Raw genomic sequence first — 57,106 nt, forward strand, 5'->3', positions numbered from 1 at the left:
CACCCACTCCGAGGTCAAGTTCGACAGTAAAATGATGTACGTCGATGCCTATGTTAATAAGGCCGACGGCACGCTGATTGGCCCATATGGTAACTATGGTCCAGGATATGACTACGTCGGAGGAACCGGCTGGAACAGCGGCAAACGTAAAGTGGATGCTGTCGATCTATTTGCCGACGGCGGTTACGATCTGTTTGGTCGTCAGCATAATCTGATGCTGGGCGGCAGCTACAGTAAACAGAATAACCGTTATGAAAGCTCGTGGGCGAACGTTTTCCCCAACGAAATCGGCAGCTTCTATACCTATGATGGTAACTTCCCTGAAACCAACTGGAACCCGCAGTCATTGGCTCAGGACGATACCACGCACATGAAATCGCTGTACGCCGCAACGCGTATTTCGCTGGCCGACCCACTGCATTTGATTGTTGGCGCACGTTACACCAACTGGCGTATCGACACCCTGACCTACAGCATGGAGCAAAACCACACCACGCCGTATGCGGGTCTGGTCTATGACATTGACGATAACTGGTCTACCTACGCCAGCTATACCTCAATCTTCCAGCCGCAGAACAAGCGCGACAGTTCCGGTAAATATCTCTCTCCGATCACCGGCAACAACTATGAGCTTGGCCTGAAGTCCGACTGGATGAACAGCCGTTTAACCACCACGCTCGCGGTGTTCCGCATTGAACAGGATAACGTAGCGCAATCAACCGGCGTGCCAATCGCCGGTAGCAATGGCGACACAGCCTTTAAAGCGATGGATGGTACGGTCAGCAAAGGGGTCGAATTCGAGATTAACGGTGCGATCACTGATAACTGGCAGATGACGTTTGGTGCGACACGCTATGTTGCTGAAGACAACGAAGGCAATGCAGTAAACCCGAATCTGCCGCGGACCACGGTCAAACTGTTTACCCGTTATCGCCTGCCAGCCATGCCGGAACTGACCGTCGGCGGTGGAGTTAACTGGCAGAATCGTGTTTACAGCGATACGGTCACGCCTTATGGCACATTCCGCGCGGAACAGGGAAGCTACGCCCTGGTAGATTTGTTCACCCGCTACCAGGTAACAAAAAACTTCTCAGTGCAGGGTAACCTTAATAACCTGTTCGATAAAACCTACGACACGAATATCGACGGTTCTATCGTTTATGGTGAGCCGCGTAACGTCAGCGTTACCGCCAGCTATCAGTTCTGACACCGGGTATTGCGTAGAATCGCTAACTCGCTGACTTAGGTTGCAAATTCTCATCAAACTCCAGCCGCTTTCTGTCGGGTTCTACCGCAGTCAGCGGCTCCACTTCTGCAAGCGTCTGCTGACAGCGCCCCACCAGCACCTGATACTCGCGAGTGCCCTGTTTTTTCCACACCAGTTCCTGCTCAGTTAACATGCGAATCGCTTTCGCCGGGCTGCCGACAATCAGATGGTTGGCGGGCATCTCAGCGCGCGCTTTCACAAACGCCGAAGCGCCAACGATACTGTTTTCACCGATGATCGCGCCATCGATAATCACCGCGCTCATGCCGATCAGCGCGTTACGCCCAATCACACAGCCGTGCAGAATCGCGCCGTGGCCGATATGTCCGTCCTCTTCCACCACCGTATCCTGGCCGGGAAATCCGTGCATCACGCAGTTATCCTGGATATTCGCCCCATCTTTAACCACGAGACGCCCAAAATCTCCGCGCAGGCTGGCGTTGGGACCAACATAAACACCTTTGCCGAGAATGACATCGCCAATCAGCACTGCGGTTGGGTGAACATAGCTTTCTGCAGGAACTACCGGGATCATCCCGTCAATCTGGTAAATCGGCATGGCTTCTCCTGTTACACCTCGGCTAATCCGCCGAAGCGTTGATAATAGAGCGGACCCGGCGCGGGCAGTTCCCCCACCGAGCTCTCGCCTTTTTCGCTGACGAAAACCTGGGCGCCGGGCGCAACACGTTGATAAATATTAATGCACAGCTGACGCGCCGTCTGACCCAGCCAGTGAGCAGGCAACAATTCTTCCGGCAGCAGCGGATCTTTGAGCACAACCCGACGATAGAAGTGAATGAGCAACAGGCGGATCTGGAAGCAGCGCTCTGGCGTAAGTTCGTCCGGCCCGGCGTCACGCAGTAGCGGTAACAACGGACGGAACAGCGTGATAAACGCCTCGTACATGGCATTTTGTTCGGTTAAGTGCCAGCACCCTTCTACCCGCTCACGCAGCGCAGCGCGGGAGAGTGCCAACGGCGAATGCGCCTCAAAAACGATGACGTTTTCCGCTACCCCAGCTTCATGAAGCAGCGACTGTACGTCCGCCAGCTTTTGCGATGGCGACGCCAGCAGACTCGGCGCCAGTATGCCAAAACCTTGCCATAACAGCTGCTTTTTAACTTCGGCCAGGGTATTTTTCTCCAGCCCCTCCGACAGCAGCAGCAGCCAGGTACCGTCCCACTCAGGGGCGCTGGCACGGTAGATTTTGCTCTCGGCGCGGCGCGTCAAGCGTAGCCCTTTATCACTCAGGCGGTAGAAACTGCGGCGGCCGATACGTACTACGTCCAGCCATTCTTCTTTATTAAGGCGAAACAGCGCAGTACGTACAAAACGCTCACCGAAGCCAAGCCCTTCCAGCAGCGCGGCAACGCTACCGAGCCAGACTTCTCCACCGCGTTGCGATAAACAGTCCCCGTAAAGCGAGGCGATAAGAGAGGTGCCGCTGACCGGCATTGCGGTTACCGCCTGCTGAATAAAACTATCGAGTTTTTCCATATGATTCATACTGTTGTCTTTTTTGTCCTTTTTGAATCATAGCACAGGATAATTTCCGCGATATGGCAGGAATTTGTAGGCCGGATAAGGCAACGCTGCCATCCGGCAACTTGTGCGCTCTCGCCTGATGGCGCTGCGCTTATCAGGCCTACGAGGCTTAGCCGTTGGCGGCAACTTTGCGCAGGTCGAACACCCGACACGCCTTTCCTTCTGAGCGCGGGATGCTGCCGCAGTTAACAATGCTTACGTCCGTTGAAATACCGACCATCGACTTAATACGATGACGTAAATGATGGCAAATCTGGCAGCGCTGCTCATGGCTTAGCACCAGGCTACTCTCTTTAAGCTCCACGCGTACCGAAAGCGAATCAAGATGTCCTCGGCGATCCACTTCCAACTGGTAATGCGGAGCCAGATGTTCAATCTTGAGGATCTCTTCTTCCACCTGCGATGGGAAGACGTTGACGCCGCGAATAATCAGCATATCGTCGCTGCGCCCGCTAATGCGATCCATACGACGCATCGTGCGTGCGGTACCCGGCAGCAGGCGCGTCAGGTCGCGGGTACGATAACGAATGACCGGTAGCGCTTCTTTCGTCAGCGTGGTGAACAGCAGTTCGCCGTGCTCGCCGTCGGCCAGTGGCGTACCGTCATCCGGATTGACCACTTCCGGGAAGAAATGATCCTCCCATATTGTCGGACCATCACCCGTTTCGATGCACTCCATCGCCACGCCCGGCCCCATCACTTCCGAGAGGCCATAAATATCCAGCGCCGTAATACCCAGGCGACGTTCGATCTCCGCGCGCATCCCCGTTGTCCACGGCTCTGCGCCAAAGACACCGGTACGCAGCGAACAACCCCGCGCGTCACCGCCCATCTGGCGCTCCAGCTCTTCAATCAGGTTCAGACAGTAGGATGGCGTGACCATAATCATGTCAGGTTTGAAATCGCGAATCAGCTGCGCCTGTTTCTCGGTTTGACCGCCGGACATCGGGATAACCGTTGCCCCCAGGCGTTCCGCGCCGTAGTGCGCACCCAGTCCGCCGGTGAAAAGGCCATAGCCATAAGCGACGTGGATTTTATCTTTCGCGGTACCGCCTGCGGCACGCAGCGAGCGGGCGACGATGTTAGCCCAGGTATCGATATCATTTTGCGTATAGCCCACCACCGTCGGTTTACCCGTGGTGCCGGATGATGCATGGATACGCACCACCTGCTCCATCGGTACCGCGAAGGTGTCGAAGGGATAGTTGTCACGCAGGTCCTGCTTGGTGGTGCAGGGAAACTTGCTCAGATCGCTCAGCTCACGGAAATCATCCGGGTGAACCCCCGCCGCGTCGAACTTACGGCGGTACATCGGGACATTTTCATAGGCGTGTTTTAACGTCCATTTCAGGCGCTCGGTTTGCAAAGCCTGTAATTCGTCACGCGATGCGGTTTCAATCGGATCTAATTTTGTTGTTGTCGTTGTCATTTTGTAGGGCACTCGCAGGTCAATTAGCTCACACTCGCTCAAGGATCATGGCAATGCCCTGACCCACGCCAATACACATCGTACACAGCGCATAACGTCCATTGCGTCGTTCCAGCTCCAGCGTTGCGGCCAGCGCTAGCCGCACACCGCTCATCCCCAGCGGGTGACCTAAAGCGATAGCCCCCCCATTGGGATTCACGTGTTCTGCGTCATCTGCCAGTCCAAGCTGTCTCATCACACCCAACGCCTGGGCGGCAAAGGCTTCATTCAGCTCAATCACATCCATATCGTTGATATTCAGCCCGGCGCGCTCCAGCACTTTTCGTACCGCAGGAACTGGCCCAAGCCCCATAAACTTCGGCTCCACGCCCGCCGTCGCCATCGCGACAATGCGTGCACGCGGCGTTAGTCCCTGGGCCTTTATGTGTTGCTCGCTGGCTACGATCATTGCTGCCGCGCCGTCGTTGACCCCAGATGCATTGCCTGCGGTAACCACGCCGTTCTTACGAAACGGTGTTTTCAGTTGTGCGAGTTGCTCCAGCGTGGTTTCTGCACGCGGATGTTCATCTTCACGTACTGCGCTAACTGCCCCTTTCTTGCCAATGATTTGTACCGGCACAATTTCCTGCGCCAGAATGCCGTCACGCAGGGCTTTCGCCGTGCGCTGCTGGCTGCGATACGCAAAGGCGTCCTGGTCCTCTCGGCTTATATTTAACAATTCAGCTACATTCTCCGCCGTTTCCGGCATGCTGTCAGTTCCGAATTGTTGCTGCATGAGCGGGTTCACAAAACGCCAGCCAATGGTGGTATCAAACATCTCGGCCTGACGCTGAAACGGCGCGGTGGCTTTGCCCATTACAAACGGCGCGCGTGACATTGACTCAACACCACCAGCGATCAGCAGGTCGGCATCACCGGCTTTGATCGTGCGAGCAGCGAAGCCGATTGCATCAAGCCCTGAGCCGCACAGACGGTTGATGGTCGTGCCGGCAATGCTGTGCGGATAACCCGCCAGCAGGGTCGCCATATGCGCCACGTTGCGGTTATCCTCGCCCGCCTGGTTGGCGCAACCGAAGATCACATCGTCAATAGCGCTGGGATCCAGGCGTGGGTTGCGGTTGAGTAATTCACGCAACGGGATGGCCGCCAGATCGTCGGCACGCACGCCTGCCAGCGCCCCGCCGTAGCGACCAATCGGGGTACGAATACCGTCACAAATAAATGCGTCACGCATTAGACTTCTCCTGTAATCGTGCCACCGATGCGGTGGGATTTGCCGCGAAACAGAGCCACGGTTTTGTGTTGCTGATTGACAATTTCAATGTCGTAAACGCCAGTGAGTTTGCCTTGCTGCTTGACCCGCGCGGTGGCGGTCAGTTTGTCACCTGCAAAGGCCGGACGCAGAAAGTCGATACTGGCCGCTGAGGCTACTGCTGCCAGTCCCTGACTGTTGCAGGCGTAAGCAAAGGCAGTATCCGCCAATGAAAACAGTTGCCCGCCGTGACAGGTCTGATGTCCATTCAGCTGCGACGGCGACACGGTCATGATCATCTGCGCATAACCGTCGTCCATCTCAATAATTTCAATCCCCAGCGCCTGCGCGCAGGTGTCTTTCACATACATGGCGCGGGCGTTGCGCCAGGCTTCGTTACTCATGACGCATCTCCATCAGCGCTTTCTGGCGCAGCAGCGCACTCGGGCGATAGCGTTCTTCGCCGTAGTGCTGTTGTAGATTTTCCAGCAGACGCAGCACACGTCCCCAGCCGAGCGATTCGCCCCAGGCCAGCGGCCCGTGCGGGTAGTTGACCCCCAAGCGCATGGCGGTATCGATATCCTCGGCGCTGGCGACTCCTTTTTGCAGCGCATCCAGCGCTTCGTTCGCCAGCATCGCTACCGTGCGCCATACCAGCAGCCCTGGGTAGTCGGCAATACGCAGCACTTTTTTGCCCTGCTGCTGGAAGTAGTACACCGCTTTGTCGGTGGCTGAAGCCGGGTTGGTTGGTGCGCTTGCCAGAACGACGGTGTCGCCCGCAGCATGGTCATACACCACCACCGGGCGCTGGTGCTGCACGCTTAAGGCCAGCGCGGTTTCACCGGTAGTTTCAAGGAGCAGCACATCATCCAGTTCAGTGACAACGTCACGCTTGATATTTTTTGCTGCATTTTCAGGCGCTACCGCTGCAACAGCCAGTTCATGCGATACTTCAGCAGGCCAGCGATAGACGCCGTAACCGCTCTTCTTTCCCAGACGCCCCGCCAGAGCGAGCTCCTGTTGCAGCAAAGACGGCAGAAAACGGCGGTCCTGCCAGAAGGCGTTAAACACCGAACAGGTCACGGCAAAGTTGACGTCCTGGCCAATCAAGTCGGTCAGCGCCAGCGGTCCCATCGGGAACCCGCCGCCGTCGCGCAGTGCGGCATCAATCACTTCCGCTGACGCAACCTGTTCTTCCAGTGCACGCCAGGCTTCGGCGTAGTACGGACGGGCCACGCGGTTAACGATAAAGCCTGGCGTAGAGCGGCAGCGCACCGGCTGTTTGCCCCAGGCAGTCACGCACTGGCAAAGCTGCTCGACCACTTTCGTTGAGGTGGCAAGGCCGCTCACCACTTCCACCAGTTTCATCACCGGTGCCGGGTTAAAGAAGTGCAGCCCCGCCACACGTTCCGGATGCTTCACTCCCGCCGCAATCGCGGTAATTGAGATCGACGAGGTATTACTGGTTAGCAGCGTTGACGGCAAACAGATCTCCGCCAACTGACTAAACAGCGCTTTTTTAATTTCCAGCTGCTCGGAAGCGGCTTCAATCACCAGTTGTGCATCGGCAAGCTGATTCAGTTCAGTCGCGGGGGCGATCCGTGCCAGCAGCTCACTGGCCTGTTCCGCACTGATTTTTCCACGACCAACACGAACGTCGAGTCGCTGGCGAATACCCTCAATGGCGCGAGTAATCGCCTCAGCGGAAATGTCATACAGCAGGACCGAATGTCCGGCGCTGGCAGCCACCTCGGCAATACCTGCACCCATTGTTCCGCCGCCGATCACGGCAACGCGATGAAGAGTTTGCGTCATGGCTTATTTCCCGCTGAACTGTGGTGGACGTTTGGCGAGGAAGGCGCTGACCCCTTCGCGGTAGTCGTCGCTGCGACCGGCCATGCGCTGGTAGTCGCGTTCAAGCTCAAGCTGCTGATCCAGCGTGTTGGTTTCGGAAAGCTGCAAGGCTTTCTTAATCAGCCCCAGGCCATAGGTCGGCTGCGTCGCGAAATGGCGCGCCATGGTCAACGCGGCATCTTTCAACTCGGCATCGTCGACCACTTGCCAGATCATGCCCCACTGCGCGGCCTGTTCGGCGCTGAGGTTATCGCCAAGCATCAGCAAACCCACGGCGCGAGCGCGACCGACTACGCGCGGCAGCACCCAGCTTCCGCCGCAGTCCGGCACCAGGCCGAGTTTGCTGAAGGCCATAACAAACTTCGCCGAGCGCGCGGCGAGGACGATGTCGCAGCCCAAGGCCAGTGTGGCACCGGCACCAGCGGCAACGCCGTTGACGGCACAGATAACCGGCTTCGGCAGCGCGGCTAAGCGGCGCACCAGCGGGTTGTAGAAGCGTTCCACCGACATGCCCAGATCCGGCGCGGGGCCGCTCGGGTCAACGTTACGGTCGTTCAAATCCTGTCCGGCGCAAAATCCGCGTCCGGCACCGGTGATCAGCAGGCAACGAATGGTGTCGTCTCGCTCGGCCTGTTTCAGGCAATCGGCAAGCTGCTGGTGCATCACGTCGTTAAAGCTGTTGAGTCGGTCCGGGCGGTTCAGGGTGATAGTCATCACGCCCTGCTCCACTTCGCTGAGAATAAATGCGTCCACGATTAGCGTCCTTTAAATTCCGGTGTGCGTTTTTCTAAAAAGGCGCTGACGCCTTCACGACGATCTTCGGTGCCGCTCAGCAGCGTAAACAGCTGACGTTCCTGCACCAGACCGGCCTGGAGACCCACTTCTTGCGAAGCGCGTAGAGACTGTTTTGCCGCCCGCAGCGCCAGCGGTGAGTGACGGGCGATGGTCGCCGCCAGCTTGAGCGCGTATTCATCGGAGAGGTTCGCCGGGTGAATGTCACTCACCAGCCCGGCCTGTTGCGCTCGTTCGGCATCAATGCTTTCACCGCTCAGCACCATTCGGCTGGCCAGCGCTTTGCCAACACAACGGATAAGCCGCTGCGTACCGCCCGCCCCTGGCATGGTGCCGAGAGTAATCTCCGGCAGACCAAAGCGGGCGTTATCCCCGGCAATCACCAGGTCGCACAGCAGCGCCAGCTCGCACCCGGCTCCCAGCGCGTAACCGTTAACCACCGCGATCAACGGCTTGTTGAAGGCATCAATACGTGCCCACAGGCGAGGACGAATATCGTCGAAAGTGGCGGGCAGATCTTTTTCCGCCATTTCATTAAGATCGGCCCCGGCGGCGAAATAGCGCGAGTTGCCGCCAATCACGCAAACGCTGATGCTGGCGTCCGCCGCCGCGCTTTCCAGCGCATCAGCAATCTGCGTTAGCAGCGCATTGTTCAGGGCGTTACGCGCCTGCGGACGGTTCAGGGTCAGTTGCAGTACACGGTCGTGACGGGAAATCAGCAGTTCGCTCATGCCATCCCCCGCGCATCGAAGTCGACCACTACGTCACCGCTGGTTGGCAGCGCCTGGCAGCTCAGCACATAGCCCGCCGCCAGTTCATCGGCTTCAAGGCTGTAGTTGGCGGCCATCGCCACCTCGCCGCTGACCACCTTGCATTTGCAGGTGGCGCACACGCCGCCTTTACAGGCGAACGGCAGGTCAGCGCCCTGGCGCAACGCGGCGTCGAGAATGCTGTCATCTTCCGCACTCAGTGAAATCAGGCGATCGCGCCCATCCTGACGAAGGGTGACCGTGCGGCCTTCCGCCTGCACGCCGGTGGCGCGTTTCACGCTGGTCCCCGGCGTATTGAAACGCTCAAGGTGAATGGATTTTTCCGCTATGCCCAGTTCGCGCAGTGCCACTTCGGCTTCATCCATCATTGCCGATGGGCCACAGATAAAGGTGTCGTCAAAGCGGCTGAAATCGAGCAGGTTTTTGCCCAGCGCACGCAGTTTGTCGCCGTCGATACGACCCTGTAGCAGATCGCTGTCCATCGACTCCTGACTGAACAGGTGCACCACCTGTAAACGCTGCGGATAGCGGTCTTTCAGATCGGCCAGCGCCTGACGGAACATCATGCTGTGGCTGCTGCGGTTGCCGTAGATCAGGGTGAACTGGCTGGCCGGTTCGGTCGTCAGCGTCGCTTCAATAATCGCCATCATCGGCGTAATGCCGGACCCGGCGGCAATCGCCAGATATTCGGCTTCGCGCTCGGCCTGCGGCTGGTAGCCGAAGTGCCCCTGCGGCACCATCACTTCCAGCGCCATACCCTGCTGGATATCCTGCTGGGCATAGCGGGAGAAACGCCCACCGTCGATAGCTTTAACCGCGACGCTAATTTCCGACGGCGAGCGGCTGCGACAAATGGAGTAACACCGACGCAGCTCTTCTCCACCGAGGTGAGCTTTCAGCGTCAAATGCTGGCCCGGTCGAAAGGCGTAGTCATTACGCAGCGCGTCAGGAATGGTGAAAGTGATGGTCACCGCATCGCGCGTTTCCGCTTCAACGTTGGCCACGGTAAGCGAATGAAATGTTGTCATCGCAACCTCAAATACATTTAAAGTAATCAAAGGGTTCACGGCAGCTGTCGCAGCGATACAACGCTTTACAGGCCGTGGATCCGAATTCGCTAATCAGCGAGGTATGGGTGCTGGCGCAGCGCGGGCACTGTACGTCAGTTGGCATTTCGGCATGGCAGGCGTGGGCCTGCGGCGGGCTGATACCATACTGGCGCAGGCGTTCGCGGGCGTCCGGGCTCATCCAGTCAGTGGTCCACGGTGGGTCAAGCTGCAGGACGATATGTACTGGCGTATAGCCGTGCTCCGCCATCACCATGCGAATTTCACCCAGTAGATGCTCGGTGGCCGGGCAGCCGGAGTACGTCGGCGTAAAGCCGATAACCCAGCCGTCGCCGCAGCGCTCAACGCTGCGTACCATGCCGAGATCGGTGATGGTCAGCACCGGCACTTCCGGATCGGAAATCGCACTTAACAGCCCCCAAACGGTGTGCACCTCTGGCGGTGCGATCGCGGTAAGACGTTGCATAGCCACCTCCTGCTACCACTGCTGCCCAGGATACGCACGCTGCAAGTACTGCATCTCGGCCAACATCGGCCCGAGATGTTCGCTGTGTAGCCCCTGCTTACCGCCGTTGCGAAACGCCGCCTCTTGCGGAACCTGTAAACCAGAATCAATCAGCGCAGTGTGTACCGTCATTTGCCATTCGGTTTGCAGTTCGCGCGGATCGACGGCAATGCCCTGCCTGGCCAGAGCGATCTCCAGTTCGTCGGCAAGGAACAATTCGCCGGTGTAACGCCACAGATTGTCCACCGCCTTCTGCATCAGTTGCGCGGAGTAGTCAGTACCATTCCCCAGTCGCTCCAGCCAGCCGCGGCTGAAGCGCAGGTGATAACGCACTTCTTTCAGTCCTTTGGCAGCGATAGCCGCAATCTGCTTATCGCGGCTGTTAACCAAACGAGTGAACAGCGCCACATGCCAGACGTCGATAAAGAACTGGCGAGCGATCGTGTCGGCAAAGTTGCCGTTAGGCTGTTCCACCAGCAACAGATTGCGGAACTGACGCTCGTCACGACCAAAAGCCAGCGTGTCTTCGTCGCCGTTACCCGCCAGTTCGGCGGCGTAGCTGAGGAAGTTGCGCGCCTGCCCCAGCAGGTCGAGGCCGATATTAGCCAGCGCCAGATCAATCTCCAGCTCCGGCGCATGACCGCACCAGGCACCCAGACGCTGAGCCAGCACCAGGCCGTTATCGCCCAGACGCAGGGCATAGGTTGCAACGGGATTCAGGTTATTCATCGTTGCCTCACATATGTTCCATGCCGTCCGGCACGGTGTAGAACGTGGGATGGCGATAGACTTTGCTCTCCGCCGGGTCAAAAAATTCACCGCGTTCTTCCGGCTGTGACGCAACAATTTCGCTGGCTTTCACCACCCAGATGGAGCAGCCTTCGCTGCGGCGTGTATAGGCATCGCGTGCATTTTCCAGCGCCATCTGGTCATCGGCGGCATGCAGACTGCCAACGTGACGGTGTGATAACCCCTGTTTGCTGCGGACAAAAACTTCGTATAACGGCCAGTATGTTTTGCTCATGACTCTCTCCTTACGCCGCGTCGCGGGCCTGTTGCTTTTCGGCGTGCGCCAGTGCGGCCTCGCGCACCCATGCCCCTTCTTCCCAGGCCTTACGCTTTGCGCCCAGACGTTCGTGGTTGCAGACACCACGACCGTTGATGACCTCATTAAATTCCTGCCAGTCGATCTCACCGAATCGATATTTCCCCGTCGCTTCATCAAGCTGTAGGTCGGCGTCCGGCACGGTCATACCGAGGATTTCTACCTGCGGGACCGTGTTATCAACAAAGCGCTGACGCAGTTCGTCGTTGGAGTGCAGTTTGATTTTCCACGCCATACTGCGGGCACTGTTCGGTGAGTTGTCGTCGTTCGGGCCAAACATCATCAACGCAGGCCACCAGAAACGGTTGATGGCGTCCTGCAGCATCTGACGCTGTTCCTCGCTACCAGTAGCCAGCGCCATACACGCTTCGAAGCCTTGACGCTGATGGAAGCTCTCTTCTTTGCAGATTTTGACCATCGCCCTGGCATACGGGCCGTAGGAGGTACGACACAGCGCCACCTGGTTAACAATCGCCGCGCCATCGACCAGCCAGCCGATCACACCGATATCCGCCCAGCTCAGGGTTGGGTAGTTGAAGATGGAGGAGTATTTCATCTGGCCGTCGAGCATCTTCTGGTACAGATCTTCACGCGCGCAGCCCAGTGTTTCCGCCGCGCTGTAGAGGTACAGACCGTGTCCGGCCTCGTCCTGTACTTTTGCGAGCAGAATGGCCTTACGCCGCAGCGTAGGTGCGCGGGTTATCCAGTTGCCTTCCGGTAACATGCCGACAATTTCCGAGTGCGCATGCTGGCCAATCTGGCGGATCAGCGTCTTACGGTATGCGTCCGGCATCCAGTCCTGCGGCTCGATGGCCGTTTCCTGCGCGATGCGCTGGTCAAAGCGTTGTTCTTCTGTCACGTCATCACCTTATGATTCCGATAATTTCAACAAATCAATATTTGCGAATCACTTTGTTTTATAAAAGTTACATCTTGGTTAAATAAAACCACAAATTTTGTTTGCTGATTTTGCGATACTTGTCGCAAATGGTTTTTGTTTATTCATTAATAACAGATAGATAACCAATAAAGGTAAAGTGTTCGCGATCTCATTGTTAACAAATTATTAAAATCTCACTTGCATTTTTTGATTCATAAAAGAACTATTTAAAGAGATATTACGGAACACATCTGGAGATTAACGATGCAGCAGTTAGCCAGTTATTTATCCGGTGCCTGGCAGACAGGCCGGGGCCGCACGCGCACCATCCACCACGCTCTTACCGGTGAAGCGCTTTGGGAAGTGACAAGCGTTGGACTGGATATGGCGCAGGCGCGCCGCTTTGCTATTGAGCACGGCGGCAAAGCGTTACAGGCAATGAGTTTTATTGAGCGCAGCGCGATGCTAAAAGCGGTGGCGAAGCATTTAATGGAACTGAAAGCCGATTTCTATGCCATATCCGCGCAAACCGGAGCAACGCGCGGTGACAGCTGGGTCGATATCGAAGGCGGCATTGGCACGCTTTTCACTTATGCCAGTCTCGGTGGCCGCGAGCTGCCGGACGATACGCTGTGGCCGGAAGACGAACTGATCCCGCTGTCCAAACAGGGCGGTTTTGCCGCACGCCACGTGCTGACCTCCAAATCCGGTGTTGCGGTGCATATCAACGCCTTTAACTTCCCCTGCTGGGGTATGTTAGAGAAGCTGGCGCCAACCTGGCTTGCCGGGATGCCAGCCATTATCAAACCTGCAACCGCCACCGCGCAGCTCACTCAGGCAATGGTGAAAGCGATTATCGACAGTGGCCTGGTACCGAACGGCGCAATTAGCCTTATCTGTGGCGGCGCGGGCGACCTGCTCGATCACCTCGACAGCCAGGATGTGGTGACCTTTACCGGTTCTGCTCATACCGGGCAGCAGTTGCGCGTGCACCCCAACCTGGTGGCTAAATCGGTTCCTTTCACCATGGAAGCGGATTCACTCAACTGCTGTGTGCTTGGTGATGACGTCACCCCAGAACAGCCTGAGTTTGCATTGTTTGTACGTGAAGTAGTGCGCGAGATGACGACCAAAGCCGGGCAGAAATGTACCGCTATCCGCCGCATTATCGTGCCACAGGCGCAGGTGAAAGCGGTCAGCGAGGCGCTGATTTCCCGTCTGCAAAAAGTGGTAGTGGGCGATCCGGCGCAGGAAGGCGTGAAGATGGGGTCGCTGGTGAATAACGATCAGCGTCAGGACGTACAGGATAATGTGAATCGTCTGGTTGAAGCCGGGTGTGAGGTGCTTCTGGGCGGAAAAGCAGATCTGAGCACGGCTGGGGCTTTCTTCCCGCCAACGCTGCTGTTTTGTCCGCAGCCGGATGAAATTGCCGCGGTACATGCAATTGAAGCCTTTGGTCCGGTCGCCACGCTGATGCCGTATCAAAATACCGGGCATGCCATGACGCTGGCGCGCGCCGGTGAAGGCAGTCTGGCAGGAACGCTGGTGACGGCGAGCGGTGAACTGGCGCGAGAGTTTGTCCTCGGTGCGGCCCGCGCCCACGGGCGTATTCAGGTGCTGAACGAAGAGTCCTCGGCGGAATCGACCGGTCACGGCTCTCCGCTGCCACAGCTGGTCCACGGCGGGCCTGGACGTGCAGGCGGCGGTGAAGAGCTGGGTGGTCTGCGCGCGGTGAAACACTACATGCAACGCACCGCCATTCAGGGCAGCCCAACCATGCTCGCGGCGGTAAGCCAACAGTGGGTGCGTGGCGCTCGGGTGGAGGAAGATCGTATTCACCCGTTCCGTAAATACTTCGAAGAGATCCAGCCGGGCGACAGCCTGCTGACGCCACGTCGTACACTGACCGAAGCGGATATCGTTAACTTTGCCTGCCTCAGCGGTGACCACTTCTACGCCCATATGGACAAGATTGCAGCAGCCGATTCCATTTTCGGCGAGCGCGTGGTGCACGGTTACTTCCTGATTTCCGCCGCAGCCGGTCTGTTTGTCGACGCGGGTGTCGGTCCAGTGATTGCTAACTATGGCATGGAAAACCTGCGCTTTATCGAGCCGGTTAAGCCGGGCGATACTATCCAGGTGCGTTTAACCTGCAAACGCAAAACGGTGAAACGTCAGCGCAATGCCGAAGAAAAAGCGACCGGCGTGGTGGAGTGGTCGGTGGAGATCTTTAATCAGCACCAGCAGGCGGTGGCGCTGTATTCCATTCTGACGTTGGTTGCGCGTCAGCATGGGGATTTCCCGGCGTAAGATTCCGGCGTAGCTTCGCTCGATCAGGCTTGAAACATAAAGCAAAAAGCCTGCTTAGTTTCCTAAGCAGGCTTCTTAAATATGGCTCCTCTGACTGGACTCGAACCAGTGACATACGGATTAACAGTCCGCCGTTCTACCGACTGAACTACAGAGGAATCGTTGTGGAGGCTTATCTTAGCGGCGAAAAAAATTTTGTCAAACCCCATTTCCTCGAATGCGAATCAATTGATGCTTCTCTCGACAGTTTGTTGCATTTACAGACATTTTAAATAGAAAAAACTTTGCAGCTTTTTTGATTCTCCCTCATCATTTGAAATGAGGTTTCAACTTTCTTCGTTAAGGTCCACTTTGAACGTCTCCGCTGCCTTACGCCAGGTCGCTTCCCGCACGCCCTGGTATGCCAAACGCAAGAGTTATAAGGTTCTCTTTTGGCGCGAAATCACTCCGCTGGCTGTCCCCATTTTTCTGGAAAACACCTGTGTGCTATTGATGGGTGTTCTCAGTACCTTCCTGGTCAGCTGGTTGGGAAAAGAAGCGATGGCCGGTGTCGGACTCGCCGACAGCTTTAATATGGTCATCATGGCATTTTTCGCCGCCATCGATCTGGGCACCACCGTGGTTGTAGCATTTAGCCTCGGGAAACGAGATCGTCGACGGGCCAGAGCCGCGGCCAGACAATCACTGGTGATCATGACAATTTTTGCTACCGTTCTGGCAGCTGTCATTCACTATTTTGGTCAACAGATTATTGACGTTGTCGCAGGTGAAGCAACGCCAGACGTTAAAGCTTTGGCACTCACCTATCTGGAGCTGACGGTGCTCAGCTACCCGGCAGCAGCCATTGCGCTGATTGGCAGTGGCGCACTACGTGGAGCCGGAAATACAAAAATACCGTTGTTGATTAACGGCGGCATGAACATCCTGAATATCATCATCAGTAGCATCCTGATTTACGGGATCTTTTCCTGGCAAGGTCTGGGATTTGTGGGAGCAGGCCTGGGACTGACCATTTCGCGCTACATCGGGGCGATTGCCATCATCTGGGTACTGATGATTGGTTTTAACCCCGCGCTGCGAATTCCCTTCAAAAGCTATTTTAAGCCACTCAATCTCGCCATTATCTGGGAGGTGATGGGGATCGGCATTCCGGCAAGTATCGAGTCAGTGCTGTTCAATGGCGGTAAACTTTTGACGCAGATGTTTGTTTCAGGCATGGGAACCAGCGTTATCGCCGGGAACTTTATTGCATTTTCTATCGCCGCGCTTATCAACTTACCGGGGAATGCTTTAGGTTCCGCGTCGACAATCATTACCGGCAGGCGTCTGGGAAATGGCCAGATTGCCCAGGCTGAAATCCAGCTACGGCATGTATTCTGGCTGTCGACGATCGGCCTGACGGCAATTGCCTGGTTAACCGCTCCTTTCGCCGGGGTGATGGCCTCATTTTATACCCACGATCAGGATGTAAAAGAGGTCATAGTCATCCTGATTTGGCTCAACGCAGCATTTATGCCGATATGGGCAGCCTCCTGGGTATTACCAGCAGGCTTTAAAGGTGCGCGAGATGCACGTTTTGCTATGTGGGTATCGATGCTGGGCATGTGGGGCTGCCGCGTAGTCGCGGGTTACACCCTGGGTATCGTATTAGGATGGGGAGTTGTCGGCGTTTGGTTAGGTATGTTCTTCGACTGGGCCGTACGCGCCGCGTTATTTTACTGGCGTATGGTCACCGGCCGCTGGTTGTGGAAATACCCGCGCCCCGAACGCGAAAAGTGCATAAAACAACCGGTTGCGTCTGAATAAGCGGCGAAATGAGGAATATTTCAGCAAACGATCGCATTTATCTATTCAGGCTTTGACAACGCTGAGCGGCATCGCTAATATTCGCCTCGTTCACACGATTCCTCTGTAGTTCAGTCGGTAGAACGGCGGACTGTTAATCCGTATGTCACTGGTTCGAGTCCAGTCAGAGGAGCCATATTTTAGGGAAGCAGACGTTCACTGACGTCTGCTTTCTGCATTTCTATCAGTTGGTTATCCCCTTCTTCAGGATCGCATCATCTCTTCACTTCTTCTCACTCTGTTCAGTGACGGCACGCCATGGACGATGGGCTGGATAATTGCGTTGTTTACAGCTGCCAGCACCATGATGGCACTGACCGTTCATCTATAAAAATAACCACCACATATCCACAACGCTTATGAATTTAACTCATAGCGCCTATCTAATCAGCGTAATTATCTTTAACCGCAACATCGTTAATCTGGGTATATCGCGTGAATACGCAATTTGAATTGCAGCGGCAAGTGACTACAACTGAAAGGCATACCCCAGCCTGCTGCGGCTGGGGCATCATCTGTGGCTAACTAGATATTTTTATCAAAGAAGACGTCTAACTTTTGCAAAGCCTTATCAACGTATTTAGGCACCCAATATGTCTCGATATGGGTAGCGTCGTCGATCAGGAAAAGCTCTTTGTCCTTCGTACCGGAGGCTTTCGCGAACGCATCTTCAGTCATATAGAGTGTATCCGCTTTTGTACCGGCAATCATCAGCAGCGGTTTATTGATGAGATTGATATGGTCCGTCACGTCAAAGCTCATCAAATCAAGAAGACTGCTGGTGGTGTATTTAAACGTGGAGTTCGGGTGCGCGTGGGTTTTCCAGTAGTACTCGTAGCCCTGGCGATACAAGGCAAAAGGTAATTTAGCAATCTGTTCATCAGTCAGGTTGGCATCGCCGGAGTAAAGCACTTCTCCTCCGGCTGCTTCCTGAGCACGTGCGTCAGACGCCTGCTGAAGACGCTGCTGGATTGTATCTAGCTGTGAATCCTGCATACCGTTGCGGCGCACAAGGCCTGAATTAAACATGCTGATGGTTGCTATCGATTTAAACCGCTTGTCAGTTTCAGCCGCAACAAGTGAATAACCGCCGCCACCGCAAATACCCAGCAGACCAAGGCGGGCGGAATCTACACCAGGATACTGGCTAATGTAGTCAGCCATACCGTGGATATCCTCAATGCGATTAGCGTGTTTATCCACGCTGCGCGGCATCCCACCGCTAGCGCCCTGATAAGCCGCATCGGCGGTAATGGTGATGTAGCCCTGCTCGGCAAGACGCTGGGCATACAACCCGGCGACCTGTTCTTTTACGCCGCCATTAGGATGCGCGACCACCACAGCAGGATATTTTTTGGCGGGATCGTAGTGAGCAGGGGTATAGACATTTGCAGCAATCTGGATGCCATGTAGATCGTATTTCACGGGGTGAATATTGACCTTGCCTTTAACGTTCTCGGTGATGGCTCCGTCATAAACGAGTGTGAATGGATTTTTTTTGTAATCAGCCGCATTGACTGAGGCTACTCCAGCCATTGCCGTGAGTAGCATTGCACTGATAAGCGTGAATTTCATGGTCTCTCCCGATGAGTGTCGGCCTGGTTACTCAGGCTCGCGGATTTAAATATGCTGACCCAGATTAGGGCGAGAGGACTGTCAGCCAGGTGACAGGGAAATAACATTTTTGTAAGGAAACGGGCTGGGATGGCAAAGCGATTCTGACAATGCTGTCAGGTAACTGTCAGCTTTATGTTGGCAACCGGGAGGCAAAATGGTCTCAGTCACAGGGTTGTTCAGGTATTGAAGCACCGATGAAAAGTTAAGAGGAAGCCCCGTTATGCGCCTGTTGTTAGTCGAAGATGAAGAAAAAACGTCAACCTATCTCTCCCGTGCGCTGGGTGAGTCCGGGTTTACAGTAGATGTTTCTGCAGACGGAGCTGAAGGTCTTCATTACGCGCTGGAGTTCGACTACGACGCGATAATACTGGATGTGATGCTGCCGGGGATGGACGGCTACCGGGTACTTGAGGGGGTGCGAGCAGCCAAACAAACGCCTGTGCTGATGCTCTCGGCACGGGGTTCGGTTGATGAGCGCGTTAAAGGGCTTCGCCTTGGCGCGGATGATTATCTGCCCAAGCCCTTCTCGCTGATTGAGCTGGTGGCGCGAATTCAGGCACTGGTGCGCCGCCGCTCTACGGATGGCGCAGACATCACCCAACTACAAATTCACGATCTGCATCTCGACCTACTGGCTCGCCGCGTATTTCGAGCCGGAACGCGCCTGGAGCTGACCGCAAAAGAGTTTTCCCTGTTGAGCCTTCTGGCCCGGCATCAGGGGGAGATTCTGTCAAAAATGATGATTGCGGAGCAGATATGGGACATGAATTTTGACAGCGATGCCAACGTGGTTGAAGTGGCCATTAAACGTCTGCGGGCCAAAGTGGACGCCCCATTCGATATCAAACTGCTGCATACCGTTCGTGGTATGGGGTATGTCCTTGAAGTCCGGTCCGAATAAATGAAGGGGATAAGCATGTTTAAGCGTTCCATCTCCGTTCACCTGGCGCTGATGTTTGCCTTATCCGCGCTACTGATAGTGTCCATTATCGGTATCCTGCTTAGAAGCTCCCTGCATGATACTTTGCAAAAGCAGATGCACAACGAGCTGCTGTTCCGCGAATCATTAATGAGCCCGTGGATCACCGCCCGAACTTCGGCTGACGGCTGGTCACTGCTTGCCAATAAATTCACCGTGTTAACCAATTCTGAAGGCGAGCGCGTTCGCTACTGGATAGTAAGCGATAACCCACGCTTTAGCATGGGGGGAACACCACCGGTGGGTGTTCAGTGGTCTTCTTTGCGGGAAGGGTTTAATAAAGTGCCCGGCGCATCAGAAGGTGCCTGCTCGCTGTTTTTGTTAGTGAAAACGATTCCCGCCAACGGTGAAAGGCCTGAGCTTCGCTATGTGGTTGCCATCGACTCCACGCCGTACATGGGCACACTCGATGCGTTCACGCGTACATTGTTGATCATTACCGCACTGGGCGTCGTGATTGTCGCCTTACTGGGGTACGTCGTTTCAAGGATCGGTCTTCGTCCCGTTGGGGCGCTCAGTAAACAGGCCCGGCATCTCGCTCCCGGGGACCATGGTCAGCGCCTGAATACCGAAGCATTACCTGACGAATTACAGCAATTAGCATCATCTTTTAATGGCGTGCTGGAACGGCAAGAGGTCGCCTGGCGACAACTCGAAAGCTTTAATGCTGATGTTGCGCATGAACTTCGAACCCCACTGACTAATCTGATCGGCCAGACGCAGCTGGGTCTCTCACGCCGACGTTCACATGATGAACTGGAAGAGTTATTGGGTTCCAATCTGGAAGAACTTGAACGCATGACGTCGATAGTTAACGACATGCTGTTCCTGTCCCATGCTCATGCGGGTGAGCATGCTTCCCAGCTTACGCAGGTGTCCCTGCGGGAAGAAACCCTGAAAACAGCGGAGTACGTTGAACCCTCTTTTGCTGAAAAACAGCTTTCTCTGTATGTGGAAGGCGACGTCACCGCGCACATCGACCGACGGCTGTTCCACCGCTCACTGGCTAATTTACTGGAAAACAGCGCAAGGCATTCACCCTCCAATAGTACGGTTACGGTACGCTTAAGCGAAAAAGGTCATCAAGTCTGTGTTGAAGTGTCAAACCCGGGCGATCCAATAGCACCAGAGCACTTACACCGACTTTTCGAGCGGTTCTATCGCGTTGACACCTCCCGGGCCAGGAGTGATACCCATCATGGACTGGGCCTGTCGATCGTGCGTGCCGTCGCCATTATGCACCGAGGAGATGTCTTTGCCCGTAGTGAAGCTGGCATCAATACATTTGGCCTCACCTTTGCGATGCAAGACGATAAAGCGTCGGGCAACGCTCACTCCGGCACTGAGCCGGAACCCGGGTTAACTGACAGAATTGTCAGGGGGGCGTCAGCCTGACGTCATCACCCTCTCGATAAAATCATGTCAGGCAATCCCCTCTTCATAGATAAGGACGCTTTGCATGATCGGACATTTACGTTACCTCGGGCTGTTACTGCCCTTCTTCACATTTTCATCCTGGGCAGCGGAACAAAATCCCGCTGTCCATATCGCCCCCGCAGGAAGTCAGAATGCGGTGTTCGGGCCAGCCGAGAACTTTACCGGTCGTGTCAGGGTTGATCCTCTCTTCAAACCGGATAACGACATCCCTGTTTCCGGGGCTTATGTCACGTTTGAACCCGGCGCTCGTTCCGCCTGGCATACGCATCCGGCAGGTCAGCGGCTGATTGTGACCTCGGGTGTTGGGCTCACCCAGCAAGAAGGCCAGCCGGTGCAGGTTATCCGCGCCGGTGACGTTGTCTCTTGCCCGGCGGGCGTCAAACACTGGCACGGAGCGGCACCCGGCAGCGCGATGACGCATCTGGCGATAACCGGGAGTGTGGATGGCAAAAGCGTTAACTGGAAGGAGTTAGTGACAGATGAACAATACCACGCCCATTAAAACATTAGCGGCAGCGGTACTGCTGACCTTTGGTTTTGGTCTCGCGGCACATGCTGCGCCCGTCAATCACGGAGCCTCAGAAATGAGCCACCAACAAACCGTTTCAGATACGCTGTCAGCCCGCCAACAGGCCATCCCGTTGATTGCGGCATCGATGGCCAGCAGTCAGATGGATAAGCTGAATGCAGCCCTGAATCAGGGACTGGATGCCGGACTCACGATAAACGAAACCAAAGAGATTCTCGTCCAGCTTTATGCCTATACGGGCTTCCCCCGTAGCCTGAACGCGCTTAGTGAACTGATGAAGGTCGTCGAAGCACGTAAACAACGTGGTATCAAAGATGTTGAGGGTAAAGAACCGGTTGCCCCGATCCCCGTTGGGGATGAACTTCGCCGTGTCGGTACCGCAAACCAGACAAAAATCTCAGGCGCGCCCGTCCAGGGCCCGCTGTTTGATTTTGCCCCGGTCATTAACCAGTTCCTGCAAGCGCACCTTTTCGGTGACATTTTCGCCCGCGATAACCTCGACTGGCAAAGCCGCGAGCTGGCAACGGTTGGCGCTTTAGCGGCCACGCCAGGCGTTGAATCACAACTGCTGTCACATATGCGAGCCAGCATGCGGGTCGGCCTGACGGCAGCGCAGCTGCGCCAGCTGGCACAGCTTCTGCGTGAACATGGCGAAAATGATGCAGCAACGCGAGCTGAAAAGGCGCTGCAACAGGCGCTCGGTAGCAAATAAGGTCAGTTGGTTAGAGGCGATACGCAGTTAATCGTCCGCATTCATGAATCTGCCAAATAAGGGCAATCAGGGTTGCTAAATAATTAACGCGGACAACTCAGATATTATTGAACGGCAAACATAACAGAGGATGTAATCTTGAAGACAATCTTAAAAACGCTGGCCATCTGCGTAATAGCGGGTGGCCTGGTGGCTCAGTCGGTCTATGCCGAGCCGCTGGTCATTCAGGAACAGGGAAGCTTTTCTGCGGGTGGCACTATCATCACCGCACCAGGAACATTTGACGCGAAAAAGCCGCTGGATTCAGCTGGCCAAACCTATCATGGCGATCATACCTCAGTATTTTACCAAATCCCGGAGAATCCGCATAAATACCCTATCGTCATGCTGCACGGCGCAGGTCAGTTCTCTCGAACCTGGGAAAGCACCCCGGATGGTCGCGAAGGGTTCCAGAATATATTCCTGCGTCGTGGATTCTCAACCTATCTTGTCGATCAGCCACGACGGGGCAGCGCCGGGCGCACGACGGTAGAAGGAACTATTACGCCTAAACCGGATGAACAGATGTGGTTCAATCAGTTCCGCGTTGGCGTGTGGCCTGAGTATTTTAAAGGTGTCCAGTTCTCTCACGACAAAGAAGCCCTGAACCAGTATTTCCGTCAGATGACCCCGAATACCGGGCCATTTGATATCAATGTCATCTCTGATGCGATGTCCGCCGTCGTGGACAAATCCGGCCCAGCAATCCTCTTCACCCACTCTCAGGGTGGCGGACCAGGCTGGTACACGGCGATGAAAAACAACAAGGTCAAAGCCATTGTCGCCTTCGAGCCTGGCAGCAGCTTTGTCTTCCCGGAAAAAGAACTCCCTGCCCCGATGCCAAGCGCGTTCGACACGCTGAAGGCTGAGCCGGTGCAGATGGCGCAGTTTATGGCTCTGACCAAAATCCCGATTCTGATTATTTACGGCGATAACATACCGGATAAGCCTGTTACCATGCCCGCGCAGGACAGCTGGCGCGTAAGACTGACGATGGCGCGTGAGTGGCGTGATGTGGTGAACAAGCATGGCGGGGATGTGACGGTGACGCATCTGCCTGAAGTGGGAATCAAAGGGAATACCCACTTCCCGTTCTCTGATCTCAATAATGTGCAGATTGCTGACCTGGTGAGTCAGTTTTTGAAAGAGAAAAATCTGCAGTAGCCGTTTTAGAAAATCACCTAAATCATTTAAAAGAGCGCCCAACACATAGTGGGCGCTCATCGCCTTGGGTAACTTATTCAAGTACCGGCAAAATATAACCTTTACGCGCACTTTGCCATGCAAGAACAGCGAGGCCCAACGCAATGAAGGACAGAATTGCGCCCGCCCAGTTCGGAGAAGCCAGTCCAAAACCCGCAGCAATGGTTACCCCGCCAGCCCATGCCCCCAGTGCATTTCCCAGATTAAACATGCCGATATTGACCGAGGCCGCCATTGTCGGCGCTCCCGCATGGCTGGCACGCTCCATCACCAGTTTCTGAATCGGTGAGACCGTCGCGAAGCCGAAGGCCGCCATCAGGAAGACTGAGATGCTGGCAACCCACTGGCTTTCAACACCCGCCCAGAAAACCAGCAGCACCAGCCCCTGAGCCGCGAGGGTGACGAACAGCGTGCCAAACAGAGAGCGGTCAGCGAAGCGCCCACCAATCCAGTTGCCAACGGCAAGCCCCAGACCAAACAGCACCATTAATCCAGCCACGCCGCCTGCGGAGAAACCGGCCTCCTGCACCATCATTGGCGCAATGTAGGTAATCGAGGTGAAAAAGGCAGCCGGGCCGAAAATCGTGATCCCCATGACCAGCAACACCTGCGGGTCAACAAAGGCTCTCAGTTCGTTACGTAAAGCAATCGCTTTGCCTTTCGCAATATGCGGAACCAGCACGGCTACGCTTGCCATCGTCAGCACCCCGATACCGGCAATGATCCAGAATACCAGCCGCCAGCTAAAGGTTTGCGCAAGCCAGGTACCGGCCGGAACGCCAAGCAGATTGGCTAAAGTCAGCCCCGAAAACATAAAGGCAATGGCGCTTGCCTGGCGTCCTGGCGCCACCAGCGAGGCGGCAATAATCGAGCCGATACCAAAAAAGGCCCCGTGATTAAAAGAGGTGATAATACGGCCGACAATCGCTATCTCCATTGTCGGCGCGATGGCCGTCATGATATTACCGATCGTAAAAATACCCGCCAGCGTAATCAGCATGGCCTTGCGAGGGATCCTCGCGCCGATAATCGTTAACAGCGGTGCGCCAATAAATACGCCCAGCGCGTATGACGTCGCCATCATTCCCGCTTTCGGGATACTGACGCTAAATTCTGCGGCGATTTGTGGCAGGATCCCGGCGATGACAAATTCAGTCAGGCCGATACCAAATGCGCCCACGGCGAGGGCGAAAAGTGCGATAGGCATTGCAACTCCATTATTCGTTTTGTGGCTTAATAATATTAGGTAGAATTAAGTATATTCATACTTTCATTCAGATTGAGAAGCCCTATGAGCGCATTTGATAAAGAAAAAGATGGTATTCGGCAGACGAGACATAAACCGGCGGAACTGGATGCCATTGACCGAAAAATATTAAGTGCCCTGGCAGAGGACGCAGGTCGCAGCTACACGGAATTGAGCGAGATTGTGAACCTGTCGGCCCCCGCGGTTCACGATCGCGTAAAACGACTTAAGCGCGACGGGGTGATCAAGGGAACCGTGGCGGTTCTGGATGGCTGCAAGCTGGGACGGACGCTGTTAACGTTCCTGGTTATCGATACCAGTAGCTATCAAGCAACGCGCGCCCTTTTGCAGTTCACCAGCCGCAAGGAGGTGGAAGAATTGCATACCGTTGCCGGGGACGGCTGCGTCTTTATCAAAGTACGCGCCGCCGATACCGAATCGCTGGAAAATTTCCTGATGGAGATTCAGAGCCTTGAGGGCGTACGCTCCGTACGCAGCTATATTGCGCTTTCCACGTTTCTGGAGCGCGGACCTTCGCCGGATTAACGCGCACCGGCCTTCTGGCGGGCGGTGAAAAAGGTCAGTACGCCCGCGCAAAGGAGCAGTACGCTGCTCATGGCAAATGTGCTCTGCCAACCAAGGTGGTCAAACACGATGCCTCCTGCCGTTGATCCAAGGGCGATGGAGAGCTGAATCACCGCGACCATGAGCCCGCCTCCGGCTTCAGCGTTATCAGGCAACGTACGCGCAATCCATGTCCACCATCCGGTTGGGGCGGCGGTGGCCAGCATGCCCCAGAGCCCTAACAACAGCGAAACCGTCCAGACATGATGCCCGGTCAGCATCAGGCCGATGGCAATGACGCCCATCAGCCCGGGTATGGCCATCAGCGTGGGGTAAAATTTCCGGTTGAGGAATGTCGAAACAACCAGCGTGCCGATAAAACCGGCTACGCCGATAACCAGTAAAATCAACGACAAACCTGAGGAATCAACCCGCGTCACCGACTCCAGAAACGGGCGCACATAGGTAAATAGCGTAAACTGCCCCATAAAAAACAGGCCACACGCCAGCATGCCAACCGCAACCACGCAGCGGCTAAGTATGCAGAATACCGCGCCAGGTGACGTGTGGCTTTTATTCGCATCCATACCAGGCAGGCTGATGCACTGCCAGATAAAGGCGACAACCGCGATGGGCACCAGGCACAAGAAAGCGCCTCGCCATCCGACCGTGGCCCCCAGATAGCTTCCCAGCGGCGCGGCCACGACCGTCGCCAGCGCATTACCGGCGTTGAAAATCGCCAGCGCACGCGTGACCTGATGCTGCGGCACCAGACGAATCGCCGTTGCCGCAGACATCGACCAGAATCCGCCAATCGCCACACCAGTCATCGCACGACCGACCATATACACCAGATAACTGGAAGCCAGCGCAATAATAAGCCCCGATGCGGCCATCAGGACCGTCATTCCCAATAGCAGGAACTTACGATTCATCTTTCCAGCTAGCGTTGAAAGCGTCAGGCTGGTTAGAACCGCCAGTGCGCCGGAGATAGCAATCCCCTGCCCAGCCAACCCCTCCGTCACGCCTAAATCGCGGGCAATCGGCGTGAGCAGGCTGACGGGCATAAATTCAGAAGCAATCAGCACAAACACGCACAGGGTCATGGCAAAAATACCGCCCCAGTATGCGCGCTGATGATGAGGTGATGGTGTTTGGTTTAGCGTCGACATAGTGAAATTTCACGAAGATCAGGATAAAAGCCACCGGCCATAGACCGATGGCTTTGCATCAATTCAGGAGAGGATTTATTTCAGTTTGGTCTGGAAAAATTGTTCGAATTTCGCGAAAGGTATTTTTCCGGCCACGTTATCGTACAGGTCCACGTGATTTGCCCCTGGTACCACCACCAGCTCTTTGTCTTTACTGCCGACCGCCTTGAAAGCATCTTCAGCAAAATAGCGTGAATGCGCTTTCTCACCGGTCACAATCAGCGTCGGGATGGTGATTTCACTGGCGTAGCTCAGCAGCGGCATATTCATAAACGACAGCGGCATCGTTGCCGTCCACGCCCCGGTCGAGTTAACGGAACGTTCGTGGAAACCGCGCGGCATGCGGTAGTAGTCAAAGAACTCTTTCAGTACCGGATGTGGATTTACCGGCAGCGTTTCTGGCAGAACGCGCTCGCCCACGCTGACCTTGCCGTTGCTGTCGACATTAATATCATGACCACCGTGTGCGAACGTTCCACTCTGCGCATCCTTCCAGCGCTGTTCGCTCAGATACTGCAGAACAGCACGACTGTCGGCGGTGGAATAACGGTCTTTGCCATCCCCCACACCATGGCCCATCGCCCGGCTCATGTCGTACATCACGCTGGTAGCCACCGCTTTAACGCGGGTATCCATCGCGGCATCATTCAGCGCCATGCCGCCCCAGCCACAAATACCGAGCAGCCCGATACGGTTGCGATCCACCTCTTTTTGCAGCCCTAAGAAATCCACCGCCGCGCTGAAATCTTCCGTGTTGATATCCGGAGAGGCGACGTTTCGCGGATAGCCGCCGCTTTCCCCCGTGTAAGAGGGATCGAACGCCAGGGTAACAAACCCTTGTTCCGCCAGCGTCTGCGCATACAGACCGCTGGATTGCTCTTTCACCGCGCCAAAAGGCCCGCTGACCGCAATCGCTGCCAGCTTGCGATCGCCACGGTCTTTAGGCAGGTAAAGATCGCCCACTAAGGTGATGCCATATCGGTTCGGGAACGAGACTTTACGATGTTCGACTTTCTGACTTTCAGCGAACGTTTTATCCCATTTATCTGTCATGGACACAGGGGCATTCGGATTGGTTGAATCAGCATAACTCATTGTCGTGACTCCACTTAATGATGCGAATAACAGCATGGTCGGCATCGCGGTTTTTAGCGTTCGGGTGAAGGTTTTCATAAAAATCCCCATAAAAAACAACAGAGAAAGACAGGTTTCCGACGGACAACGCTGCGGTGCTTTGCTTTGATGGGGTCATTATAGTGAGCAGAATTAGTGCTGATTAGGGGGCGATTACTGCTAAGATTAATACCATAATGTTATAAATTAATATTAAGACTGCTGTCATTCAGAGGGATTATTCAATGGCGAAAAGGGAGAACTACAACGAGCTGTACTTGTTTATGCAGGTTGTTCGGGAAGGCAGTTTCACCGCGGCTGCTCAGCGGCTGGGGCTTGCTCAATCAGGAGTCAGTCGTTCTGTTCGTGAGCTTGAAGAAAGGCTGGGCGTCCAGTTGCTGGTGCGCACCACGCGTAAGCTGTCGCTGACGCAGGCAGGCGAGCAGCTCTACCAGAAGACGGCATCTGCATTTGATATGTTAGATCTTGGGCTTGCCACGCTGGCGCATTATCGGGAGACGCCCTCCGGCACGGTGCGTATCAATGCCAGCCAGCACGCGATTGATAAATGCCTGCTGCCGAAGCTGGCGGTATTTAAACAGCGCTATCCTGATATCAGGCTGGAACTGATGAATGAGAGCCGGTTCGTCGATATCATCGAGGAAAGATTCGATGCAGGCGTCCGTCTGGGGCCTGAAGTCGGCCAGGGTATGGTCGCGGTACGCATCACGCCCGATATGGAGATGGCGATTGTGGGTACTCCGGAACATTTTCGTCGCTACGGTTTTCCGCAAACCCCGGCAGATTTAAAGACGCATCCCTGTATCGCCTATCAGTTTGCCGACGGTAGCGTATACCAGTGGGAACTCAATCAGGATGATAAAAAAATTACCCATCGACCTGAAGGCCAATGGGCCTTATCTGACAGCTACATGGAAGCAGAGGCCGCCCGGCTGGGCCTCGGGTTAGCCTATGTCCCTGTTGAACTGATCGCGGATGATTTAGAACACGGTAAGCTTATCAGGGTGTTGCAGCGTTACAGCCTGCGAATGGAGGGATTGTTTCTCTATTACCCTCATCGCAACGTCTCCCCCGCCCTGCGGATGGTCATTGATACATTGAAAATCTGAACGTTAACAACGACCGACTCTTCACTGTACAAAATTGTGTCAGGTAGTCCCTCTGCTTTCAATTCCAAGGTCTGCTTTGAGCGAGGAGCAGACGTTGAAGGCTAAAAGAAGGCTACTGAATTTGTGGCGATTCAGTCTTCATCCGCACAATGTGGGCAGCCCGTATACCTCATTGTCTCGCCCATTGCTTCACAGGGAGTCCCACAAATTTCACAAGTATCATAGCCTGTATGGATCTCAAGACATCGTGTGCACAGGAAGTTCTCGCCAAACACACAGACCGTTTCATGGCCCTCACAGTGAGCGCAATTTGCTAGGCCATCGGGATACATCATTTCGTCCACATGACGAAAATTCTCCTCATCAAGCAAGTTATACCTTGAGAGTTCTGCGTTACAGGTGCGGCAGATGAAGGTATCGTCATCTTCTTCTTCCACCGGCAGAACCTGGTCTGTATCACACTCAGGACAGGTAAACTTTACATGGCGCTCTGAGTGAAAACAGACGCGACAAGTTTGCTCATAAACGGTAGGACCGTTCTTCCCGACGGCAAGAATTTCCATGATGGCTGCTGGCTTGTGGCAAATGGTGCAGGGATGAAATTCAGCGCCCTCAGTCGCAAGTTGTTCCAGCTCGGGCTGGATATGTTTCAGACGGGCTTCGGCATAAAACTCGTTGCCTCGCAGGAGTTGTGTTTCACCTAATGCCAGTGCCCAGTTGTGTGGTGAAGCAAAATGCTGTTGCCAGTCTTCACGCATTAGTCGGTTCAGTGCAAACCATGCCCGAGCCTGTTCAGCCAGAATGGTCTCCACCTCAGAATCACTAAAAGCTGTATGAAAGAAATGAACTACACGGTTTCGGTGATTGCGAATGGTATTAAACACAGCTTCGGTTTCTTTAGGCAGGGGCTTTTCAAGGATATCCCTCAACCGGGTACAGACATCATCAAAGGACACCGACTGAAAATCACCGGCAAGGTAGCTTTTACGCGATACTTTTTTACCGCTGCAGACCAGCGTCCAGTGTTCGCTGGCAAGGGGTACCTTGAGCAAAATTTCTACAGCTATCCAGAAACTAACTACCGAGTGTTTGTACTGTTTGGCCTCGAACTCTTCACGTGCCTTATCCAGAAAATCCATGCCATTCTTAATGAGAGCCGCCACATCAGCTGCGAGAGGGGCAGGTAATTTTGTTCGTGTATGCATCCTGATCTCCGTTATCACGGGGGGCCGGCAGCTGCTGCAGAGATTAGTGGGTATAGAGGATAAATCTTAGTTGCTGGCTGGCCACCACATCGAGGGCAAAGACTTTGGTGTTGACCTCATTGCACTCAAACTTCTCATGCACCATCAGCCATTGCAGGATCTTCGGATGAACAAGGCCATACAACAGGTGCATTACAAGACTGATCCTACCCAATGTGAGCAAGACCCTAGCGAGGTTATAGTTTCAATAAATTCCGAGCTGAGTCCGCCACAGCACAGTGATTTCGCCACCGATTGTAATCTCACTCGATAAAATTAAACACAGTTATTCGCATCATTTCCCGGCTGGCAATGCGTTCACCGTGGATGCCATATTAGATAGCTCCCTTGGAAACCCTTAACGTCCGCTCCTGGCACAAAGCCGACCTTCCTTCCCCCTCTAAATTAATGAACACATCTAATAAACCCTAGCTAATTACCCCATCTAATCGAATAAATCACTTTGCGTTATGCTTTTCCAACACAACAGCTGAAGGATAACGTCATGCAAACTGTAAAACTGAACAACGGGATTGAAATGCCCCTGCTGGGCTTTGGTGTCTTCCAGATGACGGATGCCGCGGAATGCGAAAGAGCCGTTATTGATGCCATCGATACGGGATACCGTCTGATCGATACCGCCGCGTCTTACCAGAATGAAACCCAGGTCGGGAACGCGCTGAAACAGACCGGCATCGCCCGTGATGAACTGTTTGTCACCACCAAACTGTGGCTGCAGGATACTAATTATGAAGGCGCGAAAGCCCAGTTCGAACGCTCTCTGAACCGACTGCAGCTTGATTACGTTGACCTGTATCTGATTCACCAGCCTTACGGCGATGTCCATGGGGCATGGCGTGCGATGGAAGAACTGCAGCAGGCTGGCAAAATCCGCGCCATTGGCGTTAGCAATTTCCATCCTGACCGACTGGCCGACCTTATCGCCTTCAACAACGTTGCCCCTGCGGTGAACCAGATTGAAGTTAACCCCTTCAACCAGCAGCTGCATGCCGTTCCATGGAATCAAAGCCGTGGCATTCAGCCGGAAGCCTGGGCACCGTTTGCAGAGGGTAAAAATGGTCTGTTCCAGCATCCCGTGCTAACAGCAATTGGCCAGAAGTACGGTAAAAGCGTGGGCCAGGTTGTGCTGCGTTGGATCTTCCAGCGAGGCATCGTTTCACTGGCGAAATCGGTCCGCAAAGAACGCATGGCTGAGAACATCAATATTCTCGATTTTGAACTCAGCGCTGAGGATATGCTGCAAATTGCCGCCCTCGATACCGCTACCAGCGCCTTCTTCTCCCACCGTGACCCGGCGATGGTGGAATGGCTAACTGGCCGCAAACTTGATGTTTAAGTCGCGATAAGAGAGGTTTCATTCAATGCAAAAACGTTATCTGGGTAAATCCCGACTCGAAGTTTCCGCGCTTGGGCTCGGTTGCATGGGCTTAAGCCACGGCTACGGCCCGGCGACCGATACCCGACAGGCTATCGAGCTCATTCGCGCAGCGGTTGAACGTGGCGTCACCTTCTTCGATACCGCTGAAGTGTATGGCCCCTTCCTTAATGAAGAGGTTGTTGGCGAAGCCTTAAAACCGTTTCGTGACCGCGTGGTCATCGCCACTAAGTTTGGATTTACTTTTGGCGACGACAACAAGCAGCTGATTTTAAACAGCCGTCCGGAGCATATCCGTGAAGCGGTGGAAGGATCATTACGCCGCCTCAAGACTGATGTTATTGACCTGCTATACCAACACCGTGTCGATCCGGATGTCCCGATTGAAGATGTTGCAGGAACGGTGAAGGACCTTATCGCTGAAGGCAAAGTTAAACATTTCGGTCTGTCCGAAGCGGGTGCGCAAACCATTCGTCGTGCGCATGCCGTACAACCTGTTACGGTGCTGCAGAGCGAATACTCCATGTGGTGGCGCGAGCCTGAGCAGGAGATCCTGCCGCTACTGGAGGAACTGGGCATTGGTTTCGTTCCCTTCAGCCCATTAGGCAAAGGCTTCCTGACGGGCTCGATTAAGCCAGGAACCACTTTTGGCAAGGATGATTACCGTAGCACAGTGCCACGTTTCGCCGAGCAGGCGATTGAAGCCAATGAAAAGCTGGTCTCATTGCTGGGTGAACTGGCGGCGGAGAAAGGCGTGACGTCTGCACAAATCGCGCTGGCATGGCTGCTGGCACAAAAGCCGTGGATTGTGCCTATCCCTGGAACCACCAAACTACACCGGTTGGAAGAAAACCTGGGGGCCGCCGATATCATTCTGTCGCAGGATGACTCACGGCAGATAACCCAGGCGCTTGAAACTATTAAAGTCGTCGGCGAGCGTTACTCCCCTGAACATCAGGCCCGCGTAGGCCGTTAATATCCGGAAGGGTCCGCTGAGATTGGCAGACCCGTTATTCCTGGTAGCGAAGTGCATCTATCATCAGCGCAAAAGCGGGCGGATGCTGCTTACGGCTCGGGTAGTAGAGGTAATATCCGGGGAAAGATGGGCACCAGTCCTGCAGAACCTGAATAAGCTCTCCTGACTTTATATAATCCTGCACTCTGTCTTCAGGTATACAGGCGATGCCAAAACCGGATAACGCCGCATCAATTCTTTCCGCCTGCAGATTAAACGTGACCTGCCCTTCCACTCTGACCCTTAACGGTTTCCCTTCCTTCTCAAACTCCCAGTGGTAAAGCCCACCGGCAGTCGGCAGGCGCATATTGATACACCGGTGATTTTGTAGCTCGTGCGGCGTTTCAGGTGCAGGGTTTGCAGCGAAATAAGACGGTGCTCCCACCACAGCCATTCTCATGTCCGGCCCAATTCTTACCGCAATCATGTCCTTATCGACGCTTTCGCCCAAGCGGATCCCGGCATCAAAACGCCTCTCAACAATATCGACAAAGCCGTTATCAACCACCAGTTCGAGATTAATTTCCGGATATTCCCTGAGAAAGGGTTTTAACTTCGGCCATACCAGACTTCGTGCGGCATGCTCCCCGGCAGATAAACGGATATTGCCGGAGGCGGTGCCGTTCAGTTGAACAAGCGATTCCAGTTCCTGTTCAAGATCGGCAATGCGAGGTTCGAGGCAGGCAATAATTCTCTCACCGGCTTCCGTAGGGGCAACGCTTCGGGTCGTACGGGTCAGAAGACGGATATTCAGCCTTTCCTCCAGGGCCTTCATCGCGTGGCTGAGTGCAGACTGAGAAACGCCCAGTTTACCCGCTGCTTTGGTAAAACTTCGCTCCCTTGCCACCACCAGAAAGATTTGCAGTTCGTTGAAGTTTTCTTTGAGCATCGGCGATTTCCTTATGGAGGCATTCCCTTCATCGCGCACTCATGAAGGGTGTTCATAGACACAATCATTTTAGCCCCATTACTGACAATAATGATAATTGATATTCTGACCGTATCGAAAATAAGTCACAATTATCAGAAGGTTTATAATGAAAATACTCATTGCAGGGGCGACAGGAAGTATTGGTCTTCATGTCGTGAATACCGCTATTGAAATGGGCCATCAGCCCGTCGCTCTGGTCAGAAATAAACGCAAAGTAAAATTACTTCCTCGTGGAACTGATGTTTTTTATGGCGATGTTTCAATGCCTGAAACACTCACCGATTTGCCGAAAGATATTGATGGCATAATCTTCACGCTCGGTTCCGATGGCCAGGGGCGTATTGGTGCCAGAGCGATAGATTACGGCGGAGTGCGCAATATTTTACGAATATTCAGGGATACACCTATTCGTATCGGCCTGATGACCACGATTGGCGTGACTGAACGACTCAGCACCTGGAATCAACGCACTGAGGTTCATGACTGGAAAAGACGTGCCGAGCGTCTGGTCAGGGCCAGCGGTCATCCCTATACCATCGTCAGGCCCGGCTGGTTTGATTACAACAATGATGATGAGCACAGAATCGTTATGCTTCAGGGAGACAGGCGTCATGCGGGAACACCGGAAGATGGTGTGATATCTCGGGAGCAAATCGCAGAGGTTCTGGTCAGTGCCCTGACCCACGACGAGGCAAAAAATAAAACGTTCGAGCTGGTGGCTGAACAAGGTGAAGCACCACAGGATCTTACCCCGCTGTTTGCAGACCTGCAGACTGATGACCCACAGAAAAATGATGGAGTTCTGGACATAGACAATATGCCTCTCAGAGAAGAACCGGAGTGCATTATTAACGAGATGAACCTGTATTCAAAAAATAGCTAATTTATAACCCTGACAATTTTGTCATATAGCGGTCAGCATCATGACAGCTTGGGTCTGTATATTTGAATATACCGACGGGGATAGTTCTCCTGATACGAATCCAGTTTCAAACATAGATTTTAAAAGAGGTATTAGATATGAAAGCACTACTTATTACTACATTAGTCATGGGGTTTATTTCAGTGAATGCCGCCTCCGCTGCTCAGGAAATTAACCATGCAGACGGGAAAGAAAAGATCGGCGTAGTCTCAGCCAGCAATGCCTATACCCTTGATGAGTTATCAAATGCACTCTCTCGTAAGGCTGATGAGCAAGGAGCAACATCGTTCAAAATTCTGTCAACCACGGGGCATAACCGTCTGCACGGGGTTGCAGAGGTCTATAAATAAATTATAAAACACTAATATTATTGTTAACGAAGGCAGCTAACTGATTGGCACCCTGCACCACTCATAACCTTTTCTATACATCTACCATTGACGCTCGTTTTTGACGTTAAGCAGACGATCCGTATGAATATGATCTTAATAACGAGCACAAAATACATGAGACCTTTCACCAGCTACTCGTGGTGCTCATTTTGATGGTCTTGACAAGACTGAACTTCTTATTTAGCTTAATATTCAGCCAATTAATAGCTAAGGCGATCCCAGTCAGAGGAGCCATATTTAAGAAGCCTGCTTAGGAAACTAAGCAGGCTTTTAGCTTTTCTGCGATCCCATTTGCCAGGTAGACCGCTTCACTCCACATCCAGGCTTTTCCATACTGGCGACGGGAGAATGTCCGTCTGCTTATGCAAAATGTCTCTATGATCCAATTCGTTAACGTCATGGTTAAGTATCTTATCGTGCAACGACATCAGAATGAGACCCATACTTGCCCATGCCGATACTGCTGAAAGCAGCGCTAATCGCTTTATTAGTAATTCCACTGAGTACAATAGCCGGTGAGAAAGTCACGCTACGTTGCCCGGACAGAGGCTGGGCGGAGGTGACATTTCATTTGTTCCAGCACGTTAGCGTGCTGTGGGAAAACAATAGTTTTTATGTTTCCGATGCCCGCCGTAGTCAGAGTAATAAATTCTATACGTTTACCAATCGAGATGTTCTTTCGGTGAAGAATGGATTTCAGTTTATTTATGCGGATTCGGGACGGGCGGTGTCTTGTTCGATATTGTCGCGGGTGCCGACGCAGGATCTGAGGCTGGAGACCTTGAGGTAACGCAGCTTTCTACCCGCCATTCAGCGACGTCAGAGAAGCCCGTTTACTCACGGGCTTTTGTAGTTAAATCTGATAATCAATCACCGCCTCATCTGGCTCCATCGTCTGACGCTTAATTTCATCGACGGATAGCCCTGCATTGCATAGCTCGATGAATCGCCAGACGTAGTTGCGCTGCAGCTGTCCGCGTTTAAGCCCCAGCCAAACGGTATTTGCATCAAACAAATGCCGGGTATCCAGACGGGTTAAGGTCCCCTCTTCCTGCTCGCCGCTGGATTGCTCTGCCACCAGCCCAATCCCCAACCCCAGCGACACGTAAGTTTTAATCACATCCGAGTCCTGGGCGCTGAGAATAATATCCGGTATCAGCCCTTTGCGAGCAAATGCTTCATCGATGCGGGAACGCCCTGTAATCCCCTGACGATAGGTAATTAACGGCCAGTGAGCAATAGACTCCAGCGTGAGCGGAGAGGCTTTCACTAATGGATGGTCATTAGGAACAAGCAGGCTGTGGTGCCAACGAAACCAGGGAAAAGCCACCAACAATGGATCGCTGCTCAGCCGCTCACTGGCAATTCCGATATCTGCCCCGCCATTTTGTAGCAGGACATCAATCTCCTGTGGCGTACCCTGAATAAGTTCCAGACGCACCTCAGGGAACAGCTCACGAAAAGCTTTTATCACCGCAGGCAAGCTATAGCGTGCCTGGGTATGCGTGGTGGCAATCGTCAGAACGCCGGACGTGTCATTGGTAAACAGATCCGCCAGTCGACGAACATTGCTGGCCTCATTCAGAATACGCTCGGCAATAACCAGCAAGGCTTTACCCGGTTCGGTCATGCCCAACAGGCGTTTACCGCGACGGATAAAAATCTCGATGCCAAGTTCATCTTCAAGTTCACGAATGTGTCGGCTGACGCCCGACTGCGAGGTGTACAGTATATTCGCGACCTCTGTCAGGTTGTAATCCTGACGGGCCGCCTCGCGGATTATTTTAAGTTGCTGGAAATTCACGTTTCGCTCCGGGCACATCAGACATTACGCTATTGTTAAAGTCTGATGCCCGGCATAACAAATAATAAAAACCTGCATCTTATTCCTTGCGGGAATAAGGTTTAGCTGACCAGCTGCAGCTCGCGATTTTCCAGCGCCGGACGGCTGACCAGCGACAACAGGATCTCCTTCACGGCCTGCGCCTGGGGCGATAAGCTCCCTCTGGCGGATACGTTCAACGATAATGGCAGATTCATCGACGGTGTTGTGATGCGCGCCATCCAGCCGTTAGCCGCATTGCATAATGAACGGGCGGCCGACTCAGGCAACACTGTGACACCCATACCACTGGCAATGGCGGCCGTTAGGGTGGAGATAGACTCAATTTCGCCAATCACTTTAGCCGTTAAGCGACGTAGCGAAAAAGCTTCATCCACGCGCAGGCGAACCGCGCTGTAATCCCGTGGCAAGAACAAATTCATCTGCGCCACTGCGGCTAAATCGACGCTTTGCCCCGGACACTCACGCGTGCCAACCAGGTACAGATCCTCTTTAAGCAACGGTTGACTGCTGATGCCCGCCACGGGTGAACGCTCATAGAGCACTGCCATATCTAATTGCCCGCTGAGCAGCTTGTCATTCAGCACTGCCCCACTGTTTTCATGCAAATAGACCAGCACATCAGGCAGTTCGGCACGTAGCGTCTGTAATAACGGCATGGTAATGGATGACGCGACTGTCCCCGGCGCAAGGCCGATAGAGACCTGTCCACTCAAGGTCTGGCCCACGTTATTAACCGCAAGTTGCGCCTGTTCGCACTGACGTAAAATCGTCCGGGCGTGGGTATATAGCACTTTTCCTGCTTCCGTCGGCGTGACGCCACGCTTGGTACGAATCAGCAATTGCTGATCCAGCTCACCTTCCAGCGTAGCGACCTGCTGGCTCAGCGCGGGTTGCGCAATGTGCAACACTTCCGCTGCCTGGGTCAGGCTACCAATATCGACGATTTTCACGAAATATTTCAGTCGTCTGAAGTTCATTTTGCCTCCTGTCGGAATACCAGAACCCGTGCTGGCAGTCATTAAATTCAGGATTGCAAGATGCTTGCCACTTTCGTCTAAAACGGTGTTTTACGGTTAAAGCCGCGTAAAGTCAGGAGTAAAAGCGAAGGAAGATCATTCTGCACACCTAAGTATCTCATTCAGGCTGCCCTGGAAGAGGTAGACACGCACCAGAATGGGGCAAAAGCATAAAAAGACGGAAAGATCGCCGCTTTGCTGATTTTGTCAGCAAACGAACACACAAATGTATTTACCCCTTTGACAAGCCTCACCACCCTCGCTAATATGCGCCTCGTTCAAACGATTCCTCTGTAGTTCAGTCGGTAGAACGGCGGACTGTTAATCCGTATGTCACTGGTTCGAGTCCAGTCAGAGGAGCCATATTTAAGAAGCCTGCTTAGGAAACTAAGCAGGCTTTTTGCTTTTATGCCATTGCTCAGTGCGCATATCAAAACCTCAACTTAGTCTGGCCAACACTTCATTCATAATAGCCGCAGGTATTTGTTCCAAACGCTTACCGTTCCGGGCTTCCATATCAATAGACAGGAACAACAATGAGTTGAGATGTCCACTCTTCGCTCACAGTAGACTTTAAACTCACCCAGTACCTTCGCTCTGTGCCAGCAGAGGACTTTTCTATCACTGCTGATATATTAATCAATGTAGAGCAGGCCATATTTATAATATAAATTGACGGGTACGCTGAATTTTACAGGAACATCTCCAATGAATATTGCCGCCTCAATTGCCCTTTTGGGCGCTTGCCCATTTGTGAGTCTGGCGGCAGTACCGGAGACCTTTTCCGAAACTGCCCTGGATGCCGCAGGGCCAAAAGGCCCTTTGAAAGGCACGTTACTCACCCCGAATTCAAAACCAACAGCCGTTGTTCTTATCGTTCCTGGCTCCGGGCCAACCGATCGGGATGGAAACAACCCGCTTGGTGTGAATGCATCGCCTTACCGACTTCTTGCTGAAGGCCTGGCTGCCAAAGGTTTTGCGACGCTTCGTATCGACAAACGTGGAATGTTCGCTAGCGCAATGGCCGTAGACGATGCCAATGCGGTGACGATTGCTGACTATGTTGACGACATTCGATCCTGGGTAGACGTGCTTAGACGTCACATGCACACTCCCTGTGTTTGGGTTTTAGGACACAGCGAAGGGGGCCTAGTCGCACTTGCCTCGGCTCAAGAAGAGAATGTGTGCGGTGTGGTTCTTATCGCAACGCCTGGGAGGCCGATGGGCGAGGTGTTGAGGGGGCAACTTAACGCTAATCCGGAAAATGAAATTCTATTAAAGCAGGCGCTGCCGATAATTGATGCTCTGGAGCATCGGCGGCGAGTCGATATTACGAATATTCACCCAGCACTGCAAAGTATCTTTAATCCTGCTGTTCAGGGGTTTTTGATCAATGCGTTTTCATATAATCCGGGTCATCTCATTTCGAGTATTTCCAAACCCGTGTTAGTGCTACAAGGGCAACGCGATCTCCAGGTGGAAGAAACGGATGCAAGACTGCTTAAGGCCGCGAATCCTCAAGCGTCCCTGGTTATACTGCCCAATATGAACCATGTTATGAAAGAGGTGACTTCGGACGATCGCAAAGCGAATATCGCGACATACGCTGAACCCGCGCTCCCCTTAGCTCCCGGTTTAATCGACTCGATTGAGCATTTCCTGATCCGCAACTCACTTTTTCCCGAAAAGTAACAGCTGCTCTGCTCTCGGTGTCCTCCCAAAAACGGTTTACTTTTAAAGAGTTCAGCATGCTTTAAAGCATTCGTCTGCTCCATGCTCACAGCAGACATGGTCAGATGTCATTCCAACTGTCACATGCCGGAAGCAGACTCCCCATCCCCATCCGATATCCACCTCATAACATTTTTATAAATAACAACGCATTAAGAAGTTCAACGTAATACAATTATATTTCTAATTGTAATGATAACCATTCTCATATTACTATAATAGCGTGATAATTAACTTTTGATACATTCCACATGTCTGACCACGCCACTACCACTGCTTCCTTTACGCTCGAGTCGCTTTATGGCGCACATCACGGCTGGTTGAAAAGCTGGCTGACGCGCAAACTCCAGTCCGCCTTTGATGCAGATGACATTGCCCAGGACACTTTTCTACGGGTAATGGGCAGCGACTCGCTCTCGACGATCCGCGATCCGCGCTCCTTTCTGTGCACTCTCGCCAAACGGGTGATGGTCGACCTGTTTCGCCGAAACGCGCTGGAAAAAGCCTATCTGGAGATGTTGGCGCTTATGCCGGAGGCGCTCGCGCCTTCCCCCGAGGAACGCGAGAGCCAGCTCGAAACCCTGCAACTCATCGACAGCATGCTTGACGGGCTGAACGGAAAAACACGAGAAGCGTTTCTGCTTTCGCAACTGGATGGTCTGACATACAGCGAGATCGCGCTGAAGCTCGGTATCTCCGTCAGCTCGGTGAAAAAGTATATGGCAAAGGCTATCGAACATTGTCTGCTGTTTCGTCTGGAGCACGGTCTGTGAACGCTTCTATCACCGATTCTCGCCGCCAGGCATTGCGCTCGGCATCGCACTGGTATGCTGTATTAAGCGGCGAGCGTGTCAGCCCACAGCAAGAAGCGCGCTGGCAACAATGGTACGAAGAGGACAAAGATCATCAGTGGGCCTGGCAACAGGTTGAAAACCTGCGCAGCCAGCTCAGCCGCGTACCGGGCGATGTTGCCAGCCGGGCGCTGCACGATACGCGCTTTACCCGTCGTCATGTCATGAAAGGGTTACTGCTGCTGCTCGGCGTGGGCGGCGGCTGGCAGCTCTGGCAGTCTGAAGCCGGTGAAGGTCTGCGCGCGGATTACCGCACCGCCAAAGGCGCGGTCAGCCATCAGCGGCTGGAAGATGGTTCTCTGCTGACGCTCAACACACAAAGCGCCGCGGACGTTCGTTTTGATACGCGTCAACGCGCTGTCCATCTCTGGTACGGCGAAATTGCTATTACTACCGCAAAAGACGCGCAGCAGAGACCTTTCCGCGTTGTGACCCGCCAGGGCCAGCTCACCGCATTAGGCACAGAATTTACCGTCTACCAGCATGACAACGTCACACGCGTTGTCGTTCAACAACACGCTGTTGAAGTCTTACTGGCAAATCGTCCGCAGGAAAAACGCATCGTCAGCGCTGGCGAGAGCCTGCAGTTTAGCGCGTCTGAATTTGGTGCAATAGCCTCAGCGGATGATGAAAGCGCCACCTGGACGCAGGGCATTCTGAGCTTCAGCGATAAACCTTTGGGTGAAGTGATTGCCACGCTGAGCCGTTATCGCAACGGCGTGCTGCGCTGCGATCCGGCTGTGGCCGGGTTACGCCTGAGTGGCACTTTCCCGCTGAAAAATACTGATGCAATCCTGGATGTTATTGCCAAGACTCTTCCAGTGAAAATTCAGTCAGTTACGCGATACTGGGTAAATATTTCCGCACTGTAAGAAAAATAATTCTCATTTCGATTGTCCTTTTTCCCCTTCTCATTCGACTCATAGATGAACACAACAAAAATGATGATGGAGAAGGTATGACGCCTTTACGCGTTTTTCGCAAAACAACACCTTTGGTTAACGCCGTTCGCCTGAGCCTGCTGCCGCTGGCCGGCCTGTCGTTATCCGCCTTCGCAGCGCAGGTTGATATTGCACCGGGTTCGCTCGACAAAGCCCTTAATCAGTATGCCGCGCTTAGCGGAATTACCCTGTCGGTTGACGCCAGCCTGACTCGCGGCAAACAGAGTAACGGTCTTCACGGTGACTACGACGTCGAAACCGGCCTGCAACACCTGCTGAACGGTAGTGGCCTGCAGGTGAAATCGCTGGGTAATAATAGCTGGACGCTGGAGCCCGCACCAACACCGCAAGAAGATGCCCTGACCGTGGTGGGCGACTGGCTGGGGGATGCGCGCGAAAACGACGTTTTCGAACATGCTGGCGCACGTGACGTTATCCGCCGCGAGGATTTCGCCAAAACCGGCGCAACATCCATGCGCGAGGTACTGAACCGCATTCCTGGCGTTACCGCCCCAGAAAACAACGGCACCGGTAGCCACGATCTGGCAATGAACTTTGGTATTCGCGGCCTGAATCCGCGCCTGGCCAGCCGTTCAACAGTGCTGATGGACGGTATTCCCGTGCCGTTTGCCCCTTACGGCCAGCCGCAGCTTTCACTGGCGCCCGTCTCACTCGGAAATATGGACGCCATCGACGTGGTTCGCGGCGGTGGCGCGGTGCGTTACGGGCCACAGAGCGTGGGCGGGGTGGTGAACTTTGTTACCCGCGCTATTCCGCAAGACTTCGGCATGGAAGCCGGCGTGGAAGGCCAGCTCAGCCCAGCATCTTCACAAAATAACCCAAAAGAAACGCACAACCTGATGGTGGGCGGCACGGCGGATAACGGTTTTGGTACCGCCCTGCTTTACTCCGGTACACGTGGAAGCGACTGGCGCGAACACAGCGCGACCCGCATCGACGACCTGATGCTGAAAAGCAAATATGCGCCAAACGAAGTGCATACCTTCAACAGTCTGTTGCAATACTACGACGGTGAAGCTGACATGCCCGGTGGCCTGTCTCGCGCGGATTACGACGCTGACCGCTGGCAATCCACGCGCCCTTACGATCGCTTCTGGGGGCGCCGCAAGCTGGCAAGCCTCGGCTATCAGTTCCAGCCGGACAGCCAGCATAAATTCAATATTCAGGGCTTCTACACTGAAACCCTGCGCAGCGGCTACCTGGAACAGGGAAAACGCCTCACCCTTTCACCGCGTAACTACTGGGTACGCGGCATTGAACCACGCTACAGTCAGAGCTTTATGGTGGGTCCTTCCGCGCACGAAGTGGGCGTGGGATACCGCTATGTGAGCGAGTCGACGCATGAAATGCGTTACTACACGGCCACCAGCAGTGGACAACTGCCGTCCAGCGCCAGCCCTTACGATCGCGACACTCGTTCGGGCACCGAAGCGCACGCCTGGTATCTGGATGACAAAATCGACATTGGCAACTGGACTATCACACCGGGTATGCGCTTTGAACATATCGAGTCATACCAGAACAACGCCATCAAAGGCACACATGAGGAAGTAAGCTACAACGCCCCACTTCCGGCGCTAAATGTGCTTTATCACCTGACTGATAGCTGGAATCTTTATGCAAACACTGAAGGCTCATTCGGCACCGTACAGTACAGCCAAATTGGCAAGGCTGTGCAAAGCGGCAATGTGGAACCGGAAAAAGCGCGAACCTGGGAGCTCGGAACCCGATACGACGATGGCGCGCTGACGGCGGAAATGGGGCTGTTCCTGATTAACTTTAATAATCAGTACGATTCCAACCAAACCAACGACACCGTTACTGCACGCGGTAAAACGCGTCATACCGGACTGGAAACTCAGACTCGCTATGATCTCGGCACATTGACGCCAACGCTCGACAACGTTTCAGTCTACGCAAGCTATGCGTATGTGAACGCTGAGATTCGCGAGAAAGGCGATACCTATGGCAATCAGGTGCCCTTCTCACCAAAACACAAAGGCACGTTGGGCGTGGACTATAAGCCGGGCAACTGGACCTTCAATCTGAATAGCGATTTCCAGTCCAGCCAGTTTGCGGATAACGCCAACACCGTTAAAGAGAGCGCTGATGGCAGTACCGGTCGCATCCCTGGCTTTATGCTCTGGGGCGCACGCGTAGCCTATGACTTCGGCCCGCAGATGGCAGACCTGAACCTGGCGTTCGGTGTGAAAAATATCTTCGACCAAGAGTATTTCACCCGCTCTTACGACGACAACAACAAAGGCATCTACGCAGGCCAGCCGCGCACGCTGTATATGCAGGGTTCGTTGAAGTTCTAAACCCCGTTTACCCGGCCTGCATGCTGTTTTGTAGGTCGGGCAAACGAAACGCCACCCGACGCAGGCAATTTACATGTTCACACCATTACGCACGCTATTCGCCGCTCTGCTGCTCACCGGTCATGCTTTTGCCGCCACGGTTCATGACGAACATGGCACCTTTACGCTTGATAAAACGCCACAACGGATAGTGGTGCTGGAACTTTCGTTCGCGGACGCACTGGCTGCTGTCGATGTCAGTCCGGTCGGCATTGCCGACGATAACGATGCCACACGCATTCTTCCAGAGGTTCGTGCCCATCTGAAACCCTGGCAGTCTGTCGGCACGCGTGCGCAGCCGAGTTTAGAAGCCATCAGCGCGCTGAAACCGGATCTGATCATTGCCGACAGCAGCCGCCATGCGGGTATTTACAACGCCTTACAGCAAATAGCACCTGTGCTGCTGCTCAAGTCTCGCAATGAAACCTACGCTGAAAATCTGCAATCTGCGGCCATCATCGGTGAAATTGTGGGTAAAAAAGCACAGATGCAGTCACGCCTGGCGCAACACCAACAACAGATGTCAGCGTGGGCCAGCCAACTGCCAAAAGACACGATGGTGGTGTTTGGTACGTCCCGGGAGCAGCAGTTCAACCTGCATACTCAGGAGACCTGGACCGGGGGCGTCCTGACCTCTCTGGGGCTGACGGTGCCTGCGGCTATGGCGGGTTCGTCTATGCCGTCCATCGGTCTGGAACAGCTGCTGGCGCTCAATCCGGCATGGCTGCTGGTCGCGCACTATCGTGAAGAGAGCATCGTGAAACGCTGGCAACAAGACCCGCTGTGGCAGATGTTAACTGCGGCGCAAAAACAGCAGACGGCGTCGGTCGACAGTAACGCCTGGGCGCGGATGCGCGGCATTTTCGCAGCCGAACGCATTGCCAGCGACACGATAAAAATCTTTCACCACCAGCCTTTATCCGATGTGAAATGACAGTTTTCAAACATCCAGCGCTACAGTGGGGGCTTCCCCTTGTCGCGCTTATCGCTATCTTCTGGCTGAGTCTGTTTTGCTACTCGGCCATTCCTGTTTCTGGCGTTGATGCCATTCACGCCCTGCTGCCAGGCCATACGCCGACGCTTCCACAAGCGCTGGTGCAAAACCTTCGTTTGCCGAGAAGCCTGGTCGCTATTTTGATCGGCGCAAGCCTGGCTCTGGCGGGAACGCTGCTGCAGACCCTGACGCATAATGCAATGGCCTCCCCTTCACTACTCGGTATTAACAGTGGCGCAGCGCTGGCGATGGCGCTTACCAGCGCCATCAGCCCTGTGCCCGTTGCGGGTTACTCTATCGCTTTTATCGCCGCCTGCGGTGGCGGCGTAAGCTGGCTGCTGGTGATGACCGCAGGCGGTGGATTTCGCCACACCCAGGACAGAAACAAACTGATCCTGGCGGGCATCGCGTTCTCGGCTTTCTGTATGGCCCTAACCCGCATCACCCTGCTGCTGACGGAAGATCACGCTTACGGCATTTTTTACTGGCTCGCGGGGGGCGTATCCCACGCACGTTGGCAGGAATTCTGGCAGCTTTTCCCGATGGTGGCGGTTGCTGTACCGGTGGTGTTGCTGCTGGCTAATCAACTGAACCTGCTTAACGTCAGTGACAGCACCGCCCGCACGCTGGGGGTGAATCTGCCGAAGCTCCGTTTGATCATCAATATTCTGGTGCTGCTTCTGGTCGGTACCTGCGTCAGCGTGGCAGGCCCGGTAGCGTTTATCGGTCTGCTGATGCCACATCTGGCTCGCTTCTGGGTGGGATTCGATCAGCGCAAGGTCCTGCCGATGAGCATGATTATGGGCGCCACGCTGCTGCTGCTGGCGGATGTTCTGGCCCGAGCGCTGGCCTTCCCTGGCGAATTGCCCGCAGGAGCAGTAGTGGCGCTGATTGGTGCCCCCTGTTTTGTCTGGCTGGTCAGGAGGCGTGGATGAAAATTGCGTTCGTCATTTTCATCGCCCTCGCGCTGGCAGGATTTTCGACTCTGTCATTGCAAATGGGGGTGATCGCCGTTCCCTGGCATGCCCTGCTAACCGACTGGCAGAGCGGGCGCGAATATCATTACGTATTAACGGCGTACCGCCTGCCGCGACTGCTGCTGGCGTTGCTTGTCGGTGCCGCCCTCGCGGTGGCAGGCGTGCTGGTGCAGGGGATCGTGCGTAACCCTCTGGCATCGCCGGATATTCTCGGCGTAAACCATGCCGCCAGCCTGGCCTCTGTGGGAGCACTGCTTCTCTTGCCGTCACTACCGGTGATTTCTCTGCCGCTGCTGGCCTTTGCCGGTGGCATGGCGGGCCTGATCCTGCTGAGAATACTGGCGAACACCAGCCAGCCGATGAAGCTGGCGCTCACGGGTGTTGCGCTCTCTGCCTGCTGGGCCAGCCTGACGGATTATCTGATGCTTTCGCGTCCGCAGGATGTGAACAGCGCCCTGCTGTGGCTGACCGGCAGCTTATGGGGCCGTGACTGGAGCTTTGTGAAAATAGCCGCCCCACTGCTGATTTTGTTTCTGCCGCTGAGTCTGCGCTTTTGCCGCGATCTCGACCTCCTGGCATTGGGCGATGCGCGCGCCACCACGCTCGGTGTGTCGGTGCCGCGTATTCGGCTCCAGGCTTTGCTACTGGCCGTCGCCATGACATCGACCGGCGTGGCCGTCTGCGGCCCAATTAGCTTTATTGGTCTTGTGGTGCCGCATATGGTGCGCAGCATTACTGGTGGACGTCACCGCTGGCTGCTGCCCGTTTCAGCCATGACAGGTGCGTTACTGCTGGTGGTTGCCGACCTGCTGGCGCGAATTATTCATCCTCCTCTGGAACTTCCGGCTGGCGTGCTGACCGCCATTATCGGTGCACCATGGTTTGTCTGGCTGCTTGTGAGAATGCGATAAATGACATTACGAACTGAAAATCTGACGGTCTGTTACGGGATAAACAAGGTGCTTGATGGCGTTTCACTCACCCTACCAGCGGGGAAGACAACCGCCCTGCTCGGCCCTAACGGCTGCGGGAAGTCAACGTTGTTAAACTGTTTTTCACGACTGTTAACACCGCAGTCCGGAGGCGTATTTCTCGGCGATAGTGCCATCAATACGCTCTCATCACGCCAGCTAGCCCGCAGGCTGGCGCTGCTGCCCCAGCACCATTTAACTCCCGAGGGGATCACCGTCCAGGAGCTTGTTTCGTACGGTCGCAACCCGTGGTTGTCACTCTGGGGGCGTCTCTCCGTTGAAGACAATACGCGGGTCCATGATGCTATGAACCAGACCCGGATCCAACATCTTGCCGACCGACGGTTAACCGATCTTTCTGGCGGTCAGCGACAGCGCGCATTTCTGGCGATGGTCCTGGCGCAGGATACGCCCGTTGTACTACTCGATGAGCCAACCTCCTATCTCGATATCAATCATCAGGTGGAACTGATGCGGCTGATGGGCGAACTCCGGGCTCAGGGGAAAACGGTGGTCGCCGTGCTGCACGACCTTAATCAGGCCAGCCGGTACTGCGACCATCTGGTGGTCATGGCGAACGGACATGTTATGGCGCAAGGCACACCAGAAGAGGTGATGAACCCTGGATTGCTGAGAACCATATTCAGCGTGGATACGGAGATACACCCCGAACCAGTATCTGGCAGGCCGATGTGTGTAGTGAGGTAGATGATACAGTCTGTAATGGTACCATGGCTTCAACAGGTCGCCTGTCATATCACTCACGCTGCGATGACTTTACTCTGCCCTGTGAGTTCAATCGGTCGATGCAACACTATCCTTAATCGAAGGGGGACGTTGGACGTTCACTAGAATACGGCAGATTCCGGTGTGATGATTAACCATTACGCGTGGTTGTCGTTGTATCAACGTACTATCCTGGAAAGGATAAAATCCACACATCCCTCTACAGAAACGCATAGCAATTCATAAGAAAATCTGTCTGCGCGTCATCGCTGATTTACTTATAAAAATTATTTGACTGATCGTTCCATAATCAATACTATGCCGCCTCAACTCATTTCAAGTCCCACATCCCTATGAGTGCTGAAAAACCAACCTTTCCAGGTCGTCCACGAAAGTTCGAAGATCAGGATGTCATTGATGCTGCCGTCGCTGTTTTCAGCGCCAATGGTTATGCAGGCACCTCTGCGCAAGATTTATGCAATGGTACGGGATTAGGGCGGGGAAGCCTATACAATGCCTTTGGAAGCAAGCAAGCCCTGTACGAGCAAGCTTTGTTGCGCAGCCACGAACAAACTATGTCAGCACAGTTAACAATACTCACACAACCAGGTCTGGTAAAAGAGCGATTGCATACCCTTCTGCTCTGGGGTATTGCCGAAGATCTTTCTCAGCCAGAGCAGCATGATGCGATGGTCTTATTTTCAGCCTTAGAGATGGGCAGTAAAGATGAAGCCGTTGCGAGCCTGAATAATGAATATCGTCAGCATTTAGAAAAAACGCTGGTGTCGGTATTCATCGAAGGCCAACGAACCGGCGAACTGAACAATAAAGCATCAGCCGTCGAAATGGCGAGAGGCTTTATGGCAGGCTATTACGGTTTACGTGTACTGAATAAAAACATTACAGATAGAAAAATCCTCGAAGATGTCGTCGCTGGTCTGTTAATCAATTTATAAATTTAAGCGAAAAAATTCATTATTTACTTGCACTCATTTTTGTAACGATCATTCCAATACAAGGAAAAATAAAAAAACATGCCATTAGTCGTTTATATTTTAGGGTTAGCCATTTTTTCATTAGGTACAGCAGAGTTAATGGTGGCGGGTATGATGACCACGCTATCGGAAGCATTTGGTGTTACAGTCGGCGAAGTCGGGCATTTGATTTCATATTATGCATTCGGTGTAATGCTAGGTGGCCCGGTATTAACCTACACCTTTCTTAAGTTTAAAGCGCCCTATCGCTCAACATTATTATGGCTGTTAGGGTTATATGTTATCGTACAAGGATTAAGCGTCTTTGCCTCTGATTACAATGTGCTAGTTGCCATTCGCATCGTGACAGGTATTTTATGTGCAGGGTGTTTAAGTCTTTCACTCGCGACAAGTATGGTTCTTGTATCTGTAGAAAATCGCCCTCGTGCCGCATCAATAGTGATAGCAGGTTTTATGGTATCCAATGTCTTTGGTGTACCTATCGCGACAATCATTGACCAGCACTGGGGCTGGAAAATGAGTTTTGGGCTGGTCGCGGTCCTGGTTTTCATATGCCTGCTAGCATTAGTACGTTTATTGCCACATATGAGCGGCGGCGGTGCTATCAAGATGGCTGAAGAGATTAAGGCATTTAAAAATAAAGCCTATTGGAAAGCCTGTGCAACCAGCTGTTTGATTTTGGGAGCAAGTTTTGCGGCATTCAGTTATTTTATCCCCGTGCTGACGGATGTCAGTGAATTTACAATGCAGACGGTTCCCTTCATTTTGATGCTTTATGGACTAGCCAATATCATCGGGAATATGGTAACGGGACGTCTTGCATATCGCCATAGTTTAACTGTTATGGTTGTCGGCTTAACAATATTGAGTATTTCTTTGCTCGGCATGGCGCTATTTGTTCAATATCAGGTCATTGCTATTCTGGCTGTTATACTTATCGGTTTATCTGGCGTACCAATGAATCCGGCAATGATGGCAAGAATTGTCAGCGTGGCACATCCAGGGCCAATGGTCAATGCCGTTCATACTTCCGTGATCAATATTGGATTAGGTGGCGGTTCTTATTTAGGTGGAATGGCAATTTCATCTGGATTCGGTTTACGTTCAGCTCTATGGATTGGAATGGTATTAGCGGTTCTGGCTTTATTATCCGTATTACCTTATATCCGTCGTAGTAAACAAGGCTGGAGTTAGTAGGTTCTGAAGATAAAAATGCCCCACTTATAAAAATCACGGGGCGTCGATATAGCCGTTAAATTTTATTCAAAGCTAACTGGCCGCATGTCGCTCAAAGTTGCTCCTCAGCTCCACGTCAGGTGCGGAGTAAACCCATCCGTGTAAGTGCACAATTTTCATGCGCTACTTAAGCAGCGTGCTCCCATCAACATTCAGTCAGCTTTATACGCCTGCCACTCGCGCCAGACATTCTCAGGATCAATATCGCGGTAGCCACGCTCTCTGATTATATCCTCGGCTGCTTCGGCTGGCAGGCGGATGGCTGTAGCGCCATCGCGAATGGACTCAACCTCATCGCGGGTCAATTCCCGTCCTATGTCCTGTTCTTTATCAATCAGAACTACGATCAACGCAGGGATAAAAACAATCTTCATACTGATAAGCCTCTGAAATGTTCGCATGCCACTGTATCACTGACAGTTTTGATATAGTTCAGTAATCGTCGATTTATTTCCAGGACGGGAATCATTCATGACATTACAAATCCGTGAAGCTACACCGGCGACGCGATGTTGCTTAATACGCTGGGCTACCGCATCTACCGCGCACACTTTGAACAAAAGGCAACAATTTTTGAACACCCTGCTTTCGAGCGGTTTTTTTGCTTTTCTGTTTTCTCATTCATCTTATTTTTCATGTTGCCATCAGATGAGGGAGATAATCGTTTTCACTTCCCGTCTGTCGCGGTAATCTCATAACGGTCGTTAATATTGCGACTGCAATGTGTGTAACCCAACTCAAATACTAATAACTAAAAAACAGTACAGACAGGATAACTATGGATTCCTCCCTCACCTCCACGGGTCCCCAACAGGACGCCTCTTCACTTAACCGCGCCCGACGCGCTGCGCTTGGTAGCTTCGCGGGTGCCGTGGTCGACTGGTATGATTTTCTGCTTTACGGCATCACTGCCGCACTGGTCTTTAACCGCGAGTTCTTCCCGCAGGTCAGCCCGGCAATGGGGACTCTTGCCGCATTTGCTACCTTTGGCGTCGGATTCTTGTTCCGCCCGCTAGGCGGGGTGATCTTCGGCCACTTCGGCGATCGCCTGGGGCGTAAACGTATGCTGATGCTCACCGTCTGGATGATGGGGATCGCCACTGCACTGATAGGGATTATTCCTTCCTTTGACACCATTGGCTGGTGGGCTCCCGTTCTGCTGGTGACGCTGCGTGCTATTCAGGGATTCGCCGTTGGCGGTGAATGGGGCGGCGCGGCGTTGCTCTCGGTCGAAAGCGCGCCGAAAAATAAAAAAGCCTTCTACAGCAGTGGTGTTCAGGTCGGTTATGGCGTCGGGTTACTGCTTTCTACCGGTCTGGTCTCGCTGATTAGCTCGCAAACCACCGATGAGCAGTTCCTGAGTTGGGGCTGGCGTATTCCATTCCTGTTCAGCATCGTGCTGGTATTGGGCGCGTTGTGGATGCGTAACCGAATGGATGAATCGGCCGAATTCGAACAGCAGCAACAGGCGCCGCAACCAGAGAAAAAGAGACTACCGGTAGTCGAGGCGTTAATCCGTCATCCAGGTGCCTTTTTGAAAATTATCGCTCTGCGCCTGTGTGAACTGCTGACGATGTATATCGTCACTGCGTTTGCCCTAAATTACTCCACGCAGAATCTGGGCTTACCCCGTGAACTGTTTCTGAATATCGGCTTGTTGGTGGGCGGGCTGAGCTGTCTGACCATCCCCTGCTTCGCCTGGCTCGCCGACCGTTTTGGTCGCCGGCGCGTTTACATTACCGGCGCACTGGTCGGGACGCTCAGCGCATTCCCGTTCTTTATGGCGTTAGAAGCGCAATCCATTTTCTGGATCGTGTTCTTCGCGATTATGTTGGCCAACATTGCACACGATATGGTGGTCTGCGTGCAGCAACCTATGTTTACCGGTTTGTTTGGCGCAAGCTATCGCTACAGCGGTGCGGGCGTTGGTTATCAGGTAGCAAGCGTGGTTGGCGGCGGTTTTACCCCCTTCATTGCTGCTGCGCTGGTAACATTCTCCGGCGGAGACTGGCACAGTGTGGCCATTTATCTGATGGCGGGTTGTCTTATTTCCGCCACTACAGCATTGCTGATGCGGGATAAGCAGCACGGTTAAGCCCGGGTGCGGAGGCCGTCCGGTCTTCGCACAATCTTCCTCAACGTCTGACTTTTGTTTCACATTCCTGTGACATACTATCGGGAGAGCAGTACATCTGTGGAACAAGGAGACAGACATGAACAATAAGGGCTCCAGCCTGACCCCGGCTCAGGCACTGGATAAACTGGACGCGCTGTACGAGCAGTCGGTAAAAGCACTGCGTAGCGCCATTGGTAAGTATATTGAAACAGGGACGCTCCCTGACGTAATCGCCCGCCATAACGGTCTTTTTGTTTACCCATCACTGTGTGTCACCTGGGATGGCAGCGCCACCAATCCCCCTAAAACCCGCGCCTATGGTCGTTTTACCCATGCGGGCTGCTACACCACTACGATTACCCGTCCGTCGCTTTTTCGTCCGTATCTTGAAGAACAACTCACGCTGCTGTATCAGGATTATGATGCGCATATCTCCGTTGAGCCGTCGCAGCATGAAATCCCCTATCCGTATGTCATTGACGGTTCTGAACTGACGCTCGACCGCTCGATGAGTGCCGGCCTAACGCGCCACTTCCCCACAACCGAGCTGTCACAGATTGGCGATGAAACAGCCGACGGTACCTATCATCCGGCGGAATTCTCCCCGTTGTCGCACTTCGACGCCCGACGAGTAGATTTTTCGCTGGCGCGACTGCGCCACTACACGGGAACACCGGTTGAACATTTTCAGCCGTTTGTGCTGTTCACCAACTACACCCGCTACGTCGATGAGTTTGTGCGTTGGGGTTGCAGCCAGATCCTCGACCCGGACAGCCCGTATATCGCGCTTTCTTGTGCGGGCGGGATCTGGATCACCGCTGAAACTGAAGCGCCTGAAGAAGCGATCTCCGATCTCGCCTGGAAGAAACACCAGATGCCCGCCTGGCATTTAATCACCGCCGACGGTCAGGGGATCACACTGGTCAATATCGGCGTTGGCCCGTCTAACGCCAAAACCATTTGCGATCATCTGGCCGTACTGCGTCCTGACGTCTGGCTGATGATTGGTCACTGTGGCGGACTGCGTGAAAGCCAGGCGATTGGCGACTATGTTCTGGCCCACGCTTATCTGCGTGACGACCACGTGCTGGATGCAGTTCTACCGCCAGATATTCCAATTCCGAGCATCGCGGAAGTGCAGCGCGCACTGTATGACGCTACCAAAGAAGTCAGCGGTATGCCCGGCGAAGAGGTTAAACAACGCCTGCGTACCGGTACCGTCGTCACCACTGACGATCGCAACTGGGAGCTACGCTATTCCGCTTCTGCGCTACGCTTTAACCTCAGCCGCGCGGTGGCTATCGATATGGAAAGCGCCACCATCGCCGCCCAGGGATATCGTTTCCGCGTTCCGTACGGCACGCTGCTGTGCGTTTCCGACAAGCCGCTGCACGGTGAGATCAAACTGCCTGGTCAGGCCAACCGTTTTTATGAAGGTGCCATTTCTGAGCATCTGCAAATAGGTATCCGGGCTATCGATCGTTTGCGTGCTGAAGGCGACCGACTGCACTCCCGTAAATTACGTACATTCAACGAACCGCCGTTCCGTTAAGACCTGAAGGTAACTATGCACAACTCAACTCCTCTTTCCGCCCTGCGCAACCTGCTGATAGCGCAGGGGCTGGATGGTATGATTGTTCCGCGCGCCGATGCTCATCAAAGTGAAGATTGTACGCCGCATGACAATAAACTAGCCTGGCTGACCGGTTTTAGCGGCTCTGCTGGCCTCGCGTTGGTCCTTCGGGATCGCGCGTTAATGTTTGTCGATGGACGCTATCAGGTCCAGGTACGCAATGAAGTCTCGCTGGATGATTTTGAAATTCATCATTTACACGATGAGCCGCTGGCCGACTATTTGCAGTCTCATGTTGCAGCAGGTAAACGTATCGGCTTTGAACCAATGCTGATGGTCAATAGTCAGTTTGAAGCACTGTCGGCAACCCACTGCGAGCTGGTGCCTCTTGAGCAAGATCCTTTTGACCAGGTATGGCTAGACCGCCCGGCAGGGCCCTGCGGCATCATTCGTGAAATGCCCATTGAAATCAGCGGGGAAAGCAGCACGCAAAAGCGTGCCCGCGTCGTGGAACAACTCGCTCAACACCAGGCTGACGTGCTGGCAATTACCCTGCCGGATAACATTGCCTGGTTATTGAATGTGCGTGGTTCGGATCTGGCCATGGTACCAGTGCCGTTTTCGTTTGCCCTGCTCCATCGCAGCGGTGAGCTGGAATGGTTTGTGGATAGCAATAAAACGCAACAGCTCCCCGCATCACTGCTGGATACGCTTACTCTGGCCCCGCAAGATAATTTTCTGACTCGCTGCCAGCAATTAGCTAATGGGAAGCGTTTCCTGGTCGATAAAGACTACGCCCCGGTCGCATTGCGTTTTGCCATTGAAGAACACGGTGGCAACGTCTTATGGGCACCCGATCCCATCACTCTGATGAAATCCCACAAAAATGACGTTGAACTGGCAGGCTATCGGGAATGCCATGAACAAGATGGCGCAGCCTGGGTAAACTTCCTTGCCTGGCTGGCCCATGAAGTTCCTTTGCGCGAAGCGGCAGGCAATCCGGTCACCGAGCTGGAAGCGCAGGCCAAGCAACTGGAATTTCGCCAGCAGCAGCCGGGATTTATCGAGCAAAGTTTCAGCACGATTTCGGCCTCTGCCAGCAATGCCGCAATGTGCCATTACCACTCCAGTGAAAAAACCAATACGCCAATTACCTCACAGGCCATGTATCTGAATGATTCCGGTGGCCAGTACCACAATGGTACGACGGATACGACGCGTACCCTCGCGTTTGGCCCACAGGATCCGCAACGTCGCCTGCATTACACTGCCGTGTTGAAAGGCTTTTTGTCGCTTATTTCGCTGCAGTTTCCCAGCGGGACTCAGGGTCATCAACTGGATGCTTTTAGCCGCCGGGCGTTGTGGGAGCTGGGTCTGGATTTTGATCATGGTACGGGACACGGCGTGGGTCACCAGTTGCTTATTCATGAGCAACCCCATCGCATCGCCAAAAAAGTAAACCCGTGGCCACTAGTCGCAGGCAACATCATCACCATCGAGCCGGGTTATTATCTGGCCGGACAATATGGGATCCGTATTGAGAATCAGGTGGAGATTATCAACAGTCGTCCTGGTTTCTGTCGTTTCTCAACGCTGACGCTGGTACCGATTGATTTGAATCTGGTCGAACTGCATCTGCTGAGTGATGCTGAGAAACAGTGGATTGATGATTACCACCAGCAGGTCAGAGAGACGCTATCCCCGCGCGTGAACGCAGAGGCACGTCCCTGGCTGTTCGCCGCCACCGCACCGATTCGCATTCAGGCTAATTAATGCAATAAAAAAGGCAGCCCGCAGGCTGCCTTAGTTCTCCCCAACTTCTTACTGCTTAGCTGTTACGGATGTACTCATCCATTTCAGTTTTCAGGTTATCGGACTTAGTCCCGAAGATAGCCTGAACACCGGAACCAGCTACCACAACGCCTGCCGCACCCAGTTTCTTCAGGCCAGCCTGATCCACTTTAGCAACGTCAGCCACGCTGACACGCAGACGAGTGATGCACGCATCGAGGTTAGTGATGTTTTCTTTACCGCCGAATGCAGCAACCAGAGCCGGAGCCATTTCACCGGTCGCACCTGCTTTGCTGTCTTCGGTAGCATCTTCACGACCTGGCGTTTTCAGGTCCAGCGCTTTGATCAGCACACGGAAGATGGTGTAGTAAACAATCGCATAACCGATACCGACAATCGGGAACAGCCACAGTTTGCTGCTGTTACCGGACAGAACGATAAAGTCGATCAGACCGTGGGAGAACGACGTACCGTCGCGCATACCCAGCAGGATACAGATCGGGAATGCCAGACCAGCCAGAATCGCGTGGATGATGTACAGGATCGGCGCCACGAACATGAAGGAGAACTCGATCGGCTCGGTAATACCGGTCAGGAACGAGGTCAGCGCCGCGGAGATCATGATACCGCCCACTTTCGCGCGGTTTTCTGGTTTAGCAGAGTGCCAGATAGCGATAGCAGCAGCCGGCAGACCGTACATTTTGAACAGGAAGCCACCGGACAGTTTGCCCGCAGTCGGGTCACCCGCCATATAGCGAGGAATATCACCGTGGAACACCTGACCCGCAGCGTTGGTGTATTCACCGATCTGCATCTGGAATGGAACGTTCCAGATATGGTGCAGACCAAACGGTACCAGGCAGCGCTCAATGAAGCCATAGATACCGAACGCCACGACCGGGTTCTGGTATGCAGCCCACTGAGAGAACGTCTGAATAGCAGTACCAATCGGCGGCCAAATGAAGGACAGAACCACACCTGTGAAGATGGCAGCCAGACCAGAAATGATAGGAACGAAGCGCTTACCCGCAAAGAAGCCAAGATACTCAGGCAATTTGATACGGTAGAAACGGTTGAACATATACGCTGCAATCGCACCGGAGATAATCCCCCCGAGAACACCCGTATCAGCAAGGTGTTTAGCGGCGATCTCTTCAGCAGGTAAATGCAGAACCAGCGGCGCAACAACAGCCATGGTCTTAACCATGATGCCGTAAGCAACAACGGATGCCAGTGCAGATACACCGTCATTATTAGTGAAGCCTAACGCAACACCGATAGCAAAAATCAGCGGCATGTTCGCAAAAACAGAACCGCCTGCTTCTGCCATTACGTGCGATACAACGGCTGGCAGCCAGCTGAAGTTAGCGGAACCGACGCCCAGCAGGATACCTGCAATCGGGAGTACGGATACCGGCAGCATCAGCGATTTACCGACCTTTTGCAGGTTAGCAAATGCATTCTTAAACATAATTAGGAGTGCTCCTGAGTATTTGTGCTTATACACTTCATCCTTCAAACCGCCTCAGGGCGGGCTGCGCTCGCTCATCCCAGTCACTTACTCTAGTAAGCTCCTGCAATTCACTCACTTGCCGCCTTGATGCAGCTTGATTGACTTTGTGTATTCTACGTTCTCACGCATTGGCGAGGGGGGAGAACCTCGCCGTGTACAGGGCATCTAAGTACCCTTTATTTATTACACAGAGTAAAATAATTCAGTTTGTTTTTGTTTGACGGCTATCACAGTTCAGTCGTGAACGGCCGCAAAATCCGCACATTCCGATAAAATGCGTTTCTGAATGTGTCAAACTGATTATTCACCGCCCATTTTGTGGCGGTGAACTTTACTCGCATTAGTGATTAATTACGAGCTTTAAAAAAAGTCAGTTAACGAACAGATTGCAGGCGAGAAGCGTCGATGTGAAACAGGCGGGCAAAGTTATCAGTGGTTGCCTGCGCCAGTTCTTCAACGGCAACACCTTTCACTACGGCCATGTACTCTGCAACGTCACGAGTCATGGCGGGCTGGTTCTCTTTTCCACGATGCGGTACAGGCGCAAGGTAGGGAGAATCCGTCTCGACCAATAACCGGTCCAGAGGAACATAGCGGGCGGCATCACGGAGCTGCTCTGCATTTCGGAACGTGACGATGCCGGAAAACGAGATATAGAATCCAAGGTCCAGTAATTTGCCCGCCGTTTCTCTGTCCTCTGTAAAACAGTGTAGTACGCCGCCACAATCCGTCACTTTTTCTTCGCGCAGAATAGACAGCGTATCGGCTCGCGCATCGCGGGTATGCACGATAACCGGCTTCTGTAACTCACGGCCGATCTGAATATGGTGGATAAAAGATTCCTGCTGGCGCACCTTTGTTTCCGGCGTGTAAAAATAGTCCAGCCCGGTTTCTCCCATCGCCACAACCCCCTCTTCGGCGGCAAAACGACGCAGGTGCTCAACATCATAGGTTTCATCCTGATTTAACGGATGCACGCCGCAGGAGAAAACCACATTGTCACGCTCACCGACCAGTTCGCGCATACTGCGATATCCTGGCAGGGTGGTCGCGACGGCAAGACAGAATTTCACATCACGTGCGGCCGCTTTTGCCAGCACGTCATCCACGTCCTTATGCAGAGATTGATAATCCAGGCCATCAAGAT

At 53.7% G+C, this 57,106-nt stretch carries 52 protein-coding genes, 3 tRNA genes and 1 pseudogene (2 of these 56 cut by a window edge); 29 read left to right on the forward strand and 27 right to left on the reverse strand.

What is annotated here, in order from left to right; all coding sequences use genetic code 11:
- Window positions 1-1,207: the 3' portion of a ferric-rhodotorulic acid/ferric-coprogen receptor FhuE gene (gene fhuE, locus ACHHZ7_RS08465; RefSeq protein WP_395148929.1), read on the forward strand. It extends 980 nt beyond the left edge of the window; the window shows 1,207 of its 2,187 coding nt (coding positions 981-2,187); the start codon falls outside the window, past its left edge; its stop codon occupies window positions 1,205-1,207.
- Between the two features lie 22 nt (window positions 1,208-1,229).
- Here fhuE and paaY read toward each other — a convergent pair whose 3' ends face one another.
- The 13 genes from paaY to paaA all read right to left on the reverse strand — a co-directional run bounded on the left by paaY (window position 1,230) and on the right by paaA (window position 12,445).
- Window positions 1,230-1,826: a phenylacetic acid degradation protein PaaY gene (gene paaY / locus ACHHZ7_RS08470; protein ID WP_192464096.1), complete on the reverse strand. Its 597-nt coding sequence runs from the start codon at window positions 1,824-1,826 to the stop codon at window positions 1,230-1,232.
- Between the two features lie 11 nt (window positions 1,827-1,837).
- Entirely contained in the window at window positions 1,838-2,764 is a 927-nt protein-coding gene (paaX, locus tag ACHHZ7_RS08475) for a phenylacetic acid degradation operon negative regulatory protein PaaX (protein ID WP_164091699.1), read from the reverse strand.
- A 157-nt stretch (window positions 2,765-2,921) separates the two neighbouring features.
- Complete coding sequence (paaK, locus tag ACHHZ7_RS08480) at window positions 2,922-4,241, reverse strand: phenylacetate--CoA ligase PaaK (RefSeq protein ID WP_003832244.1); 1,320 nt, start codon at window positions 4,239-4,241, stop codon at window positions 2,922-2,924.
- 28 nt (window positions 4,242-4,269) lie between these two features.
- Window positions 4,270-5,475 (reverse strand): 3-oxoadipyl-CoA thiolase, encoded by a 1,206-nt coding sequence (gene pcaF, locus ACHHZ7_RS08485; RefSeq protein ID WP_060682353.1) that lies wholly within the window; start codon window positions 5,473-5,475, stop codon window positions 4,270-4,272.
- Entirely contained in the window at window positions 5,475-5,897 is a 423-nt protein-coding gene (gene paaI / locus ACHHZ7_RS08490; RefSeq protein ID WP_060682354.1) for a hydroxyphenylacetyl-CoA thioesterase PaaI, read from the reverse strand. Before paaI ends, pcaF begins: the two co-directional genes overlap by 1 nt.
- Window positions 5,890-7,308 carry a 3-hydroxyacyl-CoA dehydrogenase gene (locus ACHHZ7_RS08495; RefSeq protein ID WP_060682355.1) on the reverse strand — a complete coding sequence of 473 codons (1,419 nt, stop codon included), beginning with the start codon at window positions 7,306-7,308 and terminating at the stop codon, window positions 5,890-5,892. Before ACHHZ7_RS08495 ends, paaI begins: the two co-directional genes overlap by 8 nt.
- A gap of 3 nt (window positions 7,309-7,311) precedes the next feature.
- Window positions 7,312-8,100, reverse strand: coding sequence for a 2-(1,2-epoxy-1,2-dihydrophenyl)acetyl-CoA isomerase PaaG (gene paaG / locus ACHHZ7_RS08500; RefSeq protein WP_060682356.1), 789 nt, complete (start codon window positions 8,098-8,100; stop codon window positions 7,312-7,314).
- Window positions 8,101-8,102: 2 nt separating this feature from the next.
- Window positions 8,103-8,870: a 2,3-dehydroadipyl-CoA hydratase PaaF gene (paaF, locus tag ACHHZ7_RS08505; RefSeq protein WP_060682357.1), complete on the reverse strand. Its 768-nt coding sequence runs from the start codon at window positions 8,868-8,870 to the stop codon at window positions 8,103-8,105.
- Window positions 8,867-9,937: a 1,2-phenylacetyl-CoA epoxidase subunit PaaE gene (gene paaE, locus ACHHZ7_RS08510; protein WP_192464095.1), complete on the reverse strand. Its 1,071-nt coding sequence runs from the start codon at window positions 9,935-9,937 to the stop codon at window positions 8,867-8,869. Before paaE ends, paaF begins: the two co-directional genes overlap by 4 nt.
- 7 nt (window positions 9,938-9,944) lie before the next feature.
- Window positions 9,945-10,442 (reverse strand): 1,2-phenylacetyl-CoA epoxidase subunit PaaD, encoded by a 498-nt coding sequence (paaD, locus tag ACHHZ7_RS08515; RefSeq protein WP_032943004.1) that lies wholly within the window; start codon window positions 10,440-10,442, stop codon window positions 9,945-9,947.
- A 12-nt stretch (window positions 10,443-10,454) separates the two neighbouring features.
- A complete protein-coding gene (gene paaC, locus ACHHZ7_RS08520) occupies window positions 10,455-11,210 on the reverse strand; it encodes a 1,2-phenylacetyl-CoA epoxidase subunit PaaC (protein WP_048235631.1) in 756 nt (251 codons plus the stop codon).
- Between the two features lie 7 nt (window positions 11,211-11,217).
- A complete protein-coding gene (gene paaB, locus ACHHZ7_RS08525) occupies window positions 11,218-11,505 on the reverse strand; it encodes a 1,2-phenylacetyl-CoA epoxidase subunit PaaB (RefSeq protein WP_032943000.1) in 288 nt (95 codons plus the stop codon).
- Window positions 11,506-11,515: 10 nt separating this feature from the next.
- Complete coding sequence (gene paaA / locus ACHHZ7_RS08530) at window positions 11,516-12,445, reverse strand: 1,2-phenylacetyl-CoA epoxidase subunit PaaA (protein ID WP_032942998.1); 930 nt, start codon at window positions 12,443-12,445, stop codon at window positions 11,516-11,518.
- Between the two features lie 285 nt (window positions 12,446-12,730).
- Here paaA and paaZ point away from each other — a divergent pair, with 285 nt between their 5' ends.
- Window positions 12,731-14,776: a phenylacetic acid degradation bifunctional protein PaaZ gene (gene paaZ / locus ACHHZ7_RS08535; RefSeq protein WP_060682359.1), complete on the forward strand. Its 2,046-nt coding sequence runs from the start codon at window positions 12,731-12,733 to the stop codon at window positions 14,774-14,776.
- Window positions 14,777-14,858: 82 nt separating this feature from the next.
- On the opposite strand, the gene ACHHZ7_RS08540 is transcribed toward paaZ, so the two are convergent.
- A tRNA-Asn gene (locus ACHHZ7_RS08540) sits at window positions 14,859-14,934 on the reverse strand.
- A gap of 160 nt (window positions 14,935-15,094) precedes the next feature.
- Here ACHHZ7_RS08540 and ACHHZ7_RS08545 point away from each other — a divergent pair.
- A complete protein-coding gene (locus tag ACHHZ7_RS08545) occupies window positions 15,095-16,582 on the forward strand; it encodes an EmmdR/YeeO family multidrug/toxin efflux MATE transporter (protein WP_003846749.1) in 1,488 nt (495 codons plus the stop codon).
- Between the two features lie 99 nt (window positions 16,583-16,681).
- Window positions 16,682-16,757: transfer RNA gene (locus ACHHZ7_RS08550), tRNA-Asn, on the forward strand.
- 389 nt (window positions 16,758-17,146) lie between these two features.
- Here the strand turns inward: ACHHZ7_RS08550 and ACHHZ7_RS08555 are convergent.
- Window positions 17,147-18,172 carry an alpha/beta hydrolase gene (locus tag ACHHZ7_RS08555; protein WP_225623086.1) on the reverse strand — a complete coding sequence of 342 codons (1,026 nt, stop codon included), beginning with the start codon at window positions 18,170-18,172 and terminating at the stop codon, window positions 17,147-17,149.
- Window positions 18,173-18,458: 286 nt separating this feature from the next.
- Between ACHHZ7_RS08555 and ACHHZ7_RS08560 the strand changes: the two genes are divergently transcribed.
- The 5 genes from ACHHZ7_RS08560 (at window position 18,459) to ACHHZ7_RS08580 (ending at window position 23,098) form a co-directional block, all read left to right on the forward strand.
- Complete coding sequence (locus ACHHZ7_RS08560; RefSeq protein WP_063216386.1) at window positions 18,459-19,139, forward strand: heavy metal response regulator transcription factor; 681 nt, start codon at window positions 18,459-18,461, stop codon at window positions 19,137-19,139.
- Window positions 19,140-19,154: 15 nt separating this feature from the next.
- Entirely contained in the window at window positions 19,155-20,612 is a 1,458-nt protein-coding gene (locus ACHHZ7_RS08565; RefSeq protein WP_192464094.1) for a heavy metal sensor histidine kinase, read from the forward strand.
- Window positions 20,613-20,676: 64 nt separating this feature from the next.
- Window positions 20,677-21,156: a cupin domain-containing protein gene (locus ACHHZ7_RS08570; RefSeq protein ID WP_060682362.1), complete on the forward strand. Its 480-nt coding sequence runs from the start codon at window positions 20,677-20,679 to the stop codon at window positions 21,154-21,156.
- A complete protein-coding gene (locus tag ACHHZ7_RS08575) occupies window positions 21,134-21,895 on the forward strand; it encodes a carboxymuconolactone decarboxylase family protein (RefSeq protein ID WP_192464093.1) in 762 nt (253 codons plus the stop codon). The genes ACHHZ7_RS08570 and ACHHZ7_RS08575 overlap by 23 nt, the downstream gene beginning before the upstream one ends.
- A 138-nt stretch (window positions 21,896-22,033) precedes the next feature.
- A complete protein-coding gene (locus tag ACHHZ7_RS08580; RefSeq protein WP_060682363.1) occupies window positions 22,034-23,098 on the forward strand; it encodes an alpha/beta fold hydrolase in 1,065 nt (354 codons plus the stop codon).
- 73 nt (window positions 23,099-23,171) lie between these two features.
- Here the strand turns inward: ACHHZ7_RS08580 and ACHHZ7_RS08585 are convergent, their stop codons facing one another.
- Window positions 23,172-24,344 carry an MFS transporter gene (locus ACHHZ7_RS08585; protein WP_060682364.1) on the reverse strand — a complete coding sequence of 391 codons (1,173 nt, stop codon included), beginning with the start codon at window positions 24,342-24,344 and terminating at the stop codon, window positions 23,172-23,174.
- 84 nt (window positions 24,345-24,428) lie between these two features.
- Here ACHHZ7_RS08585 and ACHHZ7_RS08590 point away from each other — a divergent pair, with 84 nt between their 5' ends.
- On the forward strand, window positions 24,429-24,929 hold the full coding sequence (locus ACHHZ7_RS08590) for an Lrp/AsnC family transcriptional regulator (protein ID WP_087050470.1): 501 nt from the start codon (window positions 24,429-24,431) through the stop codon (window positions 24,927-24,929).
- Here the strand turns inward: ACHHZ7_RS08590 and ACHHZ7_RS08595 are convergent.
- Both ACHHZ7_RS08595 and ACHHZ7_RS08600 read right to left on the reverse strand, forming a co-directional pair.
- On the reverse strand, window positions 24,926-26,053 hold the full coding sequence (locus tag ACHHZ7_RS08595) for an MFS transporter (protein WP_192464097.1): 1,128 nt from the start codon (window positions 26,051-26,053) through the stop codon (window positions 24,926-24,928). The two genes, ACHHZ7_RS08590 and ACHHZ7_RS08595, sit on opposite strands and share 4 nt — an antisense overlap.
- A 141-nt stretch (window positions 26,054-26,194) precedes the next feature.
- Window positions 26,195-27,253, reverse strand: coding sequence for an alpha/beta hydrolase (locus tag ACHHZ7_RS08600; protein WP_123969804.1), 1,059 nt, complete (start codon window positions 27,251-27,253; stop codon window positions 26,195-26,197).
- 263 nt (window positions 27,254-27,516) lie between these two features.
- Here ACHHZ7_RS08600 and ACHHZ7_RS08605 point away from each other — a divergent pair, with 263 nt between their 5' ends.
- Entirely contained in the window at window positions 27,517-28,401 is an 885-nt protein-coding gene (locus ACHHZ7_RS08605) for a LysR family transcriptional regulator (protein WP_192464092.1), read from the forward strand.
- A 131-nt stretch (window positions 28,402-28,532) separates the two neighbouring features.
- Here ACHHZ7_RS08605 and ACHHZ7_RS08610 read toward each other — a convergent pair whose 3' ends face one another.
- Entirely contained in the window at window positions 28,533-29,606 is a 1,074-nt protein-coding gene (locus tag ACHHZ7_RS08610; RefSeq protein ID WP_000557466.1) for a hypothetical protein, read from the reverse strand.
- Between the two features lie 43 nt (window positions 29,607-29,649).
- The gene (locus ACHHZ7_RS08615) at window positions 29,650-29,799 is read right to left on the reverse strand and encodes a hypothetical protein (RefSeq protein ID WP_000550473.1); all 150 of its coding nucleotides are present in this window, start codon (window positions 29,797-29,799) and stop codon (window positions 29,650-29,652) included.
- A 351-nt stretch (window positions 29,800-30,150) separates the two neighbouring features.
- On the opposite strand from ACHHZ7_RS08615, the gene ACHHZ7_RS08620 reads away from it, so the two are divergent.
- Complete coding sequence (locus ACHHZ7_RS08620) at window positions 30,151-31,002, forward strand: aldo/keto reductase (RefSeq protein ID WP_060682367.1); 852 nt, start codon at window positions 30,151-30,153, stop codon at window positions 31,000-31,002.
- A 25-nt stretch (window positions 31,003-31,027) separates the two neighbouring features.
- Window positions 31,028-32,017, forward strand: coding sequence for an aldo/keto reductase (locus ACHHZ7_RS08625; RefSeq protein ID WP_060682368.1), 990 nt, complete (start codon window positions 31,028-31,030; stop codon window positions 32,015-32,017).
- 34 nt (window positions 32,018-32,051) lie between these two features.
- Here the strand turns inward: ACHHZ7_RS08625 and ACHHZ7_RS08630 are convergent, their stop codons facing one another.
- A complete protein-coding gene (locus ACHHZ7_RS08630; RefSeq protein WP_060682369.1) occupies window positions 32,052-32,945 on the reverse strand; it encodes a LysR family transcriptional regulator in 894 nt (297 codons plus the stop codon).
- A 148-nt stretch (window positions 32,946-33,093) separates the two neighbouring features.
- Here ACHHZ7_RS08630 and ACHHZ7_RS08635 point away from each other — a divergent pair, with 148 nt between their 5' ends.
- Entirely contained in the window at window positions 33,094-33,870 is a 777-nt protein-coding gene (locus ACHHZ7_RS08635; protein WP_192464138.1) for an SDR family oxidoreductase, read from the forward strand.
- Window positions 33,871-34,007: 137 nt separating this feature from the next.
- Window positions 34,008-34,259 (forward strand): DUF1471 domain-containing protein, encoded by a 252-nt coding sequence (locus tag ACHHZ7_RS08640; RefSeq protein ID WP_060682370.1) that lies wholly within the window; start codon window positions 34,008-34,010, stop codon window positions 34,257-34,259.
- Window positions 34,260-35,154: 895 nt separating this feature from the next.
- On the opposite strand, the gene cbl is transcribed toward ACHHZ7_RS08640, so the two are convergent.
- Together cbl and nac are read right to left on the reverse strand one after the other, a co-directional pair.
- Window positions 35,155-36,105, reverse strand: a complete 951-nt coding sequence (cbl, locus tag ACHHZ7_RS08645) for an HTH-type transcriptional regulator Cbl (protein WP_060682372.1) — start codon at window positions 36,103-36,105, stop codon at window positions 35,155-35,157.
- A gap of 101 nt (window positions 36,106-36,206) precedes the next feature.
- Complete coding sequence (gene nac / locus ACHHZ7_RS08650; RefSeq protein ID WP_008784390.1) at window positions 36,207-37,124, reverse strand: nitrogen assimilation transcriptional regulator NAC; 918 nt, start codon at window positions 37,122-37,124, stop codon at window positions 36,207-36,209.
- Between the two features lie 326 nt (window positions 37,125-37,450).
- Between nac and ACHHZ7_RS08655 the strand changes: the two genes are divergently transcribed.
- Window positions 37,451-37,526, forward strand: a tRNA-Asn gene (locus ACHHZ7_RS08655).
- A 75-nt stretch (window positions 37,527-37,601) separates the two neighbouring features.
- On the opposite strand, the pseudogene ACHHZ7_RS08660 reads toward ACHHZ7_RS08655, so the two are convergent.
- Window positions 37,602-37,688: pseudogene (locus ACHHZ7_RS08660) on the reverse strand (type II toxin-antitoxin system PemK/MazF family toxin); the annotation flags it as partial.
- Between the two features lie 183 nt (window positions 37,689-37,871).
- Between ACHHZ7_RS08660 and ACHHZ7_RS08665 the strand changes: the two are divergent.
- The 10 genes from ACHHZ7_RS08665 (at window position 37,872) to ACHHZ7_RS08710 (ending at window position 48,924) form a co-directional block, all read left to right on the forward strand.
- The gene (locus tag ACHHZ7_RS08665; protein WP_060682373.1) at window positions 37,872-38,855 is read left to right on the forward strand and encodes an alpha/beta hydrolase; all 984 of its coding nucleotides are present in this window, start codon (window positions 37,872-37,874) and stop codon (window positions 38,853-38,855) included.
- 290 nt (window positions 38,856-39,145) lie between these two features.
- Window positions 39,146-39,667: a ferric citrate uptake sigma factor FecI gene (gene fecI / locus ACHHZ7_RS08670; RefSeq protein ID WP_008784388.1), complete on the forward strand. Its 522-nt coding sequence runs from the start codon at window positions 39,146-39,148 to the stop codon at window positions 39,665-39,667.
- Complete coding sequence (gene fecR, locus ACHHZ7_RS08675; protein ID WP_060682374.1) at window positions 39,664-40,617, forward strand: ferric citrate uptake sigma factor regulator FecR; 954 nt, start codon at window positions 39,664-39,666, stop codon at window positions 40,615-40,617. Before fecI ends, fecR begins: the two co-directional genes overlap by 4 nt.
- 86 nt (window positions 40,618-40,703) lie before the next feature.
- On the forward strand, window positions 40,704-43,028 hold the full coding sequence (gene fecA / locus ACHHZ7_RS08680; protein ID WP_060682375.1) for a TonB-dependent Fe(3+) dicitrate receptor FecA: 2,325 nt from the start codon (window positions 40,704-40,706) through the stop codon (window positions 43,026-43,028).
- Window positions 43,029-43,101: 73 nt separating this feature from the next.
- Window positions 43,102-44,001 carry a Fe(3+) dicitrate ABC transporter substrate-binding protein FecB gene (locus ACHHZ7_RS08685; RefSeq protein ID WP_060682376.1) on the forward strand — a complete coding sequence of 300 codons (900 nt, stop codon included), beginning with the start codon at window positions 43,102-43,104 and terminating at the stop codon, window positions 43,999-44,001.
- A complete protein-coding gene (fecC, locus tag ACHHZ7_RS08690) occupies window positions 43,998-44,996 on the forward strand; it encodes an iron-dicitrate ABC transporter permease FecC (RefSeq protein WP_060682377.1) in 999 nt (332 codons plus the stop codon). The genes ACHHZ7_RS08685 and fecC overlap by 4 nt, the downstream gene beginning before the upstream one ends.
- Window positions 44,993-45,949 carry a Fe(3+) dicitrate ABC transporter permease subunit FecD gene (gene fecD / locus ACHHZ7_RS08695; protein ID WP_060682378.1) on the forward strand — a complete coding sequence of 319 codons (957 nt, stop codon included), beginning with the start codon at window positions 44,993-44,995 and terminating at the stop codon, window positions 45,947-45,949. The genes fecC and fecD overlap by 4 nt, the downstream gene beginning before the upstream one ends.
- A complete protein-coding gene (gene fecE / locus ACHHZ7_RS08700; protein WP_060682379.1) occupies window positions 45,950-46,717 on the forward strand; it encodes a Fe(3+) dicitrate ABC transporter ATP-binding protein FecE in 768 nt (255 codons plus the stop codon).
- A 371-nt stretch (window positions 46,718-47,088) separates the two neighbouring features.
- Window positions 47,089-47,691, forward strand: coding sequence for a TetR/AcrR family transcriptional regulator (locus tag ACHHZ7_RS08705; protein WP_008784381.1), 603 nt, complete (start codon window positions 47,089-47,091; stop codon window positions 47,689-47,691).
- Between the two features lie 78 nt (window positions 47,692-47,769).
- The gene (locus ACHHZ7_RS08710) at window positions 47,770-48,924 is read left to right on the forward strand and encodes an MFS transporter (protein ID WP_060682380.1); all 1,155 of its coding nucleotides are present in this window, start codon (window positions 47,770-47,772) and stop codon (window positions 48,922-48,924) included.
- A gap of 194 nt (window positions 48,925-49,118) precedes the next feature.
- Here the strand turns inward: ACHHZ7_RS08710 and ACHHZ7_RS08715 are convergent, their stop codons facing one another.
- Window positions 49,119-49,340 (reverse strand): hypothetical protein, encoded by a 222-nt coding sequence (locus ACHHZ7_RS08715; protein ID WP_003036289.1) that lies wholly within the window; start codon window positions 49,338-49,340, stop codon window positions 49,119-49,121.
- A 404-nt stretch (window positions 49,341-49,744) separates the two neighbouring features.
- Here ACHHZ7_RS08715 and shiA point away from each other — a divergent pair, with 404 nt between their 5' ends.
- From shiA to ACHHZ7_RS08730, 3 genes are all read left to right on the forward strand, one after another.
- Complete coding sequence (gene shiA / locus ACHHZ7_RS08720) at window positions 49,745-51,061, forward strand: shikimate transporter (RefSeq protein ID WP_003832199.1); 1,317 nt, start codon at window positions 49,745-49,747, stop codon at window positions 51,059-51,061.
- Window positions 51,062-51,179: 118 nt separating this feature from the next.
- Window positions 51,180-52,634 (forward strand): AMP nucleosidase, encoded by a 1,455-nt coding sequence (locus tag ACHHZ7_RS08725; protein ID WP_032942969.1) that lies wholly within the window; start codon window positions 51,180-51,182, stop codon window positions 52,632-52,634.
- A gap of 15 nt (window positions 52,635-52,649) precedes the next feature.
- Window positions 52,650-54,428 carry an aminopeptidase P family protein gene (locus ACHHZ7_RS08730; protein WP_060682381.1) on the forward strand — a complete coding sequence of 593 codons (1,779 nt, stop codon included), beginning with the start codon at window positions 52,650-52,652 and terminating at the stop codon, window positions 54,426-54,428.
- A 55-nt stretch (window positions 54,429-54,483) separates the two neighbouring features.
- Here ACHHZ7_RS08730 and ptsG read toward each other — a convergent pair whose 3' ends face one another.
- Both ptsG and ACHHZ7_RS08740 read right to left on the reverse strand, forming a co-directional pair.
- On the reverse strand, window positions 54,484-55,917 hold the full coding sequence (gene ptsG, locus ACHHZ7_RS08735; RefSeq protein WP_003836725.1) for a PTS glucose transporter subunit IIBC: 1,434 nt from the start codon (window positions 55,915-55,917) through the stop codon (window positions 54,484-54,486).
- A gap of 416 nt (window positions 55,918-56,333) precedes the next feature.
- Window positions 56,334-57,106, reverse strand: partial view of a metal-dependent hydrolase gene (locus ACHHZ7_RS08740; protein WP_060682382.1) — the 3' portion only. Its footprint extends 25 nt past the window's final position; the window shows 773 of its 798 coding nt (coding positions 26-798); its start codon lies beyond the right edge, outside the window — the gene reads right to left on this strand; the stop codon is at window positions 56,334-56,336.

Origin of the sequence: Citrobacter freundii complex sp. 2024EL-00216, from assembly GCF_043945515.1 — a bacterium.
In the GTDB taxonomy this organism is placed as follows: domain Bacteria; phylum Pseudomonadota; class Gammaproteobacteria; order Enterobacterales; family Enterobacteriaceae; genus Citrobacter; species Citrobacter portucalensis.

Coding starts and splice junctions, on each gene's coding strand:
- paaY (WP_192464096.1), bottom strand. CDS start 1,826: ATGCCGATTTACCAGATTGACGGGATGATCCCGGTAGTTCCTGCAGAA.
- paaX (WP_164091699.1), bottom strand. CDS start 2,764: ATGGAAAAACTCGATAGTTTTATTCAGCAGGCGGTAACCGCAATGCCG.
- paaK (WP_003832244.1), bottom strand. CDS start 4,241: ATGACAACGACAACAACAAAATTAGATCCGATTGAAACCGCATCGCGT.
- pcaF (WP_060682353.1), bottom strand. CDS start 5,475: ATGCGTGACGCATTTATTTGTGACGGTATTCGTACCCCGATTGGTCGC.
- paaI (WP_060682354.1), bottom strand. CDS start 5,897: ATGAGTAACGAAGCCTGGCGCAACGCCCGCGCCATGTATGTGAAAGAC.
- ACHHZ7_RS08495 (WP_060682355.1), bottom strand. CDS start 7,308: ATGACGCAAACTCTTCATCGCGTTGCCGTGATCGGCGGCGGAACAATG.
- paaF (WP_060682357.1), bottom strand. CDS start 8,870: ATGAGCGAACTGCTGATTTCCCGTCACGACCGTGTACTGCAACTGACC.
- paaE (WP_192464095.1), bottom strand. CDS start 9,937: ATGACAACATTTCATTCGCTTACCGTGGCCAACGTTGAAGCGGAAACG.
- paaD (WP_032943004.1), bottom strand. CDS start 10,442: ATGCAACGTCTTACCGCGATCGCACCGCCAGAGGTGCACACCGTTTGG.
- paaC (WP_048235631.1), bottom strand. CDS start 11,210: ATGAATAACCTGAATCCCGTTGCAACCTATGCCCTGCGTCTGGGCGAT.
- paaB (WP_032943000.1), bottom strand. CDS start 11,505: ATGAGCAAAACATACTGGCCGTTATACGAAGTTTTTGTCCGCAGCAAA.
- paaZ (WP_060682359.1), top strand. CDS start 12,731: ATGCAGCAGTTAGCCAGTTATTTATCCGGTGCCTGGCAGACAGGCCGG.
- ACHHZ7_RS08545 (WP_003846749.1), top strand. CDS start 15,095: ATGAGGTTTCAACTTTCTTCGTTAAGGTCCACTTTGAACGTCTCCGCT.
- ACHHZ7_RS08555 (WP_225623086.1), bottom strand. CDS start 18,172: ATGCTACTCACGGCAATGGCTGGAGTAGCCTCAGTCAATGCGGCTGAT.
- ACHHZ7_RS08560 (WP_063216386.1), top strand. CDS start 18,459: ATGCGCCTGTTGTTAGTCGAAGATGAAGAAAAAACGTCAACCTATCTC.
- ACHHZ7_RS08565 (WP_192464094.1), top strand. CDS start 19,155: ATGTTTAAGCGTTCCATCTCCGTTCACCTGGCGCTGATGTTTGCCTTA.
- ACHHZ7_RS08570 (WP_060682362.1), top strand. CDS start 20,677: ATGATCGGACATTTACGTTACCTCGGGCTGTTACTGCCCTTCTTCACA.
- ACHHZ7_RS08575 (WP_192464093.1), top strand. CDS start 21,134: ATGAACAATACCACGCCCATTAAAACATTAGCGGCAGCGGTACTGCTG.
- ACHHZ7_RS08585 (WP_060682364.1), bottom strand. CDS start 24,344: ATGCCTATCGCACTTTTCGCCCTCGCCGTGGGCGCATTTGGTATCGGC.
- ACHHZ7_RS08590 (WP_087050470.1), top strand. CDS start 24,429: ATGAGCGCATTTGATAAAGAAAAAGATGGTATTCGGCAGACGAGACAT.
- ACHHZ7_RS08595 (WP_192464097.1), bottom strand. CDS start 26,053: ATGACCCTGTGCGTGTTTGTGCTGATTGCTTCTGAATTTATGCCCGTC.
- ACHHZ7_RS08600 (WP_123969804.1), bottom strand. CDS start 27,253: ATGAGTTATGCTGATTCAACCAATCCGAATGCCCCTGTGTCCATGACA.
- ACHHZ7_RS08605 (WP_192464092.1), top strand. CDS start 27,517: ATGGCGAAAAGGGAGAACTACAACGAGCTGTACTTGTTTATGCAGGTT.
- ACHHZ7_RS08610 (WP_000557466.1), bottom strand. CDS start 29,606: ATGCATACACGAACAAAATTACCTGCCCCTCTCGCAGCTGATGTGGCG.
- ACHHZ7_RS08615 (WP_000550473.1), bottom strand. CDS start 29,799: ATGCACCTGTTGTATGGCCTTGTTCATCCGAAGATCCTGCAATGGCTG.
- ACHHZ7_RS08620 (WP_060682367.1), top strand. CDS start 30,151: ATGCAAACTGTAAAACTGAACAACGGGATTGAAATGCCCCTGCTGGGC.
- ACHHZ7_RS08625 (WP_060682368.1), top strand. CDS start 31,028: ATGCAAAAACGTTATCTGGGTAAATCCCGACTCGAAGTTTCCGCGCTT.
- ACHHZ7_RS08630 (WP_060682369.1), bottom strand. CDS start 32,945: ATGCTCAAAGAAAACTTCAACGAACTGCAAATCTTTCTGGTGGTGGCA.
- ACHHZ7_RS08635 (WP_192464138.1), top strand. CDS start 33,094: ATGAAAATACTCATTGCAGGGGCGACAGGAAGTATTGGTCTTCATGTC.
- ACHHZ7_RS08640 (WP_060682370.1), top strand. CDS start 34,008: ATGAAAGCACTACTTATTACTACATTAGTCATGGGGTTTATTTCAGTG.
- nac (WP_008784390.1), bottom strand. CDS start 37,124: ATGAACTTCAGACGACTGAAATATTTCGTGAAAATCGTCGATATTGGT.
- ACHHZ7_RS08665 (WP_060682373.1), top strand. CDS start 37,872: ATGAATATTGCCGCCTCAATTGCCCTTTTGGGCGCTTGCCCATTTGTG.
- fecI (WP_008784388.1), top strand. CDS start 39,146: ATGTCTGACCACGCCACTACCACTGCTTCCTTTACGCTCGAGTCGCTT.
- fecA (WP_060682375.1), top strand. CDS start 40,704: ATGACGCCTTTACGCGTTTTTCGCAAAACAACACCTTTGGTTAACGCC.
- ACHHZ7_RS08685 (WP_060682376.1), top strand. CDS start 43,102: ATGTTCACACCATTACGCACGCTATTCGCCGCTCTGCTGCTCACCGGT.
- fecC (WP_060682377.1), top strand. CDS start 43,998: ATGACAGTTTTCAAACATCCAGCGCTACAGTGGGGGCTTCCCCTTGTC.
- fecD (WP_060682378.1), top strand. CDS start 44,993: ATGAAAATTGCGTTCGTCATTTTCATCGCCCTCGCGCTGGCAGGATTT.
- fecE (WP_060682379.1), top strand. CDS start 45,950: ATGACATTACGAACTGAAAATCTGACGGTCTGTTACGGGATAAACAAG.
- ACHHZ7_RS08705 (WP_008784381.1), top strand. CDS start 47,089: ATGAGTGCTGAAAAACCAACCTTTCCAGGTCGTCCACGAAAGTTCGAA.
- ACHHZ7_RS08710 (WP_060682380.1), top strand. CDS start 47,770: ATGCCATTAGTCGTTTATATTTTAGGGTTAGCCATTTTTTCATTAGGT.
- ACHHZ7_RS08715 (WP_003036289.1), bottom strand. CDS start 49,340: ATGAAGATTGTTTTTATCCCTGCGTTGATCGTAGTTCTGATTGATAAA.
- shiA (WP_003832199.1), top strand. CDS start 49,745: ATGGATTCCTCCCTCACCTCCACGGGTCCCCAACAGGACGCCTCTTCA.
- ACHHZ7_RS08725 (WP_032942969.1), top strand. CDS start 51,180: ATGAACAATAAGGGCTCCAGCCTGACCCCGGCTCAGGCACTGGATAAA.
- ACHHZ7_RS08730 (WP_060682381.1), top strand. CDS start 52,650: ATGCACAACTCAACTCCTCTTTCCGCCCTGCGCAACCTGCTGATAGCG.
- ptsG (WP_003836725.1), bottom strand. CDS start 55,917: ATGTTTAAGAATGCATTTGCTAACCTGCAAAAGGTCGGTAAATCGCTG.